We start from the raw sequence: 57,074 nt of genomic DNA on the forward strand, positions 1-57,074 counted from the left end.
CTTCGACAAGGCGCAGTACCGCCGACGCAGTGCCGTCGAGCGGTGCGTGAGCAAGTGGAAGCAGTTCCGCGCTGTCGCCACGCGCTACGACAAACGCGACTACATCTTCAACGGCACCCTGACCGTGGCGGCGATCGTCATCTGGCTCCGAGACACCGTCCAAGAGCCATCAGAAGCGACCTAGGGCCACTACGCCTTCTGGGGGCTCACCCCGACGCCGTATCCCATCCCGCACGACGGGCCGGTGGGGCGCCTGCTGGAGGCGACCGGGCGTTCTCCGCTCCGCGCGTCCCACCTGCACTTCATGGCCACCGCACCGGGACTGCGCACGCTCGTCACCCATATCTTCGTGGAGGGCGACCACCTGCTCGACTCCGACGCCGTGTTCGGCGTCAAGGAGTCCCTCGTCAAGCGGTTCGAACTGCAGGCGGCCGGCACTCCGACACCCGACGGACGCGACCTGTCGGGGCAGAGCTGGTCCCGAGTGGGGTTCGACATCGTGCTCCTTCCGCAAGAGTCGTCTCGTCGATCCCAGTGACCTCGGCCTGAGGACGCGCTGGAGGGCCGACCTTGGACGGCCGCACCTCCAGCCGCCGCGCGCTCCGCGATCCGGGGCTGTCCCGCGAGGACCTCGCCGGTGTGGCCGACGGGTCCTCGCCGCCGTTCCCACGTCCAACCCACGCCGGGCGGACAGCACGGCCGTCGTACACCTCCCGACGGCCGCGTGGCGGGGCGACCCCTGGCATGAGGTCTCAAGCTCGGACAGCCGCGGGGTAGGAACCCGGCTCTGGCGCAAGGCGGCGAGCCACCGCCTGGGCGGGTCCACGACCCACCGGGCCCGGACGGCGTAGCGGCCGACCAGGCGGCCTACCGGAACGGCCAACCCCCGTTCCGGACACGGTTGGTGGGGGTGCGGTGTCCGGAACGGTCCCACCGGCGCGTCCTGCCGGGGGAGGAGAGTTAACCCCGTCGGGAAGAGACCGCGGGAACGCCCGCGCCCTCGTCGGCAACCGCCCCGGAAGTGGGATTCCGGCGGTGCTCCGGGCCCACGATCGTGTTCCGGAGGGTCCCGAGGCGTTCGACCTCGACCTCGACCACGTCGCCGGGCTCCAGCAGCCAGGCCGGCGTGCGGGCGTAGCCGACGCCGGAGGGGGTGCCGGTGGCCAGCAGGTCACCCGGGCGCAGGGTGAGGGTGCGGGAGATGTGGGACAGCGTCTCGCCCACGCGGTGGATCATCTGACTGGTGGAAGCGTCCTGGACGGTCCGGCCGTTGACCCGTGTCCGCAGTCGCAGTCCGTCCCGCAGGTCTCCCACCTCGCTCGCAGGCACCATGGGGCCCAGCGGACCGGAGCGGTCGGCGTTCTTTCCGAGGATCCACTGCGAGGTCAGTTTCTGCGCCCGCCGTGCGGTGACGTCGTTGAACGTCGAGTAGCCGATCACCGCGTCGAGGGCCTCATCGGGGTCTGCGTCCACCAGGGTGCGGCCCACCCAGGCCACGATCTCGCCCTCCCAGTCCAGACCGTCCTCGGTGGCCGGCACGGGGATCTCGGCCCCACCGACCGTCAGCGACCGCGTCCACCGTGCGAACAGCGTGGGGTACTCGGGCAGTTCCTGGCCCCGGAAGGACCCTTCGGCGACGTGGTCGAGGTAGTTCAGCCCCACGCACAGCATCTGCGCGTCCGGCAGCACCGGCGGTACCAGGTTCGCCTGACTGATGGTCAGGGTCTCGCCGTCGGGGCTTGCCAGGCACCCTTCGGCATCGGCCCAGAACTCCCGCAGCCCGGCCACCAGGGTGAGCCTCTCGCCGTCGGGCGACAGATCGGCCACCCGCACCTCGTCGCCGTACGCCACTCCCACGATCTGCATCCGCACTCCTCGGCTCGGAAGAAGACGACACGGTCGCCATTCTCTTCTAAAGGTTACAACCTTTATGGTTGAATGGCGGCATGGTAACCGAGAAACGCGCCCTGCTGGCCGGGCTGAGCGCTCCCGGCGGCACGCGGGCCGAGCAACTCGCCGCCGCACTTCAGGGCCGTATCCGCGAACTGAGTCCCGGTTCCGCGATCGGCACCATCGAGGAGATCCGGCAGGAGTCCGGGCTGGCACGTGCCACGGTCAGCGAGGCCATCCGGCTCCTGCGCGACCGAGGGGTGCTGGAGATCCGGCCCGGTCGCGGCGGCGGCCTGTTCGTGGCCGACCAGAGTCCGGTGGTCCGGCTGCGGCACACGCTGCTCAGCGTCGCGGGGGAGCCGGGTACGGTCGCGGACGCCATCGAGCTGCGCAACCACCTCGAGGAGCTCATCGACGTCGGCGCCGCCCGTTGTGCGGGGGAGGCCGATGTCCCGGCGCTGCGGGCTTGCCTGGACGACATGGCCGCCGCGCCGGACTGGGACGCCTTCCTGCGTGCCAACTGGGCACTGCACGAGCGCATCGCGCAGCTGTGCCCGAACACGATGGCCCGCGCGGTCTACGTCGGCACGCTCGGGCACTTGACGTCGTCCACCGCGCGTACCGCCGACGGGGATGTCGACGCCTACCGAGCCAAGCGGCTGCGGATTCACACCGAACTGGTGGACGCCATCGCCGCCGGGGACGAGGACGCCGTCCGGGCGGCCGTCGCGCGCCACAACCAGACCGACTGAACGCACAGCACGCAGGAGCCGTCATGTCATCAGCCGAGTACCGCAAGTACCTCTTCCCGCCGGACTCGCCGCGCCTGTCCTCGATCCGGGGCCTGGACGCCTACGAATACCGTGAGGCGGCCAAGGCGGATCCTTTCACCGGCGGGCTGATCCAGGGCTGGAAACCCCTCCAGCTCGCCGAGTTCCACGGAGTGACCGAGGACGGCACGCTGCGACCCGAGGTGCACGCCTGGGAACCGGCTCGTCCCGGTGAGGAGGCGCCCGTCGCCGACATGGTCGCAGCGGCGCGGGACCTGCTGGCGGCACTGGACGAGGATGCCCGCGCCAAGCTGCTCCACCCGGTGGACGCGGTGGAGTGGCAGACCTGGGCCAATCCGGAGTTCATGCAGTTCGACACGGGCATCCGCCTGGAGTTCCAGCCCTCGGAGGTCCGCAAGAAGGCCCTCGCCCTGGTCGAGGCCTCGCTGAGCCCCGAAGGCTTCCGCCTGGTGCACGACATGATGCTGATCAACGGCTTCCTCGGCGAGGTCGTGGGTCTGGAGACCATCCTCAACGAGTTCAGCTACAACGTCGCGCTCTACGGCGAGCCCGACCTCACCGCGCCCTGGGGCTGGCAGTTGTTCGGCCACCACTGTGCCGTCAACTGCCTCGTGGTCGAGGGGCGCATGGTCGTCAGCCCCGTCTTTCTGGGTGCGGAACCCAACGAGATCGACGACGGCCCCCGCGCCGGCACGCTGGCCCTGACCGACCGGATCCGGCTCGGCACGGACCTGATGGCCGCGCTGCCGCAGGACCAGCGTGCGGCGGCGACCGTGTACCGGCACATGGTCGATCCCGCCATGCCGCCGGGCCGCATCCACCCCGGCGACGAACGCCACCTCGCCGGCGCCTTCCAGGACAACCGGGTGATCCCTCTTGAGGGCCTACGGGCCGCGGACATGCCCGAGCAGGCCCGCAAGGTCCTCCTTCAGATCGCCGAGTCGTTCGTGTCCCTGCTCCCCGCCGGCCCGCGCGCGGCCCGGATGCGTGAGATCCACGACCACCTCGACCAGACCTGGTTCAGCTGGATCGGCGGACACGAGGTCGGCGACGTCTTCTACTACCGGCTGCAGTCACCGGTTCTCATCGCCGAACTCGACCACCACTGCGGTGTCTTCCTCGACTACGACACCCCCAAGCCGTTCCACATCCATACGGTGCTGCGCACTCCGCACGGCAACGACTACGGCCGTGCCTACGTGCGTGCCTGGCAGGCCCGGAACGCCTGAGCATCCGTCTCGCCAAGCAGGTTGCGTCCTGCCGGGGTGCGTCCGAGGAGTCTGGCCGGGCCCGGGGATCTCCGGCCAGGGCCGGGGCCCCGGGCCCTGCCACGTCAGTAGCCGACGGTGAACCGCGCGCGGTGGTGGGCCGGCTTTTCTATCTCGTCGACGAAGGCGATGGCGTAGTCGGCGCCGGAGATCGCGGACTTTCCGTCGGCGTCGGAGAGCAGCACGTCTCCGCCGAGGCGGAAGACACCGGTGCGCTCGCCAGGGGCGTGGGCGCCGAACTCCGCGGACGGGCTGAGGAAGAACCAGTCCGCCTCGGTGTCGGCGGCCAGCAGTGCGTCCAGGGCCTGCGCCAGGTGGCCCGCCTCGAGCTTGATGGCCGGCGGCAGATCGCCCGCCACGTCGATCAGCCGCGGTCCGCCCTCCGACACGTGCAGGCTACCCGCGCCGCCCACGACACCGAGCCGGGCGCCACCCTCGGCGGCCGCCTTCAGGAGTGACGGGACGAGCGGGAGCAGGAACGGCTCGCCGTCCACGCTGCCGTGTACCGCGACGACCAGAACGTCGGACTTGGCCGCGAGGTCGCGCACCAGCGTCTCGTCCTCGATGGATCCGGCGACGGGGGTGAGGCCGGGGCGGGCCTCGGCGGAGCCGGTGCGGTTGACCGCGATGAGCTCGTGGCCGCGGCGCAGAGCCTCGTCGGTGATGTGGCCGCCGGCGTAGCCGGTGGCGCCGAAGACGGTGATGACTGCCATGGGTGATCTCCCTGGGTGAGTGCGTCTGTCATGAAAGGAAAGGGCTGGCAGTCGCGAGCACGCACAGCGCTCCCCGCGACGCCGCCCGCATTCGAAACTGCGACGCTTACGAATAGAACTGTAACAGCGCTGGATACGATTCGCGTCGGGGGCCGTACCATGAAGTCATGGCACAGCCCACGAACACCCAGTTCGCGGTCGGCGTCCACCTGCTCACCCTGCTGGCGGCCCAACCCGGTGAATGGCGGGACTCGCAGTCCCTCGCCTTCAGCCCCGCGACCAACGCCGCACACGCGCGGCGCATCCTCGGTCAGCTGCGCGCCGCCGGACTGGTCCGTTCCCACCCCGGTCCGCGCGGCGGCTGGATGCTCCAGCGCGAGCCCGAGGAGATCGACCTGGCCATGGTCTGGCTGGCCCTCAACGGCGAGGACCCGGTCCTCGGTATGCACGCCCCGCAGCCCGACTGCGGCGCCGGCAGGCGCGTGCACGACAGTCTCCTCGCACTGGACCGCCGGGCACGCCGTGCCTTGCTGGCCGAGCTCGCCCGCACCACCGTCGCCGACGTGCTGCGTGAGGGAAGGGCCGCGGCCCTGGACGACGCCTGAGTCCGCGGCGAGGATCAGTCAATCGCTATCGGCCTTGCGTCCGGTTGCCCAGCCTGAGCAGCCGCTCGGCGTTGGTGTGGGCGATCTTCTCCCTGTCCGGAACGCTGACCGGCAGTCCGTCGAGGAACGCGCGCGCCTCGTCGTTGCTGCTGTAGGGGTAGTCGACAGAGAACAGGATGCGATCGGTCCCTACGGCGTGCACGGCGGCGGCGAACGCGGCGTGGTCGAAGACACCGCTGGTGGTGATGTGGATGTTCTCGGTGAAGTACTCCTGAACCGGCCGGTCCAGGCCACTGATCCCGTTCAGCATCCAGTTCGCCCGCCAGATCATCGACGGCAGCACCTCGCCCATGTGGCCGATGATGAGCTGGAGGCCGGGGAACCGGTCGAACACCCCACCGAGAATCAACCGGAGCACATGGAATCCGGTGTCGATGTGCCATCCCCACGCGCCCGCGGCGAGAGCGGCGTTGACCATCGGGGAGAACCCGGTGTAGATCGCGTCGATCACCGCCTGGGGTGGCACACCGGGGTGGAGGTAGATCGGGACGTCGAGCGCTTCGGCGGCTTCGAAGACCGGCCAGAAGAACTGGTCCTCGAGATACCGCCCGCGAACATGGCCGCTTGTCAACGCCCCGACGAAACCGAGGCCGCTCACGGTCCGTTCGAGTTCCTTCGCGGCCGCGCGGGGATCGGGTGTCGGGAGCGTAGCGAACCCGGCGAAGCGGTCCGGATGCACGGAAATGGCCTCGGCCGCGACATCGTTGGCCTCGGCCGCGAGGCGCACGGCCAGGCTCGCCTCCAGGTTCTCCGGACCGGGAGTGGACTGTGAGAGAACCTGTACGTCGATGCCGGCCGCGTCCATGTTCGCCAGCCGCCGCTCACCGAGATCGTGGAGCCGCCCGACCAGCTCCCGACCGGCGCCCGCGAACCCCGTTCCGGCGCGCGCGTCGTCGGAATCCCGCACGAGCGGGTTACGCAGGAGGAAATGGCCGGCATTCGCATCCCGCAGCGATTGCGTACTGTAATGCTCCTCAAGAGCGATGATCGTCATGGGGCGACCTCGCCGCCAGGAATGAGCCGCATGAAGAGTTCCTTCCTCGTGGCTCGAATGTCGGCAGTGCCTGCCGGTCGGTACGGCCCAGATGTTCGCGGTGTTTCCAGCCGCCCCGGCAGGACCCGACGACAGGACCGTAGCGTCAGGTTCCGCAGCGGTAACCCCTGCTAAGGAAGCAACTGGGCCCTACTTTTGGTCGGTTACCGCTCCATGGTCAACTAGCATCCGCTGTGTTACGTTGCTGTGACTCGGCATCGTCGCCGTGGAAGAGCGGTATGTCATGAACATTCACGCGCCAGCCAAAGCCATCGCACTCCAACCCACCCCGTCGGCCGTCGTCCGGGCTGCCGTCGATGTCGCCCGAGACGCGCTGGGTTCGGACGTCGCCTTCGCGGCGGTCGGGACCGGCTCCACGGAATTCCCCATCACCTCGGCCAAAGGAATCCGTGACCCGCGGTGGAACAGCATCGTCGTACGTCCGCACACCGGGCTCGGTGGGGAAGTCCTGACGCGTGAACGCCCCATGATCGTCGCGGACTACGCGACGGACGCGCACATCAGTCGCGACTTTGTCGAGATCGTGGCACGAGGAGAGGGGCTGCGAGCGGTCGCCTGTGTTCCCGTGTCCGGTCCTGCGGGTGTGGAGGCACTGCTGTATGCCGGCGCACACCTCGACGGAGTACTCGGTGACCGCGCGGTCGCGGTCCTGGAGCAGCTCGGCGCGTTCGTATCCGTAGGTCTCGAGCAGATCCGTGTGCGCGAGCTCGAACTCGAACTGGCCCGACTGCGTGAGCGCGAGCGCCTCGCCAACGAGCTCCACGATTCGGTCGCACAACGGCTGTTCACCATCGGCGCGCTCGCACAGGCTTCTCGTGCCAAGGAGGATCCGGTCGGCCATCTCGAGGCCATCGAGGAGATCGAGGCGACGGCGGCCGACGCGCGGCGAGAGCTGCGGGACACTCTCCTCGCACTTCACCGTGATCCGGAGAACCTTACATTCGACGTCCAACTCGACGGCGAGCTGAGGCTGTTGGAGGACGTCACCGGCTGCACGGTGCGCGTTGTGCGGCGCGGCACCTTCGCACGCATGCCCGACCACATCGCCCGCCTGGTGATCGACACAGCGGTTGAAGGAGCGCGCAACGCCGTGAAGCACGCTCACGCGAGTCTCGTCGAAGTCGAGATCGTCCGCGCAGAGGGAAGACTCTCGCTCGTGGTCAGGACCCTGGCCGTCGATATGCCGCCAGAGCCGGCTCACACGCCGCCGGCGAGCGAGACCGGGACCGGGACCGGTATCCGCACCCTGCGTGCTCGCGCGGAGCGCCTCGGCGGTTCACTCCGGCTTGCGGCGGCCCCGACCAGCCGAGCCGTGCTGCGGCTCGATCTTCCGTACAACGATCTGGCGGTCAGATGAACGTGCTTCTTGTCGACGACCATCCGGTGGCACGCCGCGGACTGCGCGTGGTCGTGACCTCCAGTCTCGGAGAGTGCGAGATCTCCGAGGCCGACGACGCGACGACGGCTCTCGCTCTCGCGCACGACGAGCGTCCGGAGATGATCCTTCTCGACGCCCGGATGCCAGGTTCGATGCCGCCGGAGGAACTCTGCCGGGAACTGCGGGAACTCCTGCCCAACGTAGTCATCGTCATCTTCACCGCCTTCGACGACGCCGCGGTCCTTCACGCGTGTATCGCGGCAGGCGCGAACGGATGTCTCCTGAAGGACACCTCGGAACTCAATGTCGGCGCCGCCTTGAGGGCGCTGCTCGCAGGTCAGTTCGTGCTCGACCCGCGGATCGCCAGAAAGCTGGCACCGGAGGTCATCAGGCGCCAGGCACTGGGAACGGTGAAGCTCACGGAGCGAGAGGAGGGAGTGCTCGAACTCCTCGCACACGGTTGCTCGAACCGCAAGATCGCACAACAGCTCTGTCTGTCCGAGACGACCGTGAAGGGATATGTGACCGACCTTCTGCAGAAGCTGGACGCTTCCTCCCGGCTGGAGGCGGTCGTCCGCGCATACGAGCTCGGGCTCGTCGCCCCCGGCTCGCAGAGAGCGTAGCCGGACCGCTCCCCGAAGGCCGGTCGCGTCCCGGGCGGCAGCACGCCGCGGAGGCGGTCACCCGTCGTCGGCGTCCTGTCCGACCGAAGCGCGCAGAAAGCCGGAGAACGTCTCCGGGGTCTGCCAGGTGAGGCTCTCGAGCTCGACGGCGTCGAGCAGGATCCGATACCCGCGCCGGGGGGCCTGGATCTCAAGCCGCTCGCCGTTGCGCGTGTAGACCTTGCGGACACGTATGTCGGCGAACTCGTTGGAGATCTGGATCGGTGGATCGTCGCTGTACTGGTTCTCGGCCATGTCCACACCCCTGCCTAGAGGAAGATACCGAGGTTGGCCGTGCCGAGGATCGTGTGGTTGAGCAGCACCTCACGCCGCCGCAGCCGCCATGTGCCCGCCTCTGAGCGCAGTACGTCCTGGCGCTCCGCAACCAGCAGGTCGTAGTCGACGGTGTCCCACTGGGAGCGGTGGAGCGTCAGGTAGCTCTTCACCTCCACCTCGTCCGGTCCCAGCTCGCGCACCCGCACATTGGTCACGACACGGCGGGTCCGCGAGGGCGGGTCCTCCGCCCACGCGTGCTCGGTCAGCAGTCGGTCGACCCGCAGGCGCAAGCTCGCGTAGGTGTCCTTCATGTGGTAGGCCTGCCGGCTGAACTCCGGGATGCCCGACGAGCGTTCGCGCGTCGTGCGGATCGGGATCAGGTACTCGAGATCCTCCGACAGGCATGTGTCGAACCAGCCGGTGTAGTCGGCCTCGTCCAGGAGCTCGGCCTCGCGGTACAGAAACTGCACGCAGGCCCGTTCCAGCTCCGCAGCGACCAGCGCTGTCCTCGTCTGCTCTACCGTCATCGCCTCGCCTTTCGCACCGGGTTCAGGAGGATATGGATGGGACGTCGACTCGTTCGGCGTGTGCGCCATCGCGCGCGAGCAGACGCCGGAACTTGAGCAGGCTCCGTGTCGAATTGAGCGCGAACGCGCCGGTCAGCCGCTCCTCGCGCTCGTAGACGGCCACGAACCGCCGCTCGGCGACCGACCCCTCGACGATCCGGATCCGGTCGGTCGGATGCGGAACGCCCGCCACCTCGTATTTGACCCCGTACTGCTCGGACCAGACGAAGGGGACCGGTGAGTAGCTGCCGGCCTGCCGCCCGTCGAGGAGTGCGCGGGCGACGAACGCCCCCTGCTCGGAGGCGTTGGTCCAGTGCTCGATCCGCATCGTCTGCTCGAACAGCGGGTTGAACCACCGTGCCACGTCACCCGCCGCGTAGACACCGGCCACGGACGTGGCGCACCGGTCGTCGCACATCACCCCGTCGGAGACGCTCACGCCGGACCCGAAGAGCCAGTCGGTCACCGGGCGCGCGCCGATGCCGACGACGACGACGTCCGCTTCGATCATGCGGCCGTCCCTGAGACGTACGCGCTCCACGCGTACCCCTCCGTCGAATCCCTCGACAGCCGTGCCGCAGACCAGCCGCACTCCGGCGTCCAGGGGGATCTCGGCGCAGGCGAGGGCGATCTCGGTACCGAGTACGCGCGCCATCGGGGCCGCGAGCGGCTCGATCTGCACGACCTCACAACCGAGCCGGCGGGCGGTCGACGCGACCTCGCATCCGATGGGACCACCGCCGACGACGGCGACGCGTGGCGAGCCTTGGAGCGCCGATCGGATCGCGAGGCAGTCGTCGACTGTACGCAGCGGGTAGATGCCTTCGAAGAGGTCCCAGTCGCGCGGCATCCACGGCGCGCTACCGGTGGCGATCACCAGCTGGTCATAGCCCAGCGCCTCGCCGTCGTCGAGCTCCACCGCCCTTCGTACCGGATCCAGAGCGAGCGCTCGACGCCCGAGCCGCAGGTCGAGGTCGAGCGCGGACACCTGGTCACTGGTCAACAGGCGGACGTCGTCCGCCGTCCCTTGCCCCTCGAGCAGGGCCTTCGACAGGGGCGGCCGGTCGTACGGCAGTTGCTGCTCCGCCCCGACCAGCACGATCTCGCCGTCGAAACCGCGATCCCGCAGGGTCTCGGCGGTTCTTACGCCCGCGAGCGAGGCACCGGCCACCAGGACGCGCCGACGGCGGGACACCGTCAGTCCTCCAGGCCGAGCGCACGCGCCGGACAGTCGCGAACAGCGTGCTGGACCTGGGCCCGCAGCTCCTGAGAGGGTTCCTCGACGAGCAACTGGACGAACCCGTCGTCGTCGAGATCGAAGACATCCGGCCCGGCGACGACACAGTTGCCGTACCCCTGACACTTCCCACGGTCCACCAGTACCTTCATGTTCTCCCATTCCCTGCCGGCGGCGCGTCGGCCGTCACCGGTTGCAATGCGCCGAGGTCGATCGAAGCCGACTGTAATGGCCCGCCCTGACGGCGGACAGCGTCCAAAGGTCGGGGACGGGTTGCTTCCTTTGAAGGGGTTACACCGGTGGATCGACAGGGTTAGCGTCGGCGACGCTGTCGCCTGGAAACCGATAAGACATCCTTTTCGACCAGGCGTCCTGGAGCAGGTGAATTCGAGGAGGATCTTATGGTGTCTGCTGACCAGCAGGCCGGAACTGGTGGTTACGGTTCGCTGAACGGTTCGATGCAGACCTTCCTCGCGGAGGTCCAGAAGGACCTCGAGCAAGGGGTTCTTTCGCCACGGGTGTTGAACGACCCCGAACTCCACCGTGCCGAACTGGACCGCATCTTCACCAAGTGCTGGGTGTTCGTCGGACACGTCTCGGAAATTCCTCAACCGGGCGACTACGTTCTCCGCTACATCGGCGAGGACCAGTTCATCCTCGTTCGCGACGAGCAGGGCGAGATCCAGCTGCTGATGAACAACTGCGTGCACCGTGCATCGCCCGTGTGCCGGGCGGAGAAGGGAAACACCTCGCATTTCCGGTGTCCCTATCACGGCTGGATCTACAAGAACTCCGGCGAATGGAACGGCGCGCCGTTCCGCGCCAAGGCGTACCGCAAGATCGACGCATCCCGCTGGGGTTTGCGGAAGGCGCCGCGGGTGGACAGCTACCAGGGTCTGATCTTCGCCTGCCTGGACCCCGACGCGGTGTCGCTCCGCGAGTACCTGGGCGACATGTGCTGGTACCTGGACGTGTTGTTCGGCCTCAATGAACAGGGGATGAGGGCGGCCGGCGATCCGCACCGCTGGGTCGTGCCGGCCAACTGGAAGTCGGGCGCCGAGAATTTCGTCGGTGACGCCTACCACGTGCAGTCCGCGCATCGCTCGCTGGAGGACATCGGCCTCATCCCCGACATCTCGGGGTCGGTCACCGGGAATTTCCATGTCGCCATAGAAGGCGGGCACGGGCTCATCGTCACCCCGGCCTTCCTGCCGGAGTCCCACTACGGGATCATGGACTATCCCCCCGAGGTGACCTCGACCTTCGATCTCTCCGGGTTCAGCCCCGACCAGCGTGAGTTCCTCGAGTCGCGGTACACGGTGGTCGGTTTCACGATCTTCCCGAACCTGTCGCTCATCAAGGCCGCCACCTCGATCGCGCCGGGCCGGCTACCGGTGAGCTTCACCTGCCTGCGCCAGTGGCAGCCGCGCGGGCCCGAGGAGTTCGAGCTGTGGAACTGGCCTCTGGTCTGGAACGCTGCGCCGCAGGAGTTCAACGAAGCCTCATACCAAGCCAGCGTGCTGGGATTCAGCCCCTCGGGGGTCTTCGAGCAGGACGACACGGTCGTCTGGCGTGGGGGCCCGATGGTGGGCCGCTCGCCGTTCGCCCGCAAGGACATGAAGCTCAACTTCCAGATGGGCCTGGACGGGATGAGCGAGTACGAGCCCCAGACCGACTGGATCGGCCCCGGCGAGGCCAGCACCACGGCCTTCGGCGAGAGGAACCAGCTCCGCTGGTGGCGGCGCTGGAGCGAGCTGCTGGCGAAGTCCTGACACAGAAGGAAACAGCGTTGGCGGGCGGCCGCGCCGCCCGCCAACGCCATGCGTGCCGGAGACCTGCTGTCAGTACGCGGAAGAGCACGGCCGCGGGGGGTTCGCTGCGTCGAGCAGGGCGTATCCCTGTGGAGCGTCGGCGAACGGTACACGTCTGATGTCGAAGAGCTTGTCCACGTCGAGCTGCGCGACCTGCTCGAAGGCGACCGACTGGATGCGTGCGTGGGTCCACCGGGGGCCGAGGTCCGCGGGGAGGGAAGGTCCCGAGCTCAGCACGTGGTGCCGGCGGAGGTGGAACTCCGGGGAGAGGGACAGCGACACCTCGCGGGCTCCGTACCACGCGGTCACTGTGATCGTTCCCTCCATCGCGGTGCTGTCGAGCGCCAGTTGCAGGGCGGGCCCGACCCCGTTGCACTCGATGAAGAGGTCGACTCCCCGGCCCCCGGTGAGGTCGGCGATGGTGTCCTCGGCGTCGTGCGGGTCCACGACCGCGTCGGCCCCGATCCACGCGGCGGCGGCCCTCCGGTCGGCGTTCGGCTCGACGAGGATCAGCCTCGACGCCTCCCGCCGCGCCAGGTGGGCGGTGAACATCCCTATGACCCCGAGCCCCGACACGGCGACGTATTCGCCGATCATGACAGGGCGGGTCACAAGGCTGTTGACGGCTACGCCGAGCAGCTGCGAGAACGCCGCGCTCACGTCGCTCACCGCATCGGGTATCTTGCCCGGTCGGACGCGAGGGTGAAGACGGACTGGTGGGGATACAGGCAGAGAACCCGTTCGTCCACCTCGAATCCGGTCTCCGCCCCGGCCACTTCGACGACTCCCACCTGCTGATAGCCGAACTTCACCGGGAAAGGCAGAACTCCCTTGAAGATCGGCATCGTCGGCAGATTTGCCTCACCGCGGTACACGTGCAGTTCGCTGCCGGCACTTCCGCTCAAGCGGTCCGTGGTGTCGTCTCGTACGGCTTGACGACGTCGTAGATGAAGTCGCCGCCTTCGGCGAACGCGGTTGCTCCAGAACGGTCGAGGGCGTGCTTCACCGCGGCGGGCACGGACTCGAGCGTCAGCTCCGGGTTCGGCTCCGTGTCCACGGTGTGGCTGAGGTAGGCCTCTGCGATGGAGCCGCCGGATGTCTGGAGCACCTTGCCGGTGATCGTGCAGTCCTCGTGCGCAAGCCATGCCGCGACCGGGGCCACGACGTCGGCGGTCAACCCCGATGCCTGGTTGCGTTCACTGTTCTCCGACGACAGCATGGTCTGCAGCGCCAGCGTGTCGGCATAGGGTGAAATGGCGTTCGCCTTGATCCCGTACTTTGCTCCCTCGGCTGCCAGTGAACGGGTCAGGCCCACGACCCCGAGCTTGCCGGCGGCGTAGATCGACTGCATGGGCAGGCCCACCCACGCGGCGCCCGAGCTGACGTTGACGAGGCGCCCGTAGTTCTGGGCGGCCATGTGCGGCCACGCGGCGCGGCACATCCAGATGTGACCCATCAGGTGCACGCCGATGACCCGTTCGATGTCCCGGTCGGTGATCTCGTCGAAGCGCGCGAACGGCGCGATGCCGGCGTTGTTGATCAGGATGTCGACCCGGCCCCAGGTGTCGACGGCGAGGTCCACGATCGCCCGCGCGCCGTCGCGTTCGGCGACGGAGTGGCCGTCGCCGACGGCCTCGCCGCCCGCCGCGCGGATCTCCTCGACGACCGCCTCGGCGCCTGGGCCGATCTGCCCGCGTCCGTCGGGGCCGACACCGAGGTCGTTGACCACGACCTTGGCGCCCCGCGACGCGAGGAGCAGCGCGTACGACCTCCCGAGCCCGGGGTTGCTGCCCGCGCCGGTCACGATCGCCACCCGTCCGTCGAAACGCAACTCGCCCGCGCTCATCCGTCCTCCACAGTGATGTTGGGGTTGACCGAGCCCCCGGTGCGGACGCACGACGACGCTCTCGCGGTGCGCACAGTGCCCGTACTGGTCGGGGATTGGCTGTGACGCTAACCGTGCGCCCCCGCCCTCACCAGCGTCCGAAGGTAGGGCACCGGGCGCTTCCTTTGGGGGGTTTACCGCGCCGGATCCGCCGGGCGAGCCTCGAAGCGCCGCAGTCAGTGGGCGCCCGCCGCCCACGCGAAGGGGAGAGACAGCTTATGTCGGTGACACGTCCGGGGCGGGATGCCCTTCCCAACATGACGGACTACGACGCCGAGCGGGCCCGGTTCCGCTGGGACGTTCCCGAGCGGTTCAACGCCGTGCTGGACATCCTCGGGCGCCGGGCACGGCAGAACCCGGACGATCTCGCCCTGGTGACGCTCGGCCGCGACGGCGCGGTCGCCACGTCGTTCACGTTCCGCGAACTGGACGTGGCGAGCCGGCGCATGGGTCACGCCCTCGCCGGGCTGGGCGTCGGCAAGGGGCAGCGGGTCTTCATGATGCTCCCGCGTATCGCCGAGTGGTACGTGGCCATGCTGGGGGCGATCCGGATCGGCGCCGTTCCCGTTCCCGGCACACCACAGCTGACCCCCCGCGACATCGAGTACCGGATCGACCGGTCGGAGGCCGTCGCGGCCGTCACGGACGGCGACGGAGCCGTCAAGCTGGACAAGATCGCCGAACGTCTCCCCGCACTCGCACATCGCATCGTCGTCGGCCCCGCTCCGTCGGCCGCCTGGCACACGATGGACGCGCTGCTGGCGCGCGCGTCGGACGCGCCGACACCGGCGGACCCGACCGCCGCCGACGACATGATGCTCATCTACTTCACGTCCGGCACGGTCGCCTACCCCAAGATGGTCGCGCACACCCAGGCCAGTTTCGGGCTCGGCCACCAGGTCACCGCCCGCTACTGGCAGGACCTCCGGCCCGGTGACCTGCACTGGACCCTGTCGGACACGGGCTGGGCCAAGGCCGCGTGGAGCAAGCTCTTCGGGCAGTGGGCACAGGGCGCGACGGTCCTGGAGATGGATCTGGGCAAGTCGGACCCCGACCTGATTCTGGAGACCCTCGCCCGCCACGGCGTCACGACGTTCTGTGCGCCGCCGACCCTGTACCGCTCACTGGTCGTCGCCGATCTCGCGCGCTACGACCTGTCCAGGCTGCGTCACTGCGTCTCGGCCGGCGAGCCGCTGAATCCGGAGGTGATCCGGATCTGGGAGGAGGGCACACACGGGCTCGTCGTCCACGACGGCTACGGCCAGAGCGAGACGGTCAACGTGCTCGCCAACTTCCGCTGCCTGCCGGTGCGCAACGGGTCGATGGGCAGACCTGTCCCCGGTTTCGACGTCGAAGTGGTCGACGACGACGGCACACCGCAGGCCCAGGGCGACGAGGGCAATGTCGCCATCAGAGTGGAACCCGAACGGCCGGTGGGGCTGTTCGCCGGCTACTGGCGTGATCCCGGGGCCACCGCGGCCGTCTTCAGGAACGGGTGGTACTTCACCGGCGACAGGGCGCGCCGCGACGAGGACGGTTACTTCTGGTTCGAAGGCCGTCAGGACGATGTGATCACGTCCTCGGGGTACCGGATCGGCCCGTTCGAGGTCGAGTCGGCGCTCGTCGAGCACCCGGCCGTCGTCGAGGCCGCGGTCGTCGGACAGGACGACCCCGCGCGCACTCAGATCGTCACCGCGTTCGTGCTCCTTCGTCCCGGCGCCGAGGCCTCACCGCAGCTCGCCCGGGAGCTGCAGGACCACGTGAAGCGCCTGACCGCGCCCTACAAGTACCCGCGCGAGATCCGATTCGTCACCGAGCTGCCCAAGACGGTGTCGGGGAAGATCCGCCGCGGTGAGCTGCGCGAACAACTGCGGGGCACAGCGGGTTCCTGAGATTCACCGACAGCGACACGAGGCATGTGGAGGAGTGTTCGATGACAACCGCTGACGAGGCCGGGCCGCGGATCGACGGCAAGTGGGAGATCACCTGGCGCCCCGGCATGTTCCCGCCGCAGAGCGGTGTGTTCGCCCTGACCCGGGACGGCGACTCGCTGTCGGTGCAGCCCGAGGATCCGGAGGGCTCCGGCACGCACCTGGGAACCGCCGACGGGCGACGCCTGTCCTGGGCCCTCGCCGTCGGGAACAACCCCACTCCGATTCACTTCGAGGCTGAGGTCGAGGGCGACGTGCTCCTGGGCCACGCCGAGATGAAGTTCGGGTTGTTCGAGGAGCGAGCCCCGCTGGAAGGCGTGCGGGTCGGGTCGGGCGCCCAAGTGCCGTTCCGTGAGGGGTCGGACGCCGTCGTGGAAACCCTCATCGCGTCCGGCGTCGAGTATGTCTTCGGCTACACCGGCGGTGTGTCCACGAGCCTGGAGCGCAGCATCACCGCGCACGGCGTCAAGGACATGAACGCACGCAACGAGCTGTCCGCGGCATGGATGTCGTACGGCTACAACCGGGTGAAGCGGCGGGCCGCCTCAGCGGCGCTGACCTGGTGCGTCGGGGCGCTGCACGCCTCTCCGGTCGTCTACGCGGCCAAGCTCGACTCCACGCCCCTGGTGCTCATGCTGGTCGAGAGCACGGCGGCGTGGGACATGCGGGACATCCTGCAGGACGCGACCGAGCTGTATCCGGCCCTGAAGCCGCTGGCGAAGTACATCAAGCGCGTCGTCGACGGCGAGGATCTGCCGCTCGCCGTCCGGCAGGCGGTACTCGCGGCGAGCACCGGCAAGTTCGGCGCCGCGGTGCTCGACCTCACCCAGGGCGCGATGTACCAGCGGACCACGGTCAAGACCGAACCGCTCACGCTGCCGGAGCCGCCCGCGGCGGGTGAGGCGAGCGTGGCGCGCACGCTGGAGCTGATCGAGGCCGCCGAGCGGCCCGTGATCCTGGCGGGTGCGGGCATCCATCTCGCCGACGCCACGGGCGAACTGCGCCGCTTCGTCGACGCGACCGGCATTCCGGTGGTGTCGAGCGGGGCGGGGGGCCGTGCGGTGCTGCCGGACGACCACCCGCTGTACGCGGGCGACATGAGCGGCTGGGGGTACTTCGGGACCGGCACGAAGGTGGCCGAGGACGCCGACCTGTGGGTCGCGGTCGGCTTCTCCTTCTCCCAGACGGCCACCCTGTCGTGGTCTCTCGCGAAGCCGGAGACGGTGGTGCACGTCGATGTCGAACAGTCCCAGCTCGGCCGGATCTTCCAGCCGACGCTCGGCATCGTCGCCGACGCGAAGACGTTCCTCGGCCAGCTGAGCGACCAGCTCGAGGCCACCGGCGCGCAGAGCCGGCACCGCGCGGACAAGGCGCGGGCGGCGGAGATCGCCAGGACGAAGGACGCCTACTTCGAGACACTGAAGTCCTTCGTCGGCACCGACCCGATCATGCCGGCCGCGATCGGCCAGATCCTCTCGGAGGAGGTCCCGGCGGGGACCATCTTCGTCAACGACGAGGGCTTCCCGGTGCCCGGGATGGTGTACCGGGAGTCGAAGTATCCGGACGGCTTCGCGGCGCCGCTGGGCTTTCACTACGCGGCGCTGGGGTCGTCCCTGCCGGTGGCGATCGGCGCGAAGCTGGCCGCGCCCGACCGCCTGGTCGTCAGTGTCGGCGGCGACGCCGGTTTCTACTACGACTGCAGCGAGCTCTCGGTCCTCGCGGAGCGCAATCTCAAGGTCGTGAGCATCGTCCTCAACAACGGTGGTCTGTACGGCGGACGGCGTGGCCGCGAGCACGGCGGCCCTGGCGCGGTTCCGCTCACGCACTGGACCGACCTCCCCGAAACCGACTACACAGCGGTCGCCCAGGGCATGGGCGTGCCGGGCGAGCGGGTGGAGAAGGCCGACGACCTCGCACCGGCGATCCGGCGTGCGATCGCCGCGGACGGCCCGTACTTCATCGAGGTGATCACTGCCGCCAGCACGATGCACCTGCACCTGTCCGAAGCGCCCGATCCGGACGCCAGGACCACCCGCAAGGGCGGCCATGGCGACCTCGTCGTCGACGGCTCGTGGCCGAACTGACGAACGCCCCCGTGGCCGGTGCGCGCGGCGGCCGGAGCGACCTGAAGCAACGATCGACCGATCTCGAGGAGGAGATCATGGCCACAGCCGAACAGCAGGAGGAATCGACCGCGGCGGGGGCTCGACCGCCTGACATGGGGAGGTTCGTCGAGTTCCTCGAAGCCCGCAAGGCGGAGACGGAGAATCCGAGGCACGCGGCGATGATCGGCGTGCTGATCGAGCACTCGGTCGCCGAGGTCCGGGACCACGACATCGACCGGACGATGGCGACGTTGGTCGAGGACTGCGTCTACCACTACTACGGCGATCCCGCGCTGATCAAGCAGAGCGGCGGGCCGGTCATCCACCGGGACGGGGTGATCGCGAACTACCTCGCGAACATGGCCAACGGCACTCTGGACATGGACAGCATCGAGGTCGAGGTCGACCATTTCTTCATCAACGACGACGCCATCGCCTGGGACGGGTGGGCGCGTCTCCGGCTGCCCGGTTCAGTGCTGGTCGCGTCGGGAGCGACCCTTCCGGACGGGGGGACGGTCGACGACTTCTACGTGCTCAGGTCGAGGCAGGCCATCGTCATCCCGTTCCGCGACGGTCTGATGGTGGGCGAGGACTTCTACCTCGACAGTCAGGGCACCTGGGAAAAGGTGTCCTGACCCTTCCCCGTCTGCCGGGCCGGAACCATGGACAAACGTGGTGACACACGAGCGGAGCCCGGAGCATCGCGTGCTCCGGGCTCCGGCGCGGACCGAACCGTCCCGATGGCGACCTCACATGTGCACCACCGGTGCCGCGTCGGGATCCTGGACGGGTGCGCCGCGTCGGTACAGGACCACGCTGATGACGAGGCCGGCGGCGAAGAGGACGGCCGACCACCAGTAGGCGGTGGACTGCATGGTGTTGACGGGGGCCGGAGGCGGCCCCGGAGTCCTCCGCGGCGACTCCGGCCGTGGCCAGGCTCATCGCCGGGGCCATCACCAGGCCCAGCCCGAATCCGGCCACGACCAGCGGGGGCAGGATGTCGGTGAGGTACGAGCTGTTCAGGTCGAGGCCGGTCAGCCAGACCATGGCGGCCCCGGCGAGTCCCATGCCCAGGTGCACCACCGGCTTGGGGCCGAACCGGGGGATCAGCGCGGTGGAGGCGAGAGTGGAGGCGACCATCAGGCCGGCGACCATGGGGAGCAAGGCCAGGCCGGTCTGGATGGGGGTGTAGCCGAGGCTCTGCTGCAGGTGGTAGGTGAGGAAGAGGAAGACCCCGAACATGCCGACGCCGGTGATCAGGACGGCGATGAAGGAGGCGCCCCGGTTGCGGTCGAGCAGGATGCGCAGGGGCAGCAGGGGGTGGGTTCAGCCACTCTCTGTTCCGTCGCCGTCGCGGTGCTCCCGGCCCCGCCGCGGATTCACAGCGGGATCGCCTCAGCGTGAGCCCGCGGCCGAGTCGGCGGGCGCCGACCGCGGCTGACGGCCGGACCAGACCGCCCTTGCTCAACAGCTTTACGACGAGCGGGAGATGACCGTCCAGCAGATGGCCGACAGGTTCGGCATGCCGAAATCGAGGGCGTACGGGCGTGACTGCTGCTCCACACCGTGGATCAGGGCCAGGAGACCGGGGCTGTCTACGGCATGAGAGCCATGCCGTAGTCCCCGCCGTTGGGTGCCCGCATGATGGTGTGAACGTGGTGGTGCGTCGGCTCCAGGGGGCCCTCCAGCATCAGCGCCGGATGGTGGTCGAACTCGATCCAGATCGTCGGACTGTGCACCCGGTAGTAGAACGGCACCTTCTCCGGGTCCCCGATCCAGGCGACATGGGTCTCGTCGAGGTGAGCGCGTACCTCCTGTTCCCTCCGTCCCCTGCGTTCCTCGGGGAGCCTGGCGAGGTAGACCTCGATCAGATCGAGCAGGAGAGCGCGTTGCTCAGAGGTGAACTCGCTTGCGGAGACTCCCGCGTAGGGCACCACCTCGTTGTCGCGGCCCGCACCGCCGATGTGCCGGCCGTCGACGGGACCGCCGAGTTCCGCGGGGAGGTCGGCCGAGAGCATCGAGGGGTGGAGGATCGCCTGGTCGCGCTGGCGGCCGTTCAGCGTGCGGCCGAGCGCGAGACCCGCGTCCTGTTCGGCGTCGTAGACCGAGAGCCCCTCATACTGCCCGGACTTGATCTCGCGGAGTTCGGCACCGAGGAACAGCGGTTCAAGCAGCACGGTGCCGTCGACGACGGTGCAGTTGATGTCGATGTGCGTGCCCATCAACTGCCAGCCCCAGGGCTGGTCCTCCGACGGCGTGCCGAAGATCGTGAACCAGACGGCCCATTCGCGGAACGTGTCGGTGTAGATGTTGAAGAGCTGTCCCATCGCTTCGTTGACCAGCATCGACTTGCGCACGAGGTCGTAGCCGGCGGGACTGAGACATTGTTTGACCACGGCGAGTGCCGCTTCTCGCTGCTCCGGCCGCATGTCGTCGAGCAGGACGCCTGCCGGAATGTACACCGGTGCCGCGTTGAACCAGCTGCGGCGGTGCCAGCTGTCGAACGGCTGCTGCACGTACTGGCGGTAGTCGAGCTGGTCCACGAGGTCGAGGAAGGTCCGCGCGGCGTCGACGACGGGCTTGACCGTGGGAGCGGAGATATCCGCGGAGTACAAGCCCGGACTCGGGTTCCCGTCGGTGGTCAGTCCGACGAAGGGTGCCTGCGCTGACGACTGCACCGCTTGGACGACTTCGCCCGGCGCGTTGAGCAGCATGCCATGGAACGGGCGCAGGCCGCCGAACGGAGCGAGCTGGACGTTCCTTCCGTCGTACTGACGTTGCCATGCGGTCATGGGGACTCCGTAAGTTGTTGGAGGTGCGCCCGCACGGAAGCGGGACTGGGCGGACGCCCGACCGGATCAGCCGGGGGACGCGGTTCTCGGGCAGTGGCCGCGTCGGCTCGGTGGTGGTGTGTGCAGGAAGCCGGTGCGGCCGGGCCGTCGAGCCACTCATGTCTATGACGACCTTGCTGTCGAAGTGCTCGCGTCCGGTCAGGCAAAGGGGCCACGCGACCCCGACTCCGCGATCCCTCGTCAGGGCCGAGTCGGCGGTCGCACAGGTTGCGGCGAAATCCGCCACCCGCGCCGGCTGTCCCAGCGCACGGGCGGGTTCGTCGGCCCTGTACGCCGTCCGCCCGGCCATCAGCGTCTCGTGTTCCGCCTTGGCCAAATCACTGCGGCCCTTGGCGCCCGTATCGCGTTGGCGGACCTACTCGGCGGAGCTGGCCCGGCCCTGCTCGGGGGCAGCGGATACGGGTCAGGTCGACGTCTGCTGCGTTTGTCGTAGGGAGTCGTTCTCCACCTCGGGGACGGGGCCGGGGCCGGCTCCAGGGCGGACGGCGACCGCGAGGAGGCAGGCGACAAGGGCCGCGATGCCGCAGACAGTGAGCCCGAGAGAAAAACCGCTGCCGAGGGCATCGAAGGCGATCGAGCGGGCGGCGCCCGCGGGCGAGGACTGCGGGACGGCGTTGACGGCGAGCGGGCCGGCCGCGTCGGCGATGGTGCCGATGGCGCCCTTGACCTGGGGAGGCAGTGGGGCGGACGCCAGACCGGTGTCGAACTGGCCGGAGGCATGGCGGAGGGCGATGGCCCCGATGAGGGCCGGACCGAGAGTGAAGCCGAGGTTGCGCAGCATGGACAAGGCAGCGCTGGTCATGCCTGCCTCGTGGACCGGAGTGGTGTTGACCGCGGAGATGGTGGAGGCCAGCGTGAGGGCGAAGCCGACGCCGACCGGGGTGAGGGCGAGGACGATCGAGGCGAGGGAGCTGTCACTGATCGGGAGACCTGCCGCGATGAAGGCGCCGGCCGCGATCAGGAGCAGCCCCGTGGCGAGCGTCCAACGAGAGCTGACGCGTTCGAGCAGCCACGGGATCACCGGCAGCAGGAGCACGGGGAAGACACTGAGGACGGAGGCCGCGCCGGCGAGGTGTAAAGCGGACTGGCCCTGAATGACCCCCACTCGCGTGCCGACCGCGTACACCGTTCCGTAGTAGGCGAACATGCCTACGACGGTGGCGAACGAGCCCACCGCGAAGGCCCGGTCGGTGAAGAGGCCGAGCCGCAGCAACGGGGCTTGTGCGCGCGACTCCACGAGAATGAACAGCCCCAGGGAGGCGGCGGCGACGACGAATCCGACGATGACGCCGGTATCGCTCCAGCTGCCGGCTCCGCCCTCGACGACCGCGTAGAGCAGCGCGAGCAGGCCGACGCCGGCGAAGATCTGGCCCGCTGTGTCGAGTGTGCGGCGGTGGACCGAGCTGGAGTTCCGGGTGAGCAGCTGACTCAGCAAGGCGCTGAGGACGCCGAGTCCTGCCGCCAGTGCGAACGGCCAACGCCACGAGCCGTCTTCGCCGCTGGCGCCGCGCAGAATCTGCGTGACGAGGCCCCCGGCTCCCAGGGCGGCAGCGTAGATGGCAATGGCGCTCGCCCGGGCGCGGGTGGTCTGGGTACCGGCGGTGACCATGGTCAGCGAGGCAGGAAACAGCGCGGCGGCACCGACCCCGGCGATGGCCTGGCCGGCCCAGACTTGGTGGATGCCGTCGCCGGCGGCAGTCACCGCCTCACCTGCCGTGATGAGCACGGCGCCACCGACCAGCAGGCGTTTGAGCCCCAAACGGTCGCCCCATGCGCCGAAGGGCAGGGCCAGCACGACAAGTGGCAGCAGGAATGCGTTCGAGGCCCAGGTGAGCTGGGTGCCCACTGGCTTGAGGGAGATCTGGAGGAGACCGGAGACGGAGGCGGGAATGGCAAGGGCTGCCTGGGCGAGGCACACAGCGAAACTCGCTGCGATCAATGTTCCCTTGGGCAGTTCATTCGCAAGATCACGGATTCGGTTCCTGGCTTGCGCTGTCTCAATGGACATGGATGCTTCCCATGGGAGGTGGTGTGAAGGAGAGGGAGGGCCCCGCCAGGGCAGGCGTCGATCCTGCTTCCGCGCCTGTGGCATGTGCGATAACCGGGAAAGGGGCGGGACGGGGCAACTGGAACGAGCCGCGAGCTCCGCAGGAGAACGCGATGAATGTAGGGTGGAATTTCAACCTTCGTCAATAGAAATTTCTAAACTCCTCTTGAGGTGTGCTGCGAGGGCACTTCATGGCTGTTGCGGGAGTCGCCTGCCCTCGGAGCCCGGTCGCGTCTCGCGGGGACGTCAACATCATTGCGGCCCGGGTTCTGGACGTCCTCCGGCGTCTGCCGCAGAGGGCATCACTCGTGCGTCGGAGCCGAGATCCCCCGCGACGTATCGGTCGCGGCGCCGGCCCGGTGTGCGAGCCCGCACCGGTCACCCGCTCGGAGGCTTGCTTCGGGCGTTTCTCGGTGGCGCTTGAATTCCGCCGAGATCCACTCGGTCGCTTCGCTTCCTTGGTCAACTGACCCGTAGTCATTGTGGAGTTCGTCTGTGGCCGGTGACCGGGCAAGGAGATCGACAAGTCGTCGGTCCGGATTGCGGACCAGTTGACCGCAGAATGGGTCGACTCTACGCTGAAGTCGCGGACGCGCGGCGCGAAGCGACCGCCTGACAACTCATGCCGCGGGGAGAGGCATGTCGAACGTGCTTCAGAGACCGGTGCCTGAAGAACGCTGTCAGAACCTGGCAGGGCCCCACATCGCCACGGCACAGGACGATCCGGATGCGGACGTCTTTCGACGTCGCTCGCCCCGGTGCTGCACCGGGTGTGCCTTGACGTGCAGTTGGGCCACGTCAAGGAGCAGGACGCCGGTGCCGCTGTGGCCGCCCTGCCACGGCCGGCCCGTTCATCACGAAACCGCGGCGGCCGGACGGCTGTGCTGCGGAGCCCATGTGCCACCCAGCCGCTGAAGGAGACGTGCATGTCTCAGTCCGCTTCCTCGGGACTTGACGAGGAATCCCTGGTGGAGCCTGAGAGGGTCCGCCTGACCGGAGTGCAGGCGCTGGCCCGTCTGCCGTTGGACATCATGCGGTGGGAGCGGAGCGAGGGGCGACGCACCGCCGGCTTCATCTCCGGCTACGAGGGGTCACCACTGGGCGGCTACGACCTCGAACTCGACCGTCACAAGGCCCTCCTGGACGAGTACGGCATCGTCTTCCAGCCGGGCGTCAACGAGGAGCTGGCCGCCACCGCCGTGCAGGGCAGCCAGCTCGCCGCGGCTTCGCCGGACCGCACCGTCGACGGCGTCATCGGTATGTGGTACGGCAAGTCGCCGGGACTGGACCGGGCGTCCGACGCGCTCCGCCACAACAACATGATGGGGGTGCCCGCGAACGGCGGTGCCCTGGTGTTCGTCGGTGACGATGCCGCCGCGAAGTCCTCGACCGTCCCGGGCGCCTCCGAGCGTCTGCTCGCCGATCTCGGCATACCCACCCTGTATCCGGCTGACCCGCAGCAGATCCTGGACCTAGGGATGCACGCCGCGGCGATGTCCCGGGCCAGCGGCCTGTGGGTGGCGCTGAAGATCTCCACCGATGTCGCCGACGGTTCTGCGACGGTCGACGTCAGCCCGGGGCGCGTTCGTCCCGTCGGGCCCCGGCGCGCCGTGGACCACGAGGTCACGGCGAAGCTGCTCCAGCCGACCCTGGGGATCCTGGAGAACAGCCGCGACGGAGAACGCCGTCAGGCGGCGCTCGACTACGCCGCGCGCAACCGGCTGGACGTCATCACCGGCCACGGCGCCGACGACCGTGTCGGCATCGTGGCGGCCGGACCCACCTTCCTCCACGTCCGGGAGGCCCTGCGCAGATTCGGGCTGTCGGAGGCCGACTTGGCGCACCACGGGATACGGCTGCTCCAGCTCGCCATGATCGACCCGTTGGAGCCGGGGATCGTCACCGAGTTCGCGGACGGGCTCGGCGAGGTCATCGTCGTCGAGGACAAACGCCCGTTCATCGAGACGGCCGTGCGTGACCTGCTCTACGGCCGCAACGGCGCGCCCAGGGTCGTCGGCAAGCGGGCCACGGGTACGGCGCCGCTGTTCACGCAGAGCGGCGAACTCTCCACGGATGCCATCGCCGACGCGCTGGCCAGGCGGCTGGCCGAACTCGGTGTTCCGGTGGCGCCGCCGGACGAGCGTCGGCCTGCCGCCGCTCGCCGGCAGCTGCCGTTGGTCACCCGCAGTCCGTACTTCTGCTCCGGCTGCCCGCACAACTCCTCGACGAAGGTGCCGGACGGTTCACTGGTGGGCGCCGGGATCGGGTGTCATGGCCTGGTTGCGATCATGGACCCTGGCCTGGTGGGAGACGTGACGGGCCTGACGCAGATGGGCGGCGAGGGAGCTCAGTGGATCGGCATGGGTCCGTTCGTCCGGCAGAACCACCTTCTGCAGAATCTCGGCGACGGCACCTTCCACCACTCGGGCAGCCTGGCGATCCGTGCGGCCGTCGCCGCCGGGTCGAACATCACCTACAAGGTGCTGTACAACTCGGCTGTGGCGATGACCGGCGGCCAGCATCCGGTCGGAGCGCTCACGGTCGCGGAGATGGCGCGCTCCCTGCTGGCCGAGGGCGTCGCGCGCATCATCGTCACCACCGAGGCACCCGAGCGCCACCGGCGCGGCGGTCTGCCGCGCGGAGTCGACTGCTGGCACCGTGACCGTCTGGAGGAGGCGCAGCGGACGCTGGCGGCCACCGCCGGGGTGACCGTTCTGATTCACGACCAGGAGTGCTCTACCGAGCTGCGCCGCAAACGGAAGCGGGGCAGGGCAGTCCAGCCGGCGCAACGCGTGATGATCAACGAGCGGGTGTGCGAGGGCTGCGGCGACTGCGGGGTCAAGTCCAACTGCCTGTCCGTGCAGCCGGTCGACACCGAGTTCGGCCGGAAGACGCAGATCGACCAGTCCACCTGCAACTTCGACTTCTCCTGTCTCGCCGGTGACTGCCCGGCCTTCATGACCATCACACCGAACCGGGAGAAACCCGCGAAGAGGCAGGCGCCGCGCATCGCCGCCGCCGTGCTCCCCGAGCCGAGGGTCATGTCCGCGGCAGCGCACACCACCCGGATCACCGGCATCGGAGGAACGGGTGTGGTCACCGTGTCCCAGATGCTCGCCACCGCGGCGACCCTGGCGGGCCGGTTCGTGCGCACGCTGGACCAGACCGGTCTGGCCCAGAAGGGCGGAGCCGTGGTGTCCGACATCAAGGTCTTCGAGCGGCCGACGCCCGAGTCCAACCGTGCCGGAGTGGGCGAGTGCGACCTGTACATCGGCTGCGACCTGCTCGTGGCGGCCGAGCCGCGCTGTCTGAAGGCCGCTGCCGCCGACCGCACGGTCGCCGTGGTCTCCACCTCCGCGGTGCCCACCGGCCGCATGGTCGCCGACCCGGGGACCACCTTCCCCGCCGTCGGCGAGGTGACCGCCCCGATCCTGGAGGCCACCCGCGCGGAGCACGCCGTTCTCCTGGACGCCCGTGACCTCGCCGTCACCCTGTTCGGCGACAGCCAGTACGCCAACATGCTCCTGGTCGGAGCCGCCTGCCAGGCGGGACGGCTGCCTGTCGGCCCCGAACACATCGAAGAGGCGATCCGGGGCGGCGGCGTCAAGGTGGAGGAGAACCTGCAGGCCTTCCGTCGCGGCAGGCAGGCGGTCGCCGCCCCGGCGGACTTCGAGGCGGCTCTGGACGCCCTGCGCGGGAGGCCGGTTCGCCGGCTCGCTCCGGACCAGTCCCGCGTCATCACCGCACTCGTGAAGACCAGCCCCGACTCTGTCCTCGCCCAGGTTCTCGGCGTCCGCGTCCCCGAACTCGTGGCGTACCAGAACCCTGCCTACGCCCGACGCTACGCGCTGTTCGTCGAACGGATCCGCGCCGCGGAGGCCGCCCGGGTACCAGGCAGCGAGCTGCTGGCGACGGCCGTCGCCCGCCACCTGTACAAGCTGATGGCCTACAAGGACGAGTACGAGGTCGCGCGCCTGTGCCTGGACGAAGACGTCGAGAACCGGACCCGGGCCGTGTTCGGCGCCGACGCCCGCATCGCGTACCGGCTGCACCCGCCCGTGCTGCGGGCCCTCGGCATGAAGAAGAAGATCAGTCTGGGCCCGTGGTCACGCCCCGTGTTGCGCGTGCTCGCCGCCTCGCGCTTCCTGCGGGGCACCGTCTGGGACCCCTTCGGACACACCGAGGTACGGCGGCTGGAACGGGAGCTGGTGGCGGAGTACCGGGACACCGTGGCGGCCGTCGCCGCCGCGCTCACCCCTGAAACCCATGCTCCCGCCATAGAGCTGGCCGAGCTTCCCGATGTCGTTCGGGGCTACGAGGAGGTCAAGTTGAGGAATGTGGCGCGATATCGCGAGCGGTTGGCGGAGCTGTCGGCCGAGCTTCTTGCGGGGCCGTCGACCGGTCCGCGGTCGGTGAGGCTCTGATGCGTGTGGTGATGGTGAACGAGTTCGGCGGTCCCGAGACGCTGACCGTGGTCGAGCGGCCCGAGCCGAGGCCGGGACCCGCCGACCTGGTGGTGCGCGTCGAGGCCGTGGGTGTGAACTTCCGCGATGTGATGGTGCGGCGCGGTGCCTACCCGGGGATGCCCGCACCGCCCCTGCCCGTGGGCGTCGAGGGCGCGGGCCTGGTCACCGAGGTGGGCAGCGATGTCACCGAGTTCGCCGTCGGTGACCGGGTGGCATGGGCCGACGTGGACGGCAGTTACGCGGAGACCGTCAAGATCCCGGAGGCGAGTGCGGTGCGCGTCCCGGCGAAGGTGTCGGCGCAACAGGCGGCGGCGGTGCTGGCGCAGGGCCTCACCGTGCACTACCTGGTGACCTCGGTCTGGCCGATCGCCGGGGGAGACAGCGCGCTCGTGCTGTCGGCGGCCGGTGGTGTGGGCCGCCTTCTGACACAGGCCCTGACCGCCCGCGGCACCAGGGTGCTGGCCGTGGTCTCGAGCGAGACGAAGGCCACATACGCGCGTTCTGCGGGCGCCGAACGTGTCCTGGTCGGCTATGACGAGATCGCCGCCGCTGCCCGGGACTTCACCGAAGGCCGCGGAGTCGACGTCGTGTTCGACAGCGTGGCGGGCGAGGGCTTCCCCTCAAGCCTCGCGAGTGTGCGCCCACGCGGCTGCGTCGTCCTTTACGGCGCCTCGAACGGTGAGCCCCCCTTGCTGGACGTGCGTCAACTCGGCCTCTCAGGCTCGGTCTTCCTCACCCGACCGCGACTCGCCGACTTCGTCACCACTCGCGCCGAGATGCTCGAACGCTCCGCGGAGCTGTTCCGCTGGCTGGCCGACGGCGTGATCGACCTGCACATCGGTGCCACCTATGCGCTGGACGCCGCCGGCGCCGCGCACAAGGCCCTGGAGTCCCGGGCCACCGTCGGCAAACTCGTGCTGCATCCCTGAACACGCGATCCATGTCAGAGCCGCAACCGAGAACGCTCAGGAGAGCAGGCACCATGCAGGGCCAGGTTTTCGACGAGCTGGGTTTCTATCTGCTCGCCGGTGACTCCGCCGGACCCGCTGAGCTCGTCGAGGAGGCGTGCCGAGGGGAGGAACTCGGGCTGGGCACAGCCTTCCTCGCGGAACGCTGGAAGATGAGCGCGGAAGCCGCCACACTGTCCGGCGCCGCGTGCAGTGTCACCACTCGTCTACGGGTCGGCACGGCGGCCACCAACCACAACCTGCGCCATCCCGTCGTCAACGCGTCCTGGGCGGCGACCATGCACCGGCTCTCGGGCGGGCGGTTCACGCTGGGGATCGGCGCCGGCGTGCGGCAGGTGTACCGATCCTTCGGCCTGCCACCCGTCACCACGGCGCAGATGCGCGACTGGGCGGGTCTGATGCGCCGTCTGTGGAACGGCGAGACCATCCGTGACCACAGTGGACCGGCGGGGGACTATCCGATCCTGCGGATCGGCTCCGACCCTCTCGAGACCCCCGTCCCCCTCGGCCTCGTGGCCTTCCATGACGACGACCTGGCACTCGGCGGCGAGGTCTTCGACGACGTCGTCCTGCACACGTTCCTCAGCGAGCAGGCCGTCGGGCACGCGGTCAGGACGGTGAACGACGCAGCGGAGGCCGCGGGACGGGACCCGGCCTCGGTCCGGGTCTGGTCGTGCCTGGTGACCGTGGGGGATCACCTTCCCGAGGAGGTCCGCCTGAGGAGGACCGTCGCCCGGCTGGCCAACTACTTGCAATACGTTGGCGACGAGTTCATAGAGGGCAACGGATGGGACCCGACGGCACTGCGCCGGTTCCGCGGTGACCCGTTGGTCTCGTCGTTCACCGAGCCGATCGAGGGCAAGGCGACGCCGGAGGAGATCCTGCGTATCGCCGAACTCCTTCCCACGGAATGGCTGGACACCTGCGCAACCGGTTCACCCCAGGAGTCCGCGGCGCGCATCCGGCGTGAGTTCGACCGCGGCGTCGACCGGGTGATCCTGCACGGCGCGACTCCCGACGAGCTGGAACCCGCCCTCGAGGCATACGGCGAGTGCCGAAACCGAGACGGGGAGGCCTCTTGACCACCCGGGTGATCTCGGTCTGACATGCGTCAGCGCTTGGAAGTGATCATCGATCAACTCGTGGCTGCCGGACGCATGGCGCCCATTCCGAAGCACGTCCTGTTCTTCGCCGTCATCCCCCCACTCTCCGGAATGGTGGATGTGCCGCTGGCGCGAGGCCTGGGGCGGCCCGAGGCCGCCTCGCCGCAACAGCTCAAGGAGACGTCGGAGGCGCCCGCGACGCTGGTGGTCAACGGACTGCTCGCTTCAGCGTCGCAGGTCGGCCCCTCGACCTGATCTGGCCCTGAAGACCTGTCGTCGCGGCGCTGGCCGTCGGCATGCGGAGCACGCCAGATCCGCCACAGAGCCGTCAGCCATGTTGCGAGGCGGTCTCGGCCGAGTCGGTCAGGCTCCGGAGGGCCACGGCACAGACCTGGAGGCTCCCGCGCAACGCCTCCACCGCCTCCGAGTCGAGCGCTCAGCATCTGGCACTCGATCCGGTCCGCCACCTCCTGGCACGCCGCAAGGCGGCGCTCCCCTTCGCCCGGAGCGCATGGGCGACGCGCGACGTCGGCAAGGGACGTCGTGGGAGCCGGCCGGCGGCTACTCGCGTCACACCGGCTGAGAGGGAACTCTCAGCTCGGCGTCCGCGATACCGGGGGACGTATGCAGGACCCCGAGCACCAGCTCTCGTGTCGACTCGACCAGATCGCGGGCACGGGACACGGCTTCGTCATGATCGCGCCGACGCATGAGAGCCACGATCTCCTCCCGTGCTCCCGTAACGGCGGTCAGCTTCGCCCCTTGGAGCGCCGCCACGTAGAAGCAGCGTGCGACGTCGGTACGCAGTCGTTCGTAGATGTCCGCGAGCCGACGGCTGCCCGTCATCCCGACGAGCAGCCCGAACCCCAGATCAAGCAATCCGTGCTCCCATTCCTGGCCGTCATGGACCCGCGCGGCCAGCTCGCTCGACTTCGCCTCGAACTCGTCGATCTGCTGATCGGTGGCGCGCTTGAAAGCCAGATCCACGATGGCCGGCCCCACGATCGCCCATGTGTCGAACAGGTCGGTGACGTCATCGATCGTGATGGGCGAGACGCGGTAGCCCACGCGCGGCACGGCGATCAGAAGGCCGTCATGACGCAGCCGGGCCATCGCGGTGCGAACCGGCCCCAGTCCCAGCCCCGTCAGCTCCGTGAGCTGTTTCTCGCTCACCCATTCTCCCGGCGGCAGTTTGCACTGCACGATGAGGCGGGTCAGAGACTCGTACGCGGATTCGCTCAGCGATCGGGGAGGCTCGGTCATGATGCAACGGTAGCCGCCACCAGGGGGTCGACCTGCGGGCATGTGGACAGGACGTATCACGCTCTGCGGGCCCGCCCGACCGATGCAGACGGGTGCGGACGGACGGGGGCTCACCGGAATGCGGGAATCACGTCCCTGCCCAGCAGCTTCACGGCCTCAAGAGACAGCTCGGGCGGCACCGCATCCGTGGACACGATCAGGTCGGCAATGCCCACGCCCGCTTCCTGCACGGTCCGCAACTGTTCCACCACCTTGTCCGGGGAGCCTGCGATCGGCTGCGGAGGTGGCATCTGCAGGGAGCCGCCGCCACCGGCGGACGCGCCACCGAAGCCGGCCTCCATCACCTCGGAAACGATGGAGAGGAAGGAGGGAGCCTGGCGCTCGGTCGGCGCGAGAATCCCATAGAGGTCACCGAAGTTGTACTTCTCGACCACCTCCCTGGCGTTGTCGTCCGTCTCCGCGACGTAGGCGAAGCCGCGCCAGAGCACGTCCTCGGGGCCGGGTCTCCACCCGTGGCGCTCGGCGGCCTCGTGAAAGGCGGCCACCGCCTGCGGAACGAACTCGACGGGAAGGAAGGACAGTCCGATCTTCAGTCGGTGCCTTGCGGCGAACTCGATGGAGGACGGGCTGTTGCCGGAGACCAGCACGGGCGGACGCGGGCGCTGCACGGGCTGGGGCCAGATCGACACCATGCGATGGCGGTAGTGCACGCCCTCCCAGCCGAACGGCTCGGGTTCGGACCAGGCCTTCAGCAGGAGTTCGACGCCCTCTTCGAACATCGCCTTGGACTCGCCGGGATTGTGACCGTACGTCGCGTACTCGTTGGGCGTGCCACGGAAGAGGCCGACCAGGAGGTTCCCACCGCTGAAGGTGTCGAGCATGGCAAGCTCTTCAGCCACCTGAACGGGGTTGTGCAGGGGCAGATCGACTCCAAGGATGGCGATCTTGGCGCGCTTGACCCGCTGGACGATGAGAGCGGCGGCCAACGCGGGGCTGGGGCACATCTGACGGGCCGCGTAGTGGTGCTCGGCCACGGAGATGTAGTCGAACCCGCCCGCGTCGGCGGCCTCGATGATCTCCATGTTCCGTTGCACCGACTTCAGACCGTACCGAGGGTCGAACTTCGAGGGCGACTGCGGCCAGCCCCTGGGTAGTTCTGGCGCGAAGTACGGCAGGGGCTGGAACAGGGAAAACTGCATGAGGGAGGCTCCTTGCCCGGTCAGCGGTTGATGACGGAGCTGGTGCGGGGGATGTGGAAACGCTCCTGACGTTCGACGAAGTCACTGACCAGTTCGGTGTAGGCCTCCGGCCGGTCCCCGGCGAGGTCGTGAGCCGCGTCGTACAACAGGGTGAAGACGCAGCGGGCGACAAGGCCCTTGAAGACAGAGCCCGACCTGGTGCCGACAACTCCGTCCCGTGTGCCATGCATGACCAGCGTGGGGACCCACAGTTGCTTGAGCGCCTCGGCGAGTTCCTCGTCGAACGCCGGGCCGACCAGACGCTCGACCAGGGGCCACACCCTGGCCTGGCGTTCGAGGTCGGGCGGCTTGATCTCCTTGCGCTCCGGATGAGCGTGAAAGGCGATCATGATCTGCTCCGGTGTCAGGGTTCCCATGTCGATCTCGGACCGGAAGGCCGCGGGCGCCTCCAGGACGAGAGCCGATACCCGGTCGGGGAACTGGACGGCCTGCCAGGAGGCGACCACGCCACCCATCGACGTACCCAGAAGGGCGTAGCCGTCGACGCCGATCCCCTCGACAGCGGCGGCGATGGTCACCGCCATCTCGCGAGCGTTCTTCGTCCGTTCGTTGATCTCGGCTCCGAACCCCGGGAACTCCAGGGCGATGACCCGGAAGCGCGTGGCCAGCAAATGGTGGGCCAGGGTCAGTTCGAGTCCGCCCGCGCCGTGCAGCATGACCAGGGGCTGACCGCCGCCGGCCTCGAGGTAGCGGATCGGAAAGCCGTCGGCGGTGATCAGGTGCTCGACGAACTCAGGGCTTTCAGCGGTGAGTTGTTGCGACTCGTCCATGGGGGCTCCTTTCACCGGTCGTCGTCGACCGGCGCGGCGGCAGGGCCGGGAGAGAGGCTGGAGATGGGCCGTGTCCTTGCCAACACCATGTGTTAACATTTTTAAAATGTCAAGCTAACATTTCAACGCCGTGCGGCCTGAGGATTCCCCCGCCGCACCACTGGACGAGATGAACTGGAAACAGGGATGGATGCAACGAACGACGACCGGGACGAACTGATGGCACGGGCGCGCCGGCAGGTCTGGATCGACGACCCGACGGCGGGCTTCGTCGATGCGGATACGTTCGAGGCCGAATCGCTCATCTGGCCGGACGAGCGCTGGAGTTCCGTCGTCTCGACCCACAGGTTCTCGTCGGAGAAGCGGGACGTCTGGGAGTACGTGTACACCCGTGAGACGAGCGAGCCGCTGCAGGTGCCGGTGGCCGTCGTGTGGGACAAGACGAACGAGGACCTGCGGGCGAGGGTCTACTACGACAAGGGGCACTTCGGACTGACGGAGCCCCGTCGGCCGATCGTCGGTCCGGAGAACGAGCCCCTGCCCGAGGAACTGGAGGCCTACCACATCGCGGTCAGCACCGGCGACCGGGCGGCGATGGAGAAGGTCTTCCATCCCGACGCCACATTCATGTCGCCCATCGGTCCGGTGTCCGCACAGCAGGCGATAGCCGCGTTCTCGAGCCCCGAGTTCGGCGGCCCCAACGGCCCCGGTGTGCCGCTCCAGTTGTGCACCGTCACCCCGGACGGCACGAGCTACGCGGCAGAGATCATCAGCTGGCGCCGACCTCCGCACGCGGCCCTGGGCATATACACCTTCCGGGAGGGACGGCTCGTCGACGCGCGCGTGTACGAAGGGCCGGTGAGGCGCTGACCGGGCGGGAACCGGACGACCACCGGTTCCTGCCCCTTGGCGCGTCGGCGAGCGGGGCCGTACTCGCCCCTGCTCCGCCGTGACGACGACCGCTCCGGCGCAGGCGCCGGTCGCCGTCACGGCGGTCAGGATCTGCGGGATCGCGGCGCACCGGTGTTCAGCCGCTGAGGCTGGGCGTGAGCACTTCGTGACGTTCCGTCAGTTGCCGGGATGGTGCTGTGCGTAGTGCCGGCGCAGCAGGTCCTTGCCGTAGTCGCCGCCGTTGGGAGTGCGCACGATGGTGTGCACGTGGAACGGCTCCGGTTCGTCGTTGTCGAGGAAGATGCCGGCGTGGTTGTCGTACTCGATCAGCACAACGGGGCTGTGCACCCGGTAGTAGAAGGGCGCGCCCTCGTCCCAGGTTCCGATCCATCCCACATGGGTGTCGTCGAGGAAACGCTCGACCTGGTTCCGGCGGTGCGCACGCGGATCCGGGGGCAGACTCTCCAAGTACGTATCCGTGAGCGACAACAGCAGCTCCCGCTGGCCCGGAGTCAGCTCGTCGCCGGCCAGCCCGACGTACGGCAGCACACGATTGTCGCGGCCGGCTCCCGTGCGGTGGCGGCCGTCGACGATGCCCGCCAGTTCGGGGGGAAGTTCCGCCGACAGCATCGAGCCGTACAGCAAAGCCCGGTCCCGCTGCGGCGCGCTGAGCGACGCCATGAACTCCCGGGCGCGTTGGCGGTGGTCGGGGAACACGGCGTCACCGCCGAACTCCACGCCCAGGAAGGCCGGTGTGAGGACCAACTGGCCGCCGACGAAGACCGCGTGCAGGTCGATGTGGTGGCCGGTCAGCTGCCAGCCCCACGGCTGCTCGACTGACGGCTCACCGAACAGCGTGAACCAGTAGCAGTACTCGGTGAGCGTGTCCGGGTACGTGCCGACCAGCTTGCCCAGTTCGGCGTTGAGACGCATCGCGTCGCGCAGCCGCTCGTATCCCGCGCAACTGATGGAGGCTTCGACCACGGACAGCGCGGCGTCACGCGCGGAGCCGGGCAACTCCTGCAACAGCAGGCCGTGTTCGGGGAACGTCAGAAAGGCGTTGGACCACATGCGCCATTCGGTGGCGTCGATCGGCAGCACACCAAGCGTCTGTTGCGCCGTCGTGAGCTGATCCAGATAACGCCGTGCCTGGTGTGCCGCCTTCTCGGTCGGGGCACCCTCGTCCGCAAGGGCGAACAGGTCGGTGAGGGGCTGCCCGTCGGTCGTGACCCCGACGAAGGGATCGCCGGCGGTTTCCGCCACCGGCGGCAGTTCCGCGTTCCCCACGAGCTTCATGATCGCCGCCACACCGGCGTCGTCGGAGAAGTCCACCGCGCCGCGCTTCAACGCCAGGTGTTCCGGACGCGGCCGGTACCCACCGTGCAGACTGCTCATGGCTGCCCCGCTCCCACCGGCTCGAAGACGGACTGCGGGCCGGTGGCGTCGTCACCGTTGGCGCTGAAGTCCACACCGCTGTCCCAGGGCTTGACCGGCTCGGGCGCGGGCGAGAGCACCGCCACGTGCTTCTCGGTCACCGTGCCGGTGTTGTACTGCCGGTGCGGTACTCCTGCCGGCAGGACGACGAGAGTGTTGGGACCCACTACGTGCTTCTCAAGGGCGACCTCGACGGTCAGCTCGCCCTCCAGCACCAGGTAGTACTGGTCGAAGGCGTGGATGTGGGTGCCCGGTCCGGCGCCGCCGGGAGCGACTTCCATGTAGTTGACGACGGTGTGCTTCGAGCCGGTGCCGGGACCGGCCAGCGGAAGCGACTTGAGACCCGGCAGCGGTTCCTGCAGCGCGTCGGGTTCGACGCGGCGGGTGTAACCGGCGAGGTCGGTGCGGTCGGTGGCCGGTACGTCCTCGGGGGAGTCCACCATGAGCGCGAGCTGGGCCATCGGCCCGGGGGCCGGTATCAGCATCTCGAAGTGGGTCTCGGCGCCAGGCCCGTCGTTCCAGTTGCGGTGTGCCAGGCCTGCCGGGATGAACACGAGAGTGCCCGCCTCGATGCGCTGGACCTCGTGGCCCAGCTGGACGTTCATCGTCCCCTCCATCAGGTAGTAGAGCTGGTCGACGTGGTGGTAGTGCAGCCCCGGGCCGCAACCGCCTTCCTCGATGTGGCTGTTGATGAGGATCGCGCTCTCCAGATGGGCGAGGAACTGGGCGCGATATCCCGGGAACCCCGTGTCGATGGCCTTGTCCGGATCGAAGGGGCGGACGTACTGCATGCGTGTTCGCGGCGTGATGGGCGACATCGCCTCACTCCTCCTCTGGGTGGCGTTCTCTTGCTGCGCGAGGGCCCACCGGGCGAGGGCCGTGCGATCGGCCGACGAAGACCGGAGCCCTCCGCGGGCATGGTGCGCATGCAGCGACATGGCGACCTCTCGCGCCGGTGATCACCACCGTATCCCCGAATGAACCATATCTCAGATCGCAACACAGAGGATCATAACTGTCAATAGAAATGTTTATTCTCAGCTTAGATATCTCTATGTTAGGTTCGGAGTGGCTCCATCGGGCATCGTCCGCGGTTCCTGGTGCCCGTCTGACTGGAAGGGACAGCAGCAGTGACATGGACATCACCGTCTGACTCGGAGAGTCGCCCAGCCGGAGGCAGTGCAGCAGTGGCAGTGGAACCCGCCCGTTTCCGTGACGTCCTCTCGGCCGTGCCCACCAGCGTGGTCGTGGTGACGGCAATTGACCGGGGTGAGCCGGTCGGCCTGGCGGTCGGCACCTTCCTCTCGGTGTCGTTGGATCCGCCGTTGGTCGGCTTTCTGCCCGCCGCGTCATCGACCAGCTTCCCGCGGATTCGCGATGCCGGTGCCTTCTGCGCCAACGTGCTCACCGTGAACCAACAGCACGTGTCCAAGGCGTTCGCCACGAGCGGGGCCGACAAGTTCGCCGGTCTCTCGTGGCGTCCGGCACCCGTGACCGGCTCGCCCGTGCTCGAAGGAGTGGCGGCGTGGATCGACTGCCGGATCTCGACGTTGCACGAGGCCGGAGACCACTTCATCGTGATCGGTGAAGTCGCCGATCTCGCCGCGGCTCCGGGGGAACAACCGCTGGTGTTTCACCGCAGCCGCTACATGGGTTCGGCCCCAGGGGACCAGGCCTCTCGCGGCGCGGTCACGCCACCTGCGCGGCCGGAGTAGCCGGGCGTTCCGCTCTCCCACATGACGGACTGGGGACGTTTCCCCGTCCCCTCGAAAGTGCCGAGCTCGTGGGCCGGGCATCGTGCCTTGATCACCGTGTGGTCACAGCGTGACTGCAGGAGGGGTTGACACCAATGAAGCTGCTCACCTATCGCGTCGGCGACAGAGTCTCGTTCGGCGTCCTGTCGGCCGACGGCGTCATCGACGGCGCCGAGGCGCTCGGCGGAGAGGCCACCTCCGTCCGCGAGCTGCTGGAACGGGACCTCGTGGGCCGGCTGGAGCAACTCAGTGCGGGTCGCGAGACCACCCACTCGCTGGCCGACATCGAGTACCTCCCGCCGGTTCCGGACCCCTCCAAAATCCTGTGCGTGGGTGTCAACTATGTCGACCACCGTGAGGAGACCGGGCATGTCGACAAGCCCGAACACCCCACTGTCTTCAGCCGGTTCGCCGACACCCAGGTCGGTCACGAACAGCTCGTCGTGCATCCGCCGAACACACGGCAGCTGGACTACGAAGGAGAGGTCGCCATCGTCATCGGACGCCATGTGTCGATGATCGAGACGGAGGCCGACGCGCGAGCGGCGATCGCCGGATTGTCGATCTACAACGATCTGAGCGCACGGGACTGGCAGCTGCACAACAGTCAGTGGCTGCCCGGCAAGAACTTCCTAGGTGTCGGTTCGTTCGGCCCCTGGCTGGTCACGACGGATGAGTTCGACGACCTCGGGTCCGTACGGCTCACCACGCGAGTCAACGGCGAGCTGCGGCAGGATGCCACACTGGATCAGCTCGTCTTCGACTTCACCGCCATTCTGGGGTACGTCACCGGCTTCACGTCCCTGGCGCCCGGCGACGTGATCGCCACCGGCACTCCGGGCGGTGTCGGGCTGGTCGCGAAACCGCCGCGCTTCCTCGTTCCCGGCGATGTGACCGAGATCGAGGTGTCTGGCGTCGGAGTCCTGCGGAACCGCATCGCCGCAGCGCAGGAGCGTTCACGATGAACCGACGTGCCTGGCGGCCCGCGCGCACCGTCCCTTCAGGACGCGCGTTCGATCTGTAGTGGAACCGACCGGATGGCCTGCGACTCTCGAAGAATCCGATAGATCTCCGTCGAACCCAGGCGGATCAGTTCGAGAATCGCTTCTCCCGCGCGCACACCGTCCCGGGCCACCATGGCCTCGAAAGCGGCGTCGCGCCATCGGACGTAAGCGGTGTCGAGGGGCTCGTGTTGTCGTAGTCCGAAATTGAGTATGCGTTCCACATGCGCCGCTAAGGGCATCGCCAATTCCGTCATCACGGGATTATGGCAAATCTGAACGAGATATCGAAACGGGTTGGCTCTGAAGTCGGGCCTGGCTTCCGACGCGGGACGGCCCGGCGCCCATGACGTCACCAATTCGCGCAGTGCGGCAATCTGCTCGTCGGTGGCATTTCTTGTGACCAGCGTCACCAGGCCCGGGGCGGTCAGCTCGAAGGTTTCGAGGATGTCGTGGACATGCTGCAGGGTCACTGGTGTGACCTGCCAGCCCTTGCGCTTCACCGGGCGCGTGAACCCAGCCGCCTCGAGGCGTTGCAGTGCCTGGATCGTCGGCGTTCGCCCCAGGCCGAGCTGTTCCGAAAGCTCGGAGGCCTTGATCCATGTGCCCGGTGCCAGTTCGCAGCGCACGATGCCTTCGCGCAGCGTCTCGTAGGCCTTTTCGCTCATCGGCCGTGCTTTGTTCGACGCGCTCTTCCCCTCTGCCATGGCCATATCATAAGGGAGTTCGGTCCGCAGTCGGACGGACTCACCTTGTTCTGACGGAATCACGGCGTAACGGGTCCAGTCTCGTTTCCTGGTGGTGAATATTGCGGAGCCCGGCGATTACGTGCGGCTGGTTTCGGTGGAGCGGCTCGGGTTTGTGAAGCGCCCGGGCTCGCGCCTGACAGCGACGTCGTCTCGGCCTGATGCCTGTGTCTCCGTGGAGCCGGCGGCATCACCGTCGGCGGCCGGGATCAGGTCAGGTCGGCGTTGACCGGGAGGGCCACGGCGATCGCTTCGGCGGCGAGGCGGACCTTTTCGCCGTAGGACATGAGGAGTTCGGGGGACATACGGCTCTTGGGGCCGGAGATCGAAAGCGAGGCGACCGGACGCCCGTGCCCGGGGCGGATGGCGGCGCCGACGGAGACGACACCCTCCTCGACCTCTTCCTGGCAGACGGCGAATCCGGCTTCATTGATGCCGTCCAGCTCGGTCCGCAGTCGCTCGGGGTCGGTGATCGTGTGCGGAGTGACCGCCTGAAGGCCGCCCTCGATGTACGCCTTCACCTCGTCCTGCGGCAGGGCGGCGAGGACGGCTTTGCCGTTCGACGTGGCGTGCAGCGGGCCCCGGGCCCCGAGGGGGGCCACCGCCCGGACGGGCTGGGGGCTGTCGACCCGCTCGACGAGGACGACGTCCCGGCCGGCCGGAACCATGAGGTGCACGGTCTCCCCGACTTCTGCGCCGAGGTCCCTCATCGTGGGCAGAGCGGCGGGCCGCAGTCCACCGCGGGCGGCGACTGCGCTGCCGACGACGAAGGTACGGACGCCGACCTGCCATCGGCCTGTGCTCGCCTGCTGCTCGATCCAGCCGGACTCCGCGAGTGTCGCCAGACTGCGCTGCACGGTGGTCTTGGGCAGGCCCAGGGTCCGCGTCAGCGCGCTGAGCCCGATCGGCTGGTTGACCGCCACGGCCTCGAGTACCCGCAGTGCCGTGGTGACGCTCCGCATCGTCCTGCCCTCGTTCGCAGCTGGTTGGTGCTTGTCCCTGTGATGGTGCCACATCGTCCGGGCGGTACACCGGGGTCACCGTGCACCGTGCGGTTCTGTCGAGACGGTGCGGTAACAAGGCCGGAGCACGTCTGCGCCCTCAGGGTCCGACAGTCGGCCGATCGTCCGCGCCGGGCCCGAGGAGGAGCGCAGCGGCAATCGGTCCACCCTTGACGCTCCCGGCTCCCGGACCTAACTTTGCCGCAGGTCCTCTTAGCGGTCCATCGGTCCGCACAATGGACCGAGCAGGAGAACGAAGGGCGCAATGGCAGCGACAGCGGAGTCCACCGAGCCCGGCCCGGCCTTCCTTCGGGGGGTGAGGGTCCTTGACGTGACCGGGGCCCTGGCCGGTCCTTACTGCACGACGATCCTGTCCGATCTGGGCGCGGACGTCCTAAAGATCGAACCGGTCACCGGAGACCGCCTGCGCGCGCGCCGGATGGGCCCGGACCACAGGTCCATCCCCTTCGACCTGACCCACCGTGACAAGGGCAGCCTCGCCGTCGACATGAAGTCGCCCGAGGGCGCCGACATCGTGCGAGCCCTGGCGCGGCGCAGTGACGTCCTGGTGGAGAACTTCCGGGCGGGCGCCATGGCGCGTCTGGGGCTGGGCTACGAGGACTTGCGCCCGGAGTGCCCCGACCTCGTCTACTGCTCCATCTCCGGCTTCGGACAGTTCGGGCCGATGCGCGACGCGAAGGGCATCGACCTGATCGCGCAGGCCTACAGCGGGCTGATGTCCGTCACCGGCACCACCGACGGGCGGCTCGCCAAGGCGGGGTTCCCCGTGTCGGACGTGGGGACCGGCATGTGGGGGGCGATCGGTGTCCTGGCCGCTCTGTTGCGTGCCCGCGCCGGGGGCGGTGGTGCGTACATCGACGTCGCGCTCGCGGACTCGGTGGCCGCCTGGTCGCTGTGGGAGGTCGCCGACTACGTGGCGACCGGCGTGGAACCGGCCCCCCTCGGCACGGCACACCGCCTGGCCGCGCCGTACGAGGCGTTCACCTGCCAGGACGGCGCCACCCTCGTCCTCGGTGCGGTCGACCGGGCGTGGGAGGCCCTGTGTGCCGTCCTGGAGCTCGACCTGCGCGACGATCCGCGTTTCGCCACGGAGTACGAGCGCTTCCTGCACCGGGCGCCCCTGGCGGAGATCATTCAGGCGCGCTTCGCCAGGGCTCCGCGCGATCACTGGATGGGTCTGCTCCGTGCGGCCGGCGTGCCCTGCGGCCCGGTCAACGGTATCGGGGACATCCTCATCGACGAACAGTTCGCCGCGCGCGGCCTGTTCGTGCACGACTCCGAGCGCTTCGGAGAACCGACGATCGTCAACACTCCCATCGTCGCCGACGGCGCGCCGCGCGCCCGCGGCCGCGCCCCCGGGGTGGGCGCGAGCTCGCGCGCGGTCCTCGCCGAACTCGGATACGACGACCAGCGGGTGGCCGCCCTGGTCGAAGACGGTGTCGTCGGCGTGCCGGACGCCGGCGCCACGACCGGCGCCGCTTCCGCGAGGACGGCAACGGCCGCCTCGGCCCCCCGCGCCGCCGAGGCGCAGAAATGAGTCAGGAGGCACCTTCATGATCATTCCGACGCGCGTGTCACCCGCGAACTGGACGCAAGGTCTCGGTCTCGCCCGGGTCCTGCACGGTGGCGAACCCATGGTCGTGCTGCGGCGGCACGGAGCGACCCAGGCACGCCTCGCTCTCGTGGACGACGACACCTTCGACGACCTGCCCGCGCTCCTCGAAGCGGCCGAGGGAGACCCGGCGGCCATCAGTGCCGGCGCTGTGATCGACGCGCCGGACAGTCTGCTGATGAGCCCGGTCGGACGTCCAGGGAAGATCATCTGCGTCGGTCAGAACTACCTCGCACACGTGCGTGAGGGCGGCCGCGACGCGGGACCGGCTCGCCCCGACCTTTTCGCGAAGTGGCACACCTCGCTGGCGGCGCCTTTCGCCGAGCTTGCGCTGCCACCGGAGTCGGACCAGATCGACTACGAGAGCGAGCTCGCCGTGGTCATCGGTGTCCGGGGGCGTCGCATCGCGATCGAGGACGCGGAGAGCATCGTGTTCGGTTACACCGCCGCCAATGACGTCTCGGTCCGGGACTTCCAGTTCCACACCTCGCAGCGGACCGCCGGCAAGGCGTGGGACGGACTCACTCCTCTCGGTCCGGTCGTCGTCCCGGCCGCGCAGCTCGGCGGCGTCCGGCCCGACCTGGGCATTGCCGGCACCCTCGACGGGATGGTGCTCCAGGACGACCGCACCTCCCAACTCATCTTCGGCATACCTGAGTTGCTGGCCTACATCACCACTGTCATGACTCTGGAGCCCGGCGACTTGATCCTTACCGGCACCCCGGCGGGGGTGGGCTTCGCCCGCGAGCCGAAGGTCCTGCTGCGCCACGGCTCGGAGTTCGAGGTGCGCATCGAGGGCATCGGTGCACTGCGCAACCGCTTCGTGGACGAGAAGGCCGGATGACCATGGCGAACGTGAACTCCTCACCACGGATCCGCACGGAGGTACGGGACGCCGTCGGCACCGTGGAGATCAGCAACCCGGCACGGCACAACGCGCTCTCCGTGGCGATGATGACCGAACTCGCCGTCGCCCTGCAGGCGATGGACGAGGACACGCGCGTACGCGTGGTCGTCCTCCGCGGCGCCGGCGAACGGGCCTTCGTCTCCGGCGCGGACATCAGCGAGTTCCCGGGCCGGGGGGACGGTGCCGCACGACAGGCGGCGGACGAGGCGGCAACGACGCTGTTCGCGCAATTGTCCGCCCTCTCCGTGCCGGTCATCGCCCGCATCCACGGCTACTGCCTGGGGGCCGGCATGGCCCTCGCCCTGGGCTCGGACCTCCGCTACGCCGACACCAGCGGCGTGCTGGCCATCCCCGCCGCCCGCCTGGGTGTCGGTTACCCCCTGGAACAGACCGCCGCTCTCGTCCAGACCGTGGGGCCGGCCGCCGCGAGCGACCTGCTGTTCACCGGACGGCGGCTGCCGGCTGCCGAGGCGTACGCCATGGGACTGGTGGACCGGGTCGTCGAACCCGACGAGCTGGGAAAGGTCGTCGACGAGCTCGCCGCCACCATCGCTGCGAACGCGCCGCTTTCCATCCGCGCCGCCAAGGCGTCCATCCGGGCCGTCCGGCGTCTCAGCGAAGGCGACGTAGCGGCAGGCACCGCCGCGTTGGACCTGGCACACGAGGCTGTGGCCCGCTGCGGTACCTCCAATGACCTCCGCGAAGGCGCCCTCGCCTTCCTCGACAAGCGGCTCCCGCACTTCACGGGCAGCTGACACCCACCGCACGACCGACGACGGGAGCATCCCTGGCATGGGGACATCACTGAAGGGCCGGACCGTCGTGATGTCCGGCGGCAGCCGGGGCATCGGGCTCGCCATCCTCACCGCCGCCGCCCGTGAGGGCGCCAACGCGGTGTTCCTGGCCAAGACCGACACTCCCGATCCGAGGCTGCCGGGCACCGTGCACACGGCGGTCGCCGAGATCGAGGCGGCCGGCGGCTCCGCCGTCGCCGTGGTCGGTGACGTCCGCGACCAGGCCGATGTCGAGCGCGCGGTCGCCACCGCCCTCGACCGGTTCGGGGGCGTCGACATCTGCGTCAACAACGCCGGCGCCCTCGATGTGCGGGGCACCGAGGAACTGCCCCTCAAGCGCTTCGACCTCATGCAGTCGATCAACACGAGGGGCACCTTCGCACTGACCCGGGCCTGCCTGCCGTATCTGAAACGCTCCGACCACGCCCACATCCTCACCCTGTCGCCGCCGCTCAACCTCGCCCCGCGCTGGCTCGGCGCCCACCCCGGCTACACCCTCTCCAAGTACGGCATGACCCTGCTCACCCTCGGCTGGGCGGCCGAGTTCGCCGACCACGGCATCGCCGCGAACTGCCTGTGGCCGCAGACCATGATCGCGACCGCCGCCGTGTCCAACGTCCTCGGTGGCGAGAGCGCCTCTCGGTCACGGAGCCCGGAGATCATGGCGGACGCGGCCCTGGCTGTCCTCTCCCGGCCGCCGCACGAGCAGACCGGCGAGACCCTCGTCGACGCCGACGTCCTGGTCGAAGCCGGCGTCACGGATCTTGCCCGCTACGGCGGCGGACGGGATCCGGAGTTCGACCTCTTCGTGGATCCGCCGCTGACCGGGTGATCGCCCAGGCAGGGTGACTGGTCGGCGTCGGGCGGGTCGCGCACGCACGACCGCGCGCAGCCGTTGCGACCAGCCGCGCGAAGGTTTCAGAACCACGTGTCGTCGGTGTCCACCGTCGTGGTGTCGAGACGCGCGAGCAGGTCGAACTGCGGGCCCGTGTGGGGCAGTTCGTAACGGAAGAAGTAGCGGCAGGCCTGCCGCTTGCCCCGCCGGAGGGAATCGCCGCCGTCACCGGCCGCGAGGAACTGTTCCAGCCATGTCCAGGCCACCACGACGTGGCCGGCGGCTTCCAGATACGTCGAGGCGTTGGCCAGACGGACACCGGCGGGCACATCGGCGGTGTGGATCGTCCCGGTCACCTCGACGAGCCGCGTGAGGGCGTGATCGAGAGCGACCGCAAGACCAGCTGCCTCCCCACCGACCGCACGGGCCCGCCGGATCGTGGCCCGCAGAAGCGCTTCGAGAGCGGCGAGCGCGGCCCCGCCGTCCATGACCACCTTGCGACCCAACAGGTCGATCGCCTGGATTCCATGGGTCCCCTCATGGATGGGGTTGAGCCGGTTGTCCCGGTAGTGCTGCTCCACGTCGTACTCGCGGGTGTAGCCGTAGCCGCCGTGGATCTGGATCGCCAGGTCGTTCGCGCGCAGGCACCACTGGGACGGCCAGCTCTTCGCGATCGGCGTCAGGACCTCCAGCAGCAGACGGGCCTGTGCCCGTGACGCGTCGTCGGCCGCGCTGTGCTCCTCGTCGAGGAGCTTGCCGCAGTAGAGGACGAGTCCCAGCGCCCCCTCGACATAGGACTTCTGGGCGAGGAGCATGCGCCGCACGTCGGCGTGCTCGATCAGGGACACCGGCGGCGCGGAACGGTCCTTCGTCCCTGCGGGACGTCCCTGGACGCGGGTACGGGCGTACGCGAGGGACTTCAGGTAGCCGGTGTATCCCAGTGCCGTCGCGCCCGCACCGACACCGATCCGCGCCTCGTTCATCATGTGGAACATGGCTCGCAGACCCTGATGCGGCGCGCCCACGAGGTGGCCGACGGCGCCCGCCTCGCCGCCGGGCCGGTATCCGCCCTCGCCGAAGTTCAGCAGCGTGTTCGTCGTACCGCGGTACCCCATCTTGTGGTTCAGCCCGGCGAGAACCACGTCGTTGCGCTCGCCCGGCGAGCCGTCGCCCGCCACCAGGTACTTGGGCACGAGGAAGAGCGAGATGCCCTTCACCCCGGGCGGGCCGCCCGGGATCTTCGCCAGCACCAGATGGACGATGTTCTCGCCCAACTCGTGGTCACCGCCGGAGATCCACATCTTGTTGCCGAAGATGCGGAAGGAGCCGTCGTCGCGGGGCTCGGCGCGGCAGGTGATGTCGGCGAGCGAGGATCCGGCCTGCGGTTCGGACAGGCACATGGTGCCGTGGTAGCGGCCCTCGAGCATGGGGCGGACATAGGTGTCCACCTGGTCGTCGCTGCCGTGTGCGAGCAGCAGGTTGGCGCCTGCGACCGTCAGCATGGCGTACGCCCATGTGCTGATGTTCGCCGCCTGGAACCAGAGGAAACAGGCCGTCTGGACGACCTGCGGGAGCTGCAGGCCCCCGACACCGGCATCCATGCCCCCGCTGAGCAGTCCGGCGTCCGCGACCGTGTCGAGGGCGGTCTTGACGTCGGGCGGCAGCACGGCCCGGCCGTCGACCATCCTCGGTTCCTGCTCGTCGTTCAGTCTGTTGTGCGGAGCGAAGCGTTCCGCCGCGATCTCCGCGCAGAGGTCGAGAACGGCGTCGAACGTCTCCCGCGTGTGGTCGGAGTACCGCTCGCGCTTGGTGAGCGCCTCCACGTCGAGTCAGTAGTACAGCGCGAACTCCAGGTCAGGGCGGGACAGCAGAAGTGAGCGGGGCGTGGGGGACGGGTCTGCCATGGGCGCTCCTGAGAATCGGGCGGGGGGTGGAGGGCGGCGGAGTCGTGGTCGACCGGATCCCACCGGGATGGGCGCGCCGCGGCGGAATCGGCCGGGATCGCTCCGGGCCGCGGCACCGGAAGCCTGCCGACGCCGGTGCCTGGGACCGCCGAGGCGCGGCCCGCGACAGCGCCCTCGGTCGTGATCAGGCCGTCCCGGGGGCGAACCGCCGGAGTTCCCGGCGGGCGAGGGACATCTTGTGGACCTCGTCGGGTCCGTCGGCTATGCGCAGCATGCGCGCCTGGGCGTACAGCTCGGCAAGGGGAAAGTCCTGGCTCACGCCGGCGCCGCCGTGGGCCTGGATCGCGTGGTCGATGACCCATGTGGCCATCCTCGGTGCGGCCACCTTGATGGCGGAGATCTCGACCGCCGCACCGCGGTTGCCGACGGTGTCCATCAGCCACGCCGTCTTCAGCACGAGCAGCCGGGTCGTCTCGATGCGGATGCGCGCCTCGGCGACCCAGTCCTGGAAGACACCCTGCTCGGCGAGAGGTTTCCCGAACGGAGTGCGCTGGTGGGCACGTGAGCACATCAGGTCGAAGGCGCGCTCCGCCATGCCGATGAGCCGCATCGCATGGTGGATCCGCCCAGGGCCCAGACGCGCCTGGGCGATCGCGAAGCCGCCGTGCAGCTCGCCCAGCAGGTTCTCGCGAGGGACCCGGACGTTGTCGTAGACGATCTCGGCGTGGCCGCCGTGGCCGCCGTCCGTGTAGCCGAACACGCTGGTCGACCGCAGTATGTTCACGCCGGGTGTGTCGAGCGGTACGACGATCATGCTGTGCGTCCGGTGGCGTTCGCCGGCGGGATCCGAGCGGCCCATCACGATGGCGACCTTGCAGGCCGGGCTCATCGCGCCGCTGGACCACCACTTGCGGCCGTCGATCCGGAACCCGTCACCGTCCTCGGTGATCCGCGTGTCGATGTTGTTGGCATCGGAACTGGCGACCAGGGGTTCGGTCATGGAGTAGGCGGAGCGGATCTCACCGTCGAGAAGCGGTTCCAGCCACCGTTTCTGGACGGCAGGTGTCGCGAACTGCGCGAGGATCTCCATGTTGCCGGTGTCGGGTGCCGAGCAGTTGAGGGCCTCCGGCATGATCCACGGACTGCGGCCGGTGATCTCGGCGAGGGGCGCGTACTCGAGATTGGTCAGGCCCGCTCCCTTCTCTCCCGGAAGGAAGAGGTTCCACAACCCGCGATCACGGGCGGCCTTCTTCAGCTCCTTCATCACGGGCGGAGTCTCCCAGGGGCCGATCTGGGTTTTCTGCTTCGCGTACAGGGGCTCGGCAGGGATGACGAGCTCGTTCAGGAACTCCAGGGCCTGCTGCTTGAGATCGCGGACCCGCTGGGTCTCGGTGATGTCCATATCAGATCGAGATTCCTCCGTCGACGGGCAGCACCACGCCCGTGATGTAGCTCGCTTCATCGGATGCGAGGAATCCGACGGCCGGGCATATCTCGGCAGGCTCGGCGAAGCGGCCCAGGGGGATGGCGCTGGAGAGTTCCGCCAATTTCTCGTCGGGAATCGAGTCGACCATCCTGGTATGGGCGTTGGGGGAGATGGCGTTCACCGTGACGCCGAACCGTGCCAGCTCCTTCGCGGTGGTCTTCGTGAATCCGATGATCCCGGCTTTGGCGGCGGCGTAGTTGGCCTGTCCCGTGTTGCCGCGCAGGCCGGTGTAGGAGGTGACGTTGATGATGCGCCCACGGCCCCGTGCCCGGAAGTGCGGGACGCAGGCCCGGGTGAACCGGAACGTTCCCCCGGCGTGAACGTCGAGTACCGCGTTCCAGTCGTCGTCGCTCAGCTTCCACACGACGCCGTCACGGAGGATTCCGGCGTTGTTGACGAGGACGTCCACACCGCCGAACTCGCGGACGACGGTGCTGGTCACATCCTCGACGTCCGAGGTCTTCCCGACGTCGGCGGAAAGGGGGAGGGCACCCAGCGTACTGGCGGCGGCCTTCAACTCCCGTTCGTCCAGGTCGACCATGGCGAGCTTCGCCCCATGGGAACTGAAGAAGCGGCTGAGTTCGAGACCGATTCCACGCGCCGCGCCGGTGACGATGACACTGCGACCGGTGAAGTCGTAGGAGATTGTGGGCATTTGAGTTCCTTCTAGTACGAACGGGCCTGGTACGAGTGAATGAAGGGTGCGGGAGAGGTCAGCGCAGTCGCTCGATGACCATGGCGAGGCCCTGGCCTCCGCCGATGCACATGGTTTCGAGGCCGAACCGGCCGTCATGACGTCGTAGCGCGTTCAGCAGTGTGGAGGTGATGCGGGCGCCCGTCATGCCGAACGGGTGGCCGAGGGCGATGGCGCCGCCGTGCACGTTGAGCCGGTCGATGTCGATCCCGAGGGCCCGCTGCGAGGCCAGGACCTGCGCGGCGAACGCCTCGTTGATCTCGACGAGGTCGATGTCGCCCATCGTCAGCCCGGCGTTCGCCAGCGCGCGCCGGCTCGCTTCGACCGGCCCCAGTCCCATGATCTCGGGGGACAGGCCGCAGGAGCCGAAGGAGACGATGCGGGCGAGCGGGTCCAGTCCCAGGTCCCGGGCGCGGGCGTCGCTCATGACGACGACCGCGGCGGCACCGTCGTTGAGGGGGCAGCTGTTCGCGGCGGTGACCGTACCGTTCTCGCGGAAGACCGGCTTGAGCCCGGACACCGCGTCATAGGACGTGCCGCGCCTGGGGCATTCGTCGATCTCGAACACGCCGCCGTCGGGCAGTGTCACCGGGACGATCTCGTCGGTGAACACGCCGTCGTCCAGGGCGCGTATCGCGCGTTGCTGGGAGAGCACCGCGAACTCGTCCTGGTCGCGGCGGCTCACCTGCGCGGCGAGAGCCACGTTCTCGGCGGTCTGGCCCATCGAGACGTAGATGTCGGGAAGCGCACCGTCCTCCCGGGGATCACGCCATCCGGCGTTGGTGGCGGCGCCCGCCTTGGTGCGCTGCTCGGCCTCCGCGAAGCGCGGGTTGTGGAAGACCGGGACGCCCGCGCCGACCGCCGTCTCGACCGCGTAGCGCGAGACGCTCTCCACGCCGGCGGAGACGAACACGTCTCCGTCGCCCGCGCGTATCGCGTTGGCGGCCATGCGGGTCGTCTCCAGGCTCGAACCGCAGCCTCGGTTCACGGAGGCGGCGGGAACGTGATCCCACCCCGACAGCACGGCGACGCGCCGGGCGATGTTCTCCCCCTGTTCACCGCTCTGCTCCCAGGCGCCCAGGTAGAGGTCGTTGATGTCATGCGGCTGCACCTGGGGAACTGCGAGCAGGGTCTTTCCGATGACTTCGGCCGCGAGGTCGTCCGCGCGCACGTCGACGAGCGAACCTTTGCGGGCACGGCCGATGGCTGATCGTGCCGCCGCCACTATCACTGCTTCGGTCATCGGCTCGCACTCTCCTGGGGCGGGTTGTCACGGAGCCGGCGGCGCAGGATCTTGCCGGTGGTCGTCCTGGGCAGTTCGTCGACGATCTCGACTAGGCGCGGGTACTTGTAGGCGGCCATGTTCTCCTTGGCGTACTGGATGATCTCGTCCGGCGTCGCCGTCACACCGGGGTGCAGGGAGACGAAGGCCTTGACGGTCTCCCCGCGGTACGTGTCGGGGACCCCGACGACGGCCACTTCCCGGATCGCCGGATGGGTGTAGAGAAGGTCTTCGACCTCCCGGGGCCACACCTTGTAACCGGAGGCGTTGATCATGTCCTTCTTGCGGTCGACGAGGTAGAACCAGCCCTCCTCGTCCATGAAGCCGACGTCGCCGGTGCGCAGTTCACCGCCGGGCAGGGCAGCGGCCGACTCCTCGGGCCGGTTCCAGTAGCCCGGGATCACCTGCGGGCCGCTGATCGCGATCTCGCCCACCTGCCCGACCGGCAGTTCCTCGCCGTCGTCGCCGAGGATGCGGACGACGGTGCCGAAGACCGGCACGCCGATGGACAGCGCCCCCGAGGCGGGATCGACGGGAGCGGTGGCGCCCAGCGGGGTGGCGTGGGTCGGCGCGTTGGTCTCGGTCAACCCGTAGATGTTGTGGATATAGATCCCCGTTCTGGCCTCGAACGCCTCGTTCACGGCGGGTGCGATCGGCGCGCCGCCGGAATACACGATCCGCAACGACGAGAAGTCCTCCGCCGGCCGGCTGGACTCTTCGGCCAGCCTGGTGAGAGCGGTGATCGCGGCAACCGTGAAGGTGGGCCGGTGCTCACGCAACGCGTCCAGCACGACCGCGGGATGGAAGCGGTGCGCGAGCACGAGCGGGCACGGCAGCAACAGAGCCAGACCGACATGGCCGACCAGTCCGGTGATGTGGAACAACGGCGCGATCCCGAGCACGCTGTCCCGTGAAGTGAGCCCGAGCCACTCGCGGAAGTTGTAGCAGCCGTACACCATCGTGCCGTGGGTGTTCATCGCGCCCTTGGGCCGGCCGGTGGTCCCGGACGTGTAGGTCAGCACCGCGATGTCGTCCGGTTTCGGGGCTGATGCTTCGGTCCGCCGTCCATCGTGGGCGGCCACGATGTCCAGGAGGTCGAGCGTGCCGTCGGCGACAGGTCGGCGTGGCGTCCGCAGCACGCGCTCGTCGTCGCGGGTCTGCCAGTCCAGCTCCGAGGTGGTGATCACCGTGCCCACACGGGTCTGCCTGGACGCGATGACATCGCGTACGACAGCCGGGTACAGCTCGTCCAGGCAGAGCAGTGCCGTCGCGCCGGAATCGGTGAGCATGAAGGCGAGCTCTCGGCCCTTGTTCATGGGATTGATCGCGACAGCGCCGCCTCCGGCCTTCCACGCGCCGAGCAGACCGACGACGAAGCCGGGGTTGTTCTGCACGTAGACGGCCAGTCGATCGCCGGGTTGGAACCCCCGGTCCAGCAGGGTGAGCGCGAGCGCGTCGGAGGCCTGGTCGAGCTGCGCGACGGTGAGTTCGCCGTCGAAGTAGCGGAGCGCGACCTGGTCCGGTGCGCGCCTGACCGAGGCCTGAAACATCTCCAGCATGGTGTGGAATTCAGGTTCGATGCCGTGGGGCTGGCCTTCCCGATAGCGGGCAAGCCACGGCCGACTGCGATATGTGCTCACCGGGATCTCGCTTTCCGCACCGCACCTGTGTGCGGCGCCTAGCGGCAGGGTCTACGGGCTGCTTCGCCTGGCCGCGGAATCGCACAGGCTGAAAGCCGGACGGCCGGTCGGGTCGATGTGATGGCTCGAACATTGCGATGGTGAGGTTCCAACGGCCCGGGGAGAGAGGGAGTGCGGATGGTCGGCCCTTTGCGTGCCGCTCGGCCGGAGGCGCTTCCGCGGCTCACGGTGCGCAGCCGGCGGACACTCGGGGGTGGAGTGGGTACCTCTCAGGCGGCTCGTGGCGGAGAGTGACCATGCCGTCGTTTAAGATGACGCCATGACGGAGGGGAGCGGTCGGCAGACCCAGGCACAGTCGATGAGCGACAAGGCGTTCGAGACGCTCCGTGATGCCATCGTGCGCTGTGAACTGGCGCCGGGTGCGTGGATCAAGGCGTCCGAGCTGTCGGAGTCGCTGGGCCTGGGCCGGACACCGACGATGCAGGCGCTCCAGCGCCTCGAAGCGGCCGGGTTCACCCGCCCGGTCAAGCGCAAGGGCTGGCAGGTCACGCCGGTGACGTTGCAGAGCGTCCATGACATCCTCGAAGCCTTCGAGATGACCGCCCCGGGGCTGGTGGCACTGATCATCCGAAACGCCTCGGACGAGCAGGTGGCCACACTGGGTGAGATGCTCACGAAATGGGTACCTGGCCGTCCCGCCTCCGAAGTCAAGCCTGATGTGACGGTGGCCCCGATCCGCTATGCCGTCCAGATCTGCGGCAACCCGGTGATCACGGGGATGTCGCTTCCCTTGGCGACGCACGTGGAGCGCGTCTTCAATTTCGGAATGCTGCAGGATCATTTCATGGACCCCGTTTACGTCCGTCGGCGCAGCGCTTTCCTGGAGGCCATGGCGGCCCGGGACGAGAAACGCGCGCCGGAGGCGTTTCTGAAAGTGCTCCATGTCGGGGCGGCGGAACTCAATCGGATTCTTCAGAGCGCGCAGTCCATCCGCTCCGTTCCCCTGCGCATCGAGCACGTCTCCTGACCCGGAGCGCCACGGCGGCGGCACATGATGCTGTGCCGTACTCGGCCTGGTCGGGCGTGGAGCGGCAGCCGGCACCCGCGGCTGACCTCGGCCGCGGGTGAGGCTGGTTCGCTCAACATACGGCGCCGCGCGATCCGCTGGTGTGGTCGAGCCCGACGCCGTCATGTGTCACTTGGAAGAGAAGTGTTCAGAAGCCCAGGTCGCGAAGTCGCGCACCTCAGGGTGCAGCTCGCGGGTGGCGGCGAAGTCGGCCTCGTAGGCGGGAGTCTTGCCGAACCAGGCGAACATCGCGCGCATGTCGGCGTTGTCACCGAGAACATCGAGGGGCAGGGGCTCGAAGCGGCCCGGCTTCCCGGCAGCGGCACCCAGCGTGGCGACGATCTGCTCGGCCGTGAGTTCGTCGCCGGCGATCTCGATCGCGCGGCCCTCGGTGGTCTTAGGGTCGAGAAGCGCGGTCGCGGCGATGGCACCGATATCGGCGACGGCTATCAGCTGCAACGGCACGTCCCCGGGCAGTGGCATGCGCAGCACGAGGACCCCGTCCTCCTCCTGAGGGCTGCCGCCGGGGGCTGCGAAGTTGTCCATGAAGAGGGTGGGGCGCAGGATCGTGGTGTTCAGCCCCAACTTGCGCAGGTGCTCCTCGATCCGGCCCTTGCTCTCGAAGTGGGGGACACCCGTGTTGCGCTCGGCGCCGCCCACCGAACTGAACACGAGGTGAGGGACCTCCGCGTCACGTGCCGCGTCGCCCAGGGCCAGGCCGAGCTCGATCTCGCGCTCCGTACCGCCCGGGCCCATCATCGTCGTCATGGCGTAGACGCCGTCCACACCGGTAAACGCCGCACGGAGTGCTTCATGATCCTCGATGCCGGCCTGGACCAGTTCTGCTCCGCGGTCGGCCAGACGGCGGGCGCGGTCTGACAGGGGGTCGCGCACCGTTGCCCGGACCCGGGCTCCGGCGTCCAGGAGCGCACTCGCGGTCGCGCCGCCCTGCTGTCCAGTGGCACCAACCACGGTGAAGAGCTTGCGGGGTTCCGCAACCGCGTTCGGGGAGCCATCTGCCGTCGTCATGTCGGTCTCCTTGTCGGAGCAGTAGTCGTCGTCACGCTGGAAAGCCAGGTCAGTGGTGCGGCCGGCTTCCCGTCAAACGTGTTTCACATCGCCTCAGGTCATCATTACCGTCTCAATAAAGATTTCTGTCTGTCAAGTTAAACATGTCTATGTTAGGTTCGTAGAGTCGCGCAACCTGGCCGAGCCGAACTCAGAAGGTTGTCCGACGTGGTGGCAAGCGTGTCCAACGCCGTCGGCGGTTTCCGTCGGCCGTGCCCGTGGCCCTCGCCTTGACAGCGCCGTTCTCCCGGATCGAGGTTCTCATGACCACCATTCCTGACCTGTCCGATGTAACAGGCACCGACTCGGCCGCCGGCCGTGACCGGCTGCTCTCCGCCCTGGACGAGATCGGTGACGAGCTCCAGGACGAAGGCCCAGCGTGTGATGAAGCAGGCAAGCTCACGGATCGCACGATGGACTTGCTGCGAGACAGTGGTCTCGGCTGGATATGGGTCAGTAAGGACCTGGGTGGCTTGGAGGTCTCCGCCGGCGACGCAGCCCGGGTCTTCGAACGCCTCGCCTACCTCGACGGATCGATAGGCTGGACCGGAGGCATCTTCCTGGGCTCCGGCCCCTTCCTGTCGTACTACGACAAGTCCGTCGCCAAGGCGCTGCTGGCCGATGGGTTGCCGAACATTTCCGCGACCGCCTACCCCAGTGGGCGCGCCGTCCAGGTCGAGGGCGGCTTCCGGGTCACCGCGTCCTACTCGTACTGCAGCGGCCTTCCGAACGCGGACTACGTCCTCTGCACCTCCACGATCTTCGATGGCGACCAGCCCATCCCGGCCCCCCCGTTCATGTTCCTCGTACCGGCCTCGGAGGCCATCCTCCAGGGCAACTGGGACACGATCGGACTCCGCGGCACCGGCTCCGTCGACTTCACCGTGACCGACGTTTTCGTCCCGGAGCACCACGCCGTCTCGCCGTTCCTCCCGCCGAAGAACCCTGGTATCGCCAGCGCCGGCTTGCTTCCACTGATTCACCTCGGGCGCCTGACATGGGCGTCCGGTGCCACTCGGCGACTCCTCGACGAGCTCGCCGCCCATGCCAGCCGTGACCCCAAGCCCGGTGCGACCCGACTCGCGGACAACCCGGTCTTCCGCACCGAGTTCGCGGACTTCGAGCTGGCCTACCGCGCCGCTCGCTCGCTCGGGTTCGAAGCCATTGCCGAGCTCGACGCCGCACTGGCACGTGGGGAGGGCCTCGACCGCCGAGCGACCACTCTGCTCGCCGGCGCGAGCGTGCACATGCACGACGTGAGTCGCGATCTCGCCCTGTGGGCGTTCAACAAGGGCGGTGGCACCGCACTGCGCGCCGGAAAGCTCCAGCGCGTCATCCGCGACGTCATCGCCGGCGGTCAGCACGCGATAGCCGGCCGCAGCCTGCTGCCGGACATCGGCCACGAACTCATCGGCGCACCGCCGGAGTTGCAGTGGCTCGGAACGGCACTTGGTGAGCTTCCCGCTCTGTGACCACGCCCGTCCGCGAGATGGCGGTCTGAACGAGTGACAGGACCGGCGATGTTCCGCACGCACCGCGCGGAACATCGCCGGTCCGCTTTGCCTGACGGTGCGTCACTCTGTCCTGCACAAACCGGCCCGTGTCCCGACCGATGGCGCCGACCAAGGCCATCGCGGCCTCCCGCGCACTGCCCAGCGAGCGAACGCCGACCCTTCGGGCATGCGTGCCGATGGCATCGGCGAAGCCCCCCGCCGGTGGTGTGCTGAGTGAGGTCACTGCACCAACGGCGGGGGGCTTCGTCATGTCATTACGCGTGGCCAGGCTGGGTCCACGGCAGGCGCGACTCCGTTCGTGACCAGCGGAACGGCTGGCCCGCCGGGTGAGTCACGGGGTGACGAGAGTGGCGTCCGGGGGGAGCGGGAAGTCCGGTCCGCCCGCGAGGAAGCCGATGACGAGGGCGGCCAGATCCTCGCCGCGGTCGCCCTGCACGTCGTGCGCCGCATCGTGAAGCAGGACGCCGCTGCAGTTGGGCATGAGGCGGACGAAGGTCCGTCCGTTCTGGGGTGGTATGAAGCCGTCCTTGTCGCCGAAGACGACCAGGGTGCGGACGGAGCTCTCCGGCAGCCGTTCGGCGATGTGCTGCTCGTAGTCGGGGTCCGCTTCCGCCAGCCTGGAGATCAACGCGAACATCCGGGCCTGGGCCTCGGGGTGAGGCGGTTCGAAGACCGGCGGCCGCTCGGGGTGGACGCGAACCTTGCGCAGGGCCTCCTCGGGCGTGACGCTCACCTGGGAAGGGTCGATGCCTTCGCGGAACGTGCCCGGCGCTTCGAGGACCAGTGAGCCCACGACTTCGGGATGGTCGAGGGCGAGGTTCAGGGCGACGTCACCGCCCAGCGCGGTTCCCAGCAGGTGGAAGCTCTTCAGCCCGAGGTCCTGGGTCGCCCGATACACGGTGTCGGCCAGCTCGGCGAGCGTCTGATCGCGGCCGTCGTCGGGCTCGTCGCCCCACCCGGGCAGTGCGAACTGGACAACGTCGTACTGCTCGGCGAGACGGTCCAGCGCGGGGGAGAAGCGGAGGCCGGCGGCGCTGTGAATGGCGACGAGCGTATCGCCCTCACCGGCACGGAAGTACCGGATCGTGTGGCCGTCGGCTTGAGCGACGCCTTCTGTGAAGCCGGAGCCGTACGGAGCGGGTGCGGAAGTCATGGGGCCAACTTTCAGTCATGGGCCGGCAGAGCAGACGGCCACAGCGACCATCCAGGCAAGTTGAAACATGTTTAAACTGCTGTAAGTAAATATTTCAACCTGCCGCTGCAGTGTCAAGGATCCTGCGGTTCCCACCGGGACGCCCGGCCGTAGCATCACTGGAAGTTGAGGCTGATGCTCTTGCTGTGAGTGAAGTGGTCCAGCATGGAGTCAAGGGTGAGTTCCTTGCCGAGGCCCGATTGCTTGTAACCGCCGTACGAGATGTTCACGCCGGCGACGAGGGCCTGGTTGACCTGGACGTAGCCCGCCTCAAGGGAGTTGACGGCCACCAGGGCGGTCTTGAGGTCCCGGGTCCATACGCTGGCGGCCAGGCCGAAGGGGGTGTCGTTGGCGATCTCTAGGGCCTCGTCGAGCGTGTCGAACGGCATGACGCAGGTGACCGGACCGAAGATCTCCTCCCGCGCGACAGGGTGGGCGTTGTCTATCCCGGTGAAGACCACGGGCCGTACGAAGAAGCCTTCTGCGAGCCGCTCGTCGCCGGGCAGTTCGGCTCCCTCGTGTGCGACTGCTCCGGCGGTCTCGCGGCCGGCCTCGATGTAGCCACGGACCTTGTCGAACTGGACCTCGGAGATGATGGTGCCGATGTCGGTCGCCTCATCGAGGGGATCTCCGATGGTCATTTCAGAGATCTTCTCCACCAGGCTCTCGACGAAGCGGTCATGCAGGGAGCTGTGCACCAGGATGCGCGACGCCGCGGTGCAGCTCTGCCCCTGCCGGGTGAAGCGCATGGCGACGACCGCGCCTGCGACGGCCTTGTCGAAGTCGGCGTCGGGCAGCACGATCATCGGGCTCTTGCCACCGAGTTCGAGTGTGACCGGGATCAGCTTGTCCGCCGCGGTCCGGTAGATGGTCCGGCCGGTCTCGACCGAGCCGGTGAAGGTCACCTTCGCAACATCCGGGTGGGCGACCAGCGGAGCGCCGCATCGGGGGCCATCACCTGAGAGCACGTTGAGGACGCCGGGCGGCAGCTCCGCGCTGAGCAGTTCAGCGGCGCGTAGGACGGTCAGCGGCGTCTCCTCGGCGCTCTTGACGACGACACAGTTCCCGGCGACGAGGGCTGGTGCGATCTTGATGGCCATCAGCATGAGTGGAACATTCCACGGCAGGATCGCAGCGACGACCCCGACCGGCTCACGCTGGGTGTAGGAAAGGACCCCAGGAGCGAAGGGGACGGTCTCTCCCTTGATCTCGCCGGCAAGGCCACCGAAGAACTGCAACGCGTCCACGACGTTGGCGGCTTCGACGCGGCAT

Annotated in this window: 49 protein-coding genes and 3 pseudogenes (1 of these 52 running past the window's edge); 24 read left to right on the plus strand and 28 right to left on the minus strand. The window is 68.6% G+C overall.

What is annotated here, in order from left to right:
• Together GRC12_RS00005 and GRC12_RS00010 are read left to right on the plus strand one after the other, a co-directional pair.
• Positions 1-184 (plus strand): annotated as a pseudogene (locus tag GRC12_RS00005) (IS5/IS1182 family transposase); the annotation flags it as partial.
• A pseudogene (locus tag GRC12_RS00010) lies at positions 185-538 on the plus strand (dioxygenase family protein); the annotation flags it as partial.
• Positions 539-960: 422 nt separating this feature from the next.
• On the opposite strand, the gene GRC12_RS00015 reads toward GRC12_RS00010, so the two are convergent.
• On the minus strand, positions 961-1,866 hold the full coding sequence (locus GRC12_RS00015) for a fumarylacetoacetate hydrolase family protein (RefSeq protein WP_208776497.1): 906 nt from the start codon (positions 1,864-1,866) through the stop codon (positions 961-963).
• 80 nt (positions 1,867-1,946) lie between these two features.
• Between GRC12_RS00015 and GRC12_RS00020 the strand changes: the two genes are divergently transcribed.
• Positions 1,947-2,642, plus strand: a complete 696-nt coding sequence (locus GRC12_RS00020) for a FadR/GntR family transcriptional regulator (RefSeq protein ID WP_208776498.1) — start codon at positions 1,947-1,949, stop codon at positions 2,640-2,642.
• Between the two features lie 23 nt (positions 2,643-2,665).
• The gene (locus tag GRC12_RS00025) at positions 2,666-3,910 is read left to right on the plus strand and encodes a DUF3500 domain-containing protein (protein ID WP_208776499.1); all 1,245 of its coding nucleotides are present in this window, start codon (positions 2,666-2,668) and stop codon (positions 3,908-3,910) included.
• A 104-nt stretch (positions 3,911-4,014) separates the two neighbouring features.
• On the opposite strand, the gene GRC12_RS00030 is transcribed toward GRC12_RS00025, so the two are convergent.
• A complete protein-coding gene (locus GRC12_RS00030) occupies positions 4,015-4,662 on the minus strand; it encodes an NAD(P)-dependent oxidoreductase (protein ID WP_208776500.1) in 648 nt (215 codons plus the stop codon).
• A gap of 167 nt (positions 4,663-4,829) precedes the next feature.
• Between GRC12_RS00030 and GRC12_RS00035 the strand changes: the two genes are divergently transcribed.
• Positions 4,830-5,267 (plus strand): Rrf2 family transcriptional regulator, encoded by a 438-nt coding sequence (locus GRC12_RS00035; protein WP_208776501.1) that lies wholly within the window; start codon positions 4,830-4,832, stop codon positions 5,265-5,267.
• A gap of 25 nt (positions 5,268-5,292) precedes the next feature.
• On the opposite strand, the gene GRC12_RS00040 is transcribed toward GRC12_RS00035, so the two are convergent.
• Entirely contained in the window at positions 5,293-6,321 is a 1,029-nt protein-coding gene (locus tag GRC12_RS00040) for an amidohydrolase family protein (RefSeq protein WP_208776502.1), read from the minus strand.
• Between the two features lie 283 nt (positions 6,322-6,604).
• Between GRC12_RS00040 and GRC12_RS00045 the strand changes: the two genes are divergently transcribed.
• Both GRC12_RS00045 and GRC12_RS00050 read left to right on the plus strand, forming a co-directional pair.
• On the plus strand, positions 6,605-7,738 hold the full coding sequence (locus tag GRC12_RS00045) for a GAF domain-containing sensor histidine kinase (RefSeq protein WP_208776503.1): 1,134 nt from the start codon (positions 6,605-6,607) through the stop codon (positions 7,736-7,738).
• Complete coding sequence (locus tag GRC12_RS00050; RefSeq protein ID WP_244371815.1) at positions 7,735-8,382, plus strand: response regulator; 648 nt, start codon at positions 7,735-7,737, stop codon at positions 8,380-8,382. The genes GRC12_RS00045 and GRC12_RS00050 overlap by 4 nt, the downstream gene beginning before the upstream one ends.
• 57 nt (positions 8,383-8,439) lie before the next feature.
• Here GRC12_RS00050 and GRC12_RS00055 read toward each other — a convergent pair whose 3' ends face one another.
• The 4 genes from GRC12_RS00055 to GRC12_RS00070 are packed head-to-tail and all read right to left on the minus strand — an operon-like array spanning position 8,440 to position 10,652.
• Positions 8,440-8,676 (minus strand): dihydrodiol dehydrogenase, encoded by a 237-nt coding sequence (locus GRC12_RS00055; RefSeq protein ID WP_244371816.1) that lies wholly within the window; start codon positions 8,674-8,676, stop codon positions 8,440-8,442.
• Positions 8,677-8,690: 14 nt separating this feature from the next.
• On the minus strand, positions 8,691-9,224 hold the full coding sequence (locus GRC12_RS00060) for an aromatic-ring-hydroxylating dioxygenase subunit beta (RefSeq protein WP_208776506.1): 534 nt from the start codon (positions 9,222-9,224) through the stop codon (positions 8,691-8,693).
• A 22-nt stretch (positions 9,225-9,246) separates the two neighbouring features.
• Positions 9,247-10,458, minus strand: coding sequence for an NAD(P)/FAD-dependent oxidoreductase (locus GRC12_RS00065; protein WP_208776507.1), 1,212 nt, complete (start codon positions 10,456-10,458; stop codon positions 9,247-9,249).
• 2 nt (positions 10,459-10,460) lie between these two features.
• The gene (locus GRC12_RS00070) at positions 10,461-10,652 is read right to left on the minus strand and encodes a ferredoxin (RefSeq protein ID WP_208776508.1); all 192 of its coding nucleotides are present in this window, start codon (positions 10,650-10,652) and stop codon (positions 10,461-10,463) included.
• Between the two features lie 249 nt (positions 10,653-10,901).
• Between GRC12_RS00070 and GRC12_RS00075 the strand changes: the two genes are divergently transcribed.
• Entirely contained in the window at positions 10,902-12,272 is a 1,371-nt protein-coding gene (locus GRC12_RS00075) for an aromatic ring-hydroxylating oxygenase subunit alpha (protein WP_208776509.1), read from the plus strand.
• Positions 12,273-12,341: 69 nt separating this feature from the next.
• On the opposite strand, the gene GRC12_RS00080 is transcribed toward GRC12_RS00075, so the two are convergent.
• From GRC12_RS00080 to GRC12_RS00090, 3 genes are read right to left on the minus strand one after another with little or no spacing between them, the layout of a single operon-like run.
• Entirely contained in the window at positions 12,342-12,980 is a 639-nt protein-coding gene (locus tag GRC12_RS00080; RefSeq protein WP_208776510.1) for a zinc-binding dehydrogenase, read from the minus strand.
• Complete coding sequence (locus GRC12_RS00085; RefSeq protein WP_208776511.1) at positions 12,977-13,216, minus strand: hypothetical protein; 240 nt, start codon at positions 13,214-13,216, stop codon at positions 12,977-12,979. The genes GRC12_RS00080 and GRC12_RS00085 overlap by 4 nt, the downstream gene beginning before the upstream one ends.
• The gene (locus GRC12_RS00090) at positions 13,213-14,157 is read right to left on the minus strand and encodes an SDR family NAD(P)-dependent oxidoreductase (protein ID WP_208776512.1); all 945 of its coding nucleotides are present in this window, start codon (positions 14,155-14,157) and stop codon (positions 13,213-13,215) included. Before GRC12_RS00090 ends, GRC12_RS00085 begins: the two co-directional genes overlap by 4 nt.
• A 296-nt stretch (positions 14,158-14,453) precedes the next feature.
• On the opposite strand from GRC12_RS00090, the gene GRC12_RS00095 reads away from it, so the two are divergent.
• The 3 genes from GRC12_RS00095 (at position 14,454) to GRC12_RS00105 (ending at position 18,867) form a co-directional block, all read left to right on the plus strand.
• Complete coding sequence (locus GRC12_RS00095) at positions 14,454-16,088, plus strand: acyl-CoA synthetase (RefSeq protein WP_208776513.1); 1,635 nt, start codon at positions 14,454-14,456, stop codon at positions 16,086-16,088.
• A 41-nt stretch (positions 16,089-16,129) separates the two neighbouring features.
• Positions 16,130-18,211 carry a thiamine pyrophosphate-binding protein gene (locus GRC12_RS00100; RefSeq protein ID WP_208776514.1) on the plus strand — a complete coding sequence of 694 codons (2,082 nt, stop codon included), beginning with the start codon at positions 16,130-16,132 and terminating at the stop codon, positions 18,209-18,211.
• Positions 18,212-18,288: 77 nt separating this feature from the next.
• Entirely contained in the window at positions 18,289-18,867 is a 579-nt protein-coding gene (locus GRC12_RS00105) for a hypothetical protein (protein ID WP_208776515.1), read from the plus strand.
• Between the two features lie 114 nt (positions 18,868-18,981).
• On the opposite strand, the pseudogene GRC12_RS00110 reads toward GRC12_RS00105, so the two are convergent.
• The 3 genes and pseudogenes from GRC12_RS00110 to GRC12_RS00120 all read right to left on the minus strand — a co-directional run.
• Positions 18,982-19,555 (minus strand): annotated as a pseudogene (locus GRC12_RS00110) (MFS transporter); the annotation flags it as partial.
• A gap of 272 nt (positions 19,556-19,827) precedes the next feature.
• On the minus strand, positions 19,828-21,024 hold the full coding sequence (locus GRC12_RS00115; RefSeq protein ID WP_208776516.1) for a DUF3500 domain-containing protein: 1,197 nt from the start codon (positions 21,022-21,024) through the stop codon (positions 19,828-19,830).
• 463 nt (positions 21,025-21,487) lie between these two features.
• Positions 21,488-23,023, minus strand: a complete 1,536-nt coding sequence (locus GRC12_RS00120; protein ID WP_280117388.1) for an MFS transporter — start codon at positions 23,021-23,023, stop codon at positions 21,488-21,490.
• A gap of 989 nt (positions 23,024-24,012) precedes the next feature.
• Here GRC12_RS00120 and GRC12_RS00125 point away from each other — a divergent pair.
• The 4 genes from GRC12_RS00125 to GRC12_RS00140 are packed head-to-tail and all read left to right on the plus strand — an operon-like array spanning position 24,013 to position 29,923.
• The gene (locus tag GRC12_RS00125; RefSeq protein WP_308286427.1) at positions 24,013-27,555 is read left to right on the plus strand and encodes an indolepyruvate ferredoxin oxidoreductase family protein; all 3,543 of its coding nucleotides are present in this window, start codon (positions 24,013-24,015) and stop codon (positions 27,553-27,555) included.
• Positions 27,555-28,526 (plus strand): quinone oxidoreductase family protein, encoded by a 972-nt coding sequence (locus GRC12_RS00130; protein ID WP_208776519.1) that lies wholly within the window; start codon positions 27,555-27,557, stop codon positions 28,524-28,526. The genes GRC12_RS00125 and GRC12_RS00130 overlap by 1 nt, the downstream gene beginning before the upstream one ends.
• A 53-nt stretch (positions 28,527-28,579) precedes the next feature.
• Positions 28,580-29,647 (plus strand): TIGR03857 family LLM class F420-dependent oxidoreductase, encoded by a 1,068-nt coding sequence (locus GRC12_RS00135; RefSeq protein ID WP_208776520.1) that lies wholly within the window; start codon positions 28,580-28,582, stop codon positions 29,645-29,647.
• A 36-nt stretch (positions 29,648-29,683) separates the two neighbouring features.
• Positions 29,684-29,923: a hypothetical protein gene (locus GRC12_RS00140; protein WP_244371817.1), complete on the plus strand. Its 240-nt coding sequence runs from the start codon at positions 29,684-29,686 to the stop codon at positions 29,921-29,923.
• Between the two features lie 315 nt (positions 29,924-30,238).
• Here the strand turns inward: GRC12_RS00140 and GRC12_RS00145 are convergent, their stop codons facing one another.
• The 3 genes from GRC12_RS00145 to GRC12_RS00155 form a co-directional block, all read right to left on the minus strand.
• Entirely contained in the window at positions 30,239-30,931 is a 693-nt protein-coding gene (locus GRC12_RS00145; RefSeq protein WP_208776521.1) for a GntR family transcriptional regulator, read from the minus strand.
• Positions 30,932-31,041: 110 nt separating this feature from the next.
• Entirely contained in the window at positions 31,042-32,130 is a 1,089-nt protein-coding gene (locus GRC12_RS00150; protein ID WP_208776522.1) for an LLM class flavin-dependent oxidoreductase, read from the minus strand.
• A gap of 20 nt (positions 32,131-32,150) precedes the next feature.
• Positions 32,151-32,960, minus strand: coding sequence for an alpha/beta fold hydrolase (locus GRC12_RS00155; RefSeq protein WP_208776523.1), 810 nt, complete (start codon positions 32,958-32,960; stop codon positions 32,151-32,153).
• 186 nt (positions 32,961-33,146) lie between these two features.
• Between GRC12_RS00155 and GRC12_RS00160 the strand changes: the two genes are divergently transcribed.
• A complete protein-coding gene (locus tag GRC12_RS00160) occupies positions 33,147-33,830 on the plus strand; it encodes a nuclear transport factor 2 family protein (RefSeq protein WP_208776524.1) in 684 nt (227 codons plus the stop codon).
• 198 nt (positions 33,831-34,028) lie between these two features.
• Here GRC12_RS00160 and GRC12_RS00165 read toward each other — a convergent pair whose 3' ends face one another.
• Positions 34,029-35,246, minus strand: coding sequence for a DUF3500 domain-containing protein (locus GRC12_RS00165; RefSeq protein WP_208776525.1), 1,218 nt, complete (start codon positions 35,244-35,246; stop codon positions 34,029-34,031).
• Positions 35,243-36,103, minus strand: a complete 861-nt coding sequence (locus GRC12_RS00170; protein ID WP_208776526.1) for a cupin domain-containing protein — start codon at positions 36,101-36,103, stop codon at positions 35,243-35,245. The genes GRC12_RS00165 and GRC12_RS00170 overlap by 4 nt, the downstream gene beginning before the upstream one ends.
• 411 nt (positions 36,104-36,514) lie before the next feature.
• Here GRC12_RS00170 and GRC12_RS00175 point away from each other — a divergent pair, with 411 nt between their 5' ends.
• The gene (locus GRC12_RS00175; protein ID WP_308286422.1) at positions 36,515-37,000 is read left to right on the plus strand and encodes a flavin reductase family protein; all 486 of its coding nucleotides are present in this window, start codon (positions 36,515-36,517) and stop codon (positions 36,998-37,000) included.
• Between the two features lie 134 nt (positions 37,001-37,134).
• Positions 37,135-38,004, plus strand: coding sequence for a fumarylacetoacetate hydrolase family protein (locus GRC12_RS00180; protein ID WP_208776527.1), 870 nt, complete (start codon positions 37,135-37,137; stop codon positions 38,002-38,004).
• A gap of 35 nt (positions 38,005-38,039) precedes the next feature.
• Here GRC12_RS00180 and GRC12_RS00185 read toward each other — a convergent pair whose 3' ends face one another.
• Both GRC12_RS00185 and GRC12_RS00190 read right to left on the minus strand, forming a co-directional pair.
• Complete coding sequence (locus GRC12_RS00185) at positions 38,040-38,747, minus strand: GntR family transcriptional regulator (protein WP_208776528.1); 708 nt, start codon at positions 38,745-38,747, stop codon at positions 38,040-38,042.
• A gap of 248 nt (positions 38,748-38,995) precedes the next feature.
• Positions 38,996-39,748, minus strand: a complete 753-nt coding sequence (locus GRC12_RS00190) for an IclR family transcriptional regulator (protein WP_208776529.1) — start codon at positions 39,746-39,748, stop codon at positions 38,996-38,998.
• A 304-nt stretch (positions 39,749-40,052) separates the two neighbouring features.
• Here GRC12_RS00190 and GRC12_RS00195 point away from each other — a divergent pair, with 304 nt between their 5' ends.
• From GRC12_RS00195 to GRC12_RS00210, 4 genes are read left to right on the plus strand one after another with little or no spacing between them, the layout of a single operon-like run.
• Complete coding sequence (locus GRC12_RS00195) at positions 40,053-41,345, plus strand: CaiB/BaiF CoA transferase family protein (protein WP_244371818.1); 1,293 nt, start codon at positions 40,053-40,055, stop codon at positions 41,343-41,345.
• Between the two features lie 16 nt (positions 41,346-41,361).
• Complete coding sequence (locus tag GRC12_RS00200; protein ID WP_208776531.1) at positions 41,362-42,264, plus strand: fumarylacetoacetate hydrolase family protein; 903 nt, start codon at positions 41,362-41,364, stop codon at positions 42,262-42,264.
• Positions 42,261-43,082, plus strand: a complete 822-nt coding sequence (locus tag GRC12_RS00205; protein WP_208776532.1) for an enoyl-CoA hydratase-related protein — start codon at positions 42,261-42,263, stop codon at positions 43,080-43,082. Before GRC12_RS00200 ends, GRC12_RS00205 begins: the two co-directional genes overlap by 4 nt.
• Positions 43,083-43,119: 37 nt before the next feature.
• A complete protein-coding gene (locus GRC12_RS00210; protein ID WP_208776533.1) occupies positions 43,120-43,953 on the plus strand; it encodes an SDR family oxidoreductase in 834 nt (277 codons plus the stop codon).
• 86 nt (positions 43,954-44,039) lie between these two features.
• On the opposite strand, the gene GRC12_RS00215 is transcribed toward GRC12_RS00210, so the two are convergent.
• The 5 genes from GRC12_RS00215 to GRC12_RS00235 form a co-directional block, all read right to left on the minus strand.
• Entirely contained in the window at positions 44,040-45,779 is a 1,740-nt protein-coding gene (locus GRC12_RS00215) for an acyl-CoA dehydrogenase (protein WP_308286423.1), read from the minus strand.
• 265 nt (positions 45,780-46,044) lie between these two features.
• Positions 46,045-47,262, minus strand: coding sequence for an acyl-CoA dehydrogenase family protein (locus GRC12_RS00220; protein WP_208776534.1), 1,218 nt, complete (start codon positions 47,260-47,262; stop codon positions 46,045-46,047).
• Between the two features lies 1 nt (position 47,263).
• On the minus strand, positions 47,264-48,001 hold the full coding sequence (locus GRC12_RS00225; protein ID WP_208776535.1) for an SDR family NAD(P)-dependent oxidoreductase: 738 nt from the start codon (positions 47,999-48,001) through the stop codon (positions 47,264-47,266).
• 58 nt (positions 48,002-48,059) lie between these two features.
• Positions 48,060-49,283, minus strand: a complete 1,224-nt coding sequence (locus GRC12_RS00230) for an acetyl-CoA C-acetyltransferase (RefSeq protein ID WP_208776536.1) — start codon at positions 49,281-49,283, stop codon at positions 48,060-48,062.
• Positions 49,280-50,881: a class I adenylate-forming enzyme family protein gene (locus GRC12_RS00235; protein WP_244371819.1), complete on the minus strand. Its 1,602-nt coding sequence runs from the start codon at positions 50,879-50,881 to the stop codon at positions 49,280-49,282. The genes GRC12_RS00230 and GRC12_RS00235 overlap by 4 nt, the downstream gene beginning before the upstream one ends.
• A 400-nt stretch (positions 50,882-51,281) precedes the next feature.
• On the opposite strand from GRC12_RS00235, the gene GRC12_RS00240 reads away from it, so the two are divergent.
• The gene (locus tag GRC12_RS00240; protein WP_208776538.1) at positions 51,282-51,989 is read left to right on the plus strand and encodes a GntR family transcriptional regulator; all 708 of its coding nucleotides are present in this window, start codon (positions 51,282-51,284) and stop codon (positions 51,987-51,989) included.
• A 168-nt stretch (positions 51,990-52,157) separates the two neighbouring features.
• On the opposite strand, the gene GRC12_RS00245 is transcribed toward GRC12_RS00240, so the two are convergent.
• Positions 52,158-53,057, minus strand: coding sequence for an NmrA/HSCARG family protein (locus GRC12_RS00245; RefSeq protein ID WP_208776539.1), 900 nt, complete (start codon positions 53,055-53,057; stop codon positions 52,158-52,160).
• 302 nt (positions 53,058-53,359) lie between these two features.
• Here GRC12_RS00245 and GRC12_RS00250 point away from each other — a divergent pair, with 302 nt between their 5' ends.
• Complete coding sequence (locus tag GRC12_RS00250; protein ID WP_208776540.1) at positions 53,360-54,568, plus strand: acyl-CoA dehydrogenase family protein; 1,209 nt, start codon at positions 53,360-53,362, stop codon at positions 54,566-54,568.
• Positions 54,569-54,941: 373 nt separating this feature from the next.
• On the opposite strand, the gene GRC12_RS00255 is transcribed toward GRC12_RS00250, so the two are convergent.
• Together GRC12_RS00255 and GRC12_RS00260 are read right to left on the minus strand one after the other, a co-directional pair.
• Entirely contained in the window at positions 54,942-55,763 is an 822-nt protein-coding gene (locus GRC12_RS00255; protein WP_208776541.1) for an alpha/beta fold hydrolase, read from the minus strand.
• 155 nt (positions 55,764-55,918) lie between these two features.
• A protein-coding gene (locus GRC12_RS00260; RefSeq protein ID WP_208776542.1) for an aldehyde dehydrogenase family protein crosses the window boundary here: on the minus strand, positions 55,919-57,074 show its 3' portion. The gene runs 341 nt beyond the window's last position; only the last 1,156 of its 1,497 coding nucleotides appear in the window; its start codon lies off the right edge, out of view; it ends in the stop codon at positions 55,919-55,921.

The organism is Streptomyces griseorubiginosus (assembly GCF_017614965.1).
Classification (GTDB): domain Bacteria; phylum Actinomycetota; class Actinomycetes; order Streptomycetales; family Streptomycetaceae; genus Streptomyces; species Streptomyces griseorubiginosus_B.

Bases quoted from the DNA above. Each gene is read 5' to 3' on its own strand.
- GRC12_RS00015 (WP_208776497.1), bottom strand. From the start codon at position 1,866: ATGCAGATCGTGGGAGTGGCGTACGGCGACGAGGTGCGGGTGGCCGAT.
- GRC12_RS00020 (WP_208776498.1), top strand. From the start codon at position 1,947: ATGGTAACCGAGAAACGCGCCCTGCTGGCCGGGCTGAGCGCTCCCGGC.
- GRC12_RS00025 (WP_208776499.1), top strand. From the start codon at position 2,666: ATGTCATCAGCCGAGTACCGCAAGTACCTCTTCCCGCCGGACTCGCCG.
- GRC12_RS00030 (WP_208776500.1), bottom strand. From the start codon at position 4,662: ATGGCAGTCATCACCGTCTTCGGCGCCACCGGCTACGCCGGCGGCCAC.
- GRC12_RS00035 (WP_208776501.1), top strand. From the start codon at position 4,830: ATGGCACAGCCCACGAACACCCAGTTCGCGGTCGGCGTCCACCTGCTC.
- GRC12_RS00040 (WP_208776502.1), bottom strand. From the start codon at position 6,321: ATGACGATCATCGCTCTTGAGGAGCATTACAGTACGCAATCGCTGCGG.
- GRC12_RS00045 (WP_208776503.1), top strand. From the start codon at position 6,605: ATGAACATTCACGCGCCAGCCAAAGCCATCGCACTCCAACCCACCCCG.
- GRC12_RS00050 (WP_244371815.1), top strand. From the start codon at position 7,735: ATGAACGTGCTTCTTGTCGACGACCATCCGGTGGCACGCCGCGGACTG.
- GRC12_RS00055 (WP_244371816.1), bottom strand. From the start codon at position 8,676: ATGGCCGAGAACCAGTACAGCGACGATCCACCGATCCAGATCTCCAAC.
- GRC12_RS00060 (WP_208776506.1), bottom strand. From the start codon at position 9,224: ATGACGGTAGAGCAGACGAGGACAGCGCTGGTCGCTGCGGAGCTGGAA.
- GRC12_RS00070 (WP_208776508.1), bottom strand. From the start codon at position 10,652: ATGAAGGTACTGGTGGACCGTGGGAAGTGTCAGGGGTACGGCAACTGT.
- GRC12_RS00075 (WP_208776509.1), top strand. From the start codon at position 10,902: ATGGTGTCTGCTGACCAGCAGGCCGGAACTGGTGGTTACGGTTCGCTG.
- GRC12_RS00090 (WP_208776512.1), bottom strand. From the start codon at position 14,157: ATGAGCGCGGGCGAGTTGCGTTTCGACGGACGGGTGGCGATCGTGACC.
- GRC12_RS00095 (WP_208776513.1), top strand. From the start codon at position 14,454: ATGACGGACTACGACGCCGAGCGGGCCCGGTTCCGCTGGGACGTTCCC.
- GRC12_RS00100 (WP_208776514.1), top strand. From the start codon at position 16,130: ATGACAACCGCTGACGAGGCCGGGCCGCGGATCGACGGCAAGTGGGAG.
- GRC12_RS00105 (WP_208776515.1), top strand. From the start codon at position 18,289: ATGGCCACAGCCGAACAGCAGGAGGAATCGACCGCGGCGGGGGCTCGA.
- GRC12_RS00115 (WP_208776516.1), bottom strand. From the start codon at position 21,024: ATGACCGCATGGCAACGTCAGTACGACGGAAGGAACGTCCAGCTCGCT.
- GRC12_RS00130 (WP_208776519.1), top strand. From the start codon at position 27,555: ATGCGTGTGGTGATGGTGAACGAGTTCGGCGGTCCCGAGACGCTGACC.
- GRC12_RS00135 (WP_208776520.1), top strand. From the start codon at position 28,580: ATGCAGGGCCAGGTTTTCGACGAGCTGGGTTTCTATCTGCTCGCCGGT.
- GRC12_RS00145 (WP_208776521.1), bottom strand. From the start codon at position 30,931: ATGACCGAGCCTCCCCGATCGCTGAGCGAATCCGCGTACGAGTCTCTG.
- GRC12_RS00150 (WP_208776522.1), bottom strand. From the start codon at position 32,130: ATGCAGTTTTCCCTGTTCCAGCCCCTGCCGTACTTCGCGCCAGAACTA.
- GRC12_RS00155 (WP_208776523.1), bottom strand. From the start codon at position 32,960: ATGGACGAGTCGCAACAACTCACCGCTGAAAGCCCTGAGTTCGTCGAG.
- GRC12_RS00160 (WP_208776524.1), top strand. From the start codon at position 33,147: ATGGATGCAACGAACGACGACCGGGACGAACTGATGGCACGGGCGCGC.
- GRC12_RS00165 (WP_208776525.1), bottom strand. From the start codon at position 35,246: ATGAGCAGTCTGCACGGTGGGTACCGGCCGCGTCCGGAACACCTGGCG.
- GRC12_RS00170 (WP_208776526.1), bottom strand. From the start codon at position 36,103: ATGTCGCCCATCACGCCGCGAACACGCATGCAGTACGTCCGCCCCTTC.
- GRC12_RS00180 (WP_208776527.1), top strand. From the start codon at position 37,135: ATGAAGCTGCTCACCTATCGCGTCGGCGACAGAGTCTCGTTCGGCGTC.
- GRC12_RS00185 (WP_208776528.1), bottom strand. From the start codon at position 38,747: ATGGCAGAGGGGAAGAGCGCGTCGAACAAAGCACGGCCGATGAGCGAA.
- GRC12_RS00190 (WP_208776529.1), bottom strand. From the start codon at position 39,748: ATGCGGAGCGTCACCACGGCACTGCGGGTACTCGAGGCCGTGGCGGTC.
- GRC12_RS00195 (WP_244371818.1), top strand. From the start codon at position 40,053: ATGGCAGCGACAGCGGAGTCCACCGAGCCCGGCCCGGCCTTCCTTCGG.
- GRC12_RS00200 (WP_208776531.1), top strand. From the start codon at position 41,362: ATGATCATTCCGACGCGCGTGTCACCCGCGAACTGGACGCAAGGTCTC.
- GRC12_RS00205 (WP_208776532.1), top strand. From the start codon at position 42,261: ATGACCATGGCGAACGTGAACTCCTCACCACGGATCCGCACGGAGGTA.
- GRC12_RS00210 (WP_208776533.1), top strand. From the start codon at position 43,120: ATGGGGACATCACTGAAGGGCCGGACCGTCGTGATGTCCGGCGGCAGC.
- GRC12_RS00220 (WP_208776534.1), bottom strand. From the start codon at position 47,262: ATGGACATCACCGAGACCCAGCGGGTCCGCGATCTCAAGCAGCAGGCC.
- GRC12_RS00225 (WP_208776535.1), bottom strand. From the start codon at position 48,001: ATGCCCACAATCTCCTACGACTTCACCGGTCGCAGTGTCATCGTCACC.
- GRC12_RS00230 (WP_208776536.1), bottom strand. From the start codon at position 49,283: ATGACCGAAGCAGTGATAGTGGCGGCGGCACGATCAGCCATCGGCCGT.
- GRC12_RS00235 (WP_244371819.1), bottom strand. From the start codon at position 50,881: ATGCTGGAGATGTTTCAGGCCTCGGTCAGGCGCGCACCGGACCAGGTC.
- GRC12_RS00240 (WP_208776538.1), top strand. From the start codon at position 51,282: ATGACGGAGGGGAGCGGTCGGCAGACCCAGGCACAGTCGATGAGCGAC.
- GRC12_RS00245 (WP_208776539.1), bottom strand. From the start codon at position 53,057: ATGACGACGGCAGATGGCTCCCCGAACGCGGTTGCGGAACCCCGCAAG.
- GRC12_RS00250 (WP_208776540.1), top strand. From the start codon at position 53,360: ATGACCACCATTCCTGACCTGTCCGATGTAACAGGCACCGACTCGGCC.
- GRC12_RS00255 (WP_208776541.1), bottom strand. From the start codon at position 55,763: ATGACTTCCGCACCCGCTCCGTACGGCTCCGGCTTCACAGAAGGCGTC.